Annotated in this window: 56 protein-coding genes (2 of these 56 cut by a window edge); 18 read left to right on the top strand and 38 right to left on the bottom strand. The window is 67.3% G+C overall.

Annotated features, from left to right (window positions below):
• The 4 genes from tilS to cysS all read right to left on the bottom strand — a co-directional run.
• Positions 1–167, bottom strand: the 5' end (the start) of a protein-coding gene (gene tilS, locus AC1D2H_RS23225; RefSeq protein WP_478012619.1) for a tRNA lysidine(34) synthetase TilS. It extends 1,138 nt beyond the left edge of the window; 167 of the gene's 1,305 nt are visible here — the first part of the coding sequence; the start codon lies at positions 165–167; the stop codon falls past the left edge of the window.
• A complete protein-coding gene (locus AC1D2H_RS23230) occupies positions 136–1,107 on the bottom strand; it encodes an acetyl-CoA carboxylase carboxyltransferase subunit alpha (RefSeq protein ID WP_477928371.1) in 972 nt (323 codons plus the stop codon). Before AC1D2H_RS23230 ends, tilS begins: the two co-directional genes overlap by 32 nt.
• A 61-nt stretch (positions 1,108–1,168) precedes the next feature.
• The gene (locus tag AC1D2H_RS23235; RefSeq protein ID WP_478012620.1) at positions 1,169–1,798 is read right to left on the bottom strand and encodes a DNA-3-methyladenine glycosylase family protein; all 630 of its coding nucleotides are present in this window, start codon (positions 1,796–1,798) and stop codon (positions 1,169–1,171) included.
• Positions 1,798–3,171 carry a cysteine--tRNA ligase gene (gene cysS, locus AC1D2H_RS23240; protein ID WP_478012621.1) on the bottom strand — a complete coding sequence of 458 codons (1,374 nt, stop codon included), beginning with the start codon at positions 3,169–3,171 and terminating at the stop codon, positions 1,798–1,800. Before cysS ends, AC1D2H_RS23235 begins: the two co-directional genes overlap by 1 nt.
• A 158-nt stretch (positions 3,172–3,329) precedes the next feature.
• On the opposite strand from cysS, the gene AC1D2H_RS23245 reads away from it, so the two are divergent.
• Genes AC1D2H_RS23245 through AC1D2H_RS23265 form a run of 5 tightly spaced genes read left to right on the top strand, consistent with a single transcriptional unit; the run spans position 3,330 to position 6,444 of the window.
• The gene (locus tag AC1D2H_RS23245) at positions 3,330–3,830 is read left to right on the top strand and encodes a tetratricopeptide repeat protein (RefSeq protein WP_477928376.1); all 501 of its coding nucleotides are present in this window, start codon (positions 3,330–3,332) and stop codon (positions 3,828–3,830) included.
• 13 nt (positions 3,831–3,843) lie between these two features.
• A complete protein-coding gene (locus AC1D2H_RS23250) occupies positions 3,844–4,431 on the top strand; it encodes a peptidylprolyl isomerase (protein ID WP_477928378.1) in 588 nt (195 codons plus the stop codon).
• Complete coding sequence (locus tag AC1D2H_RS23255) at positions 4,428–4,925, top strand: peptidylprolyl isomerase (protein WP_477928380.1); 498 nt, start codon at positions 4,428–4,430, stop codon at positions 4,923–4,925. The genes AC1D2H_RS23250 and AC1D2H_RS23255 overlap by 4 nt, the downstream gene beginning before the upstream one ends.
• The gene (locus tag AC1D2H_RS23260; RefSeq protein ID WP_478012622.1) at positions 4,922–5,668 is read left to right on the top strand and encodes a UDP-2,3-diacylglucosamine diphosphatase; all 747 of its coding nucleotides are present in this window, start codon (positions 4,922–4,924) and stop codon (positions 5,666–5,668) included. Before AC1D2H_RS23255 ends, AC1D2H_RS23260 begins: the two co-directional genes overlap by 4 nt.
• A complete protein-coding gene (locus AC1D2H_RS23265; RefSeq protein WP_477928401.1) occupies positions 5,668–6,444 on the top strand; it encodes a M90 family metallopeptidase in 777 nt (258 codons plus the stop codon). Before AC1D2H_RS23260 ends, AC1D2H_RS23265 begins: the two co-directional genes overlap by 1 nt.
• A gap of 48 nt (positions 6,445–6,492) precedes the next feature.
• On the opposite strand, the gene clpA is transcribed toward AC1D2H_RS23265, so the two are convergent.
• The gene (clpA, locus tag AC1D2H_RS23270) at positions 6,493–8,820 is read right to left on the bottom strand and encodes an ATP-dependent Clp protease ATP-binding subunit ClpA (RefSeq protein WP_478012623.1); all 2,328 of its coding nucleotides are present in this window, start codon (positions 8,818–8,820) and stop codon (positions 6,493–6,495) included.
• Positions 8,817–9,197 carry an ATP-dependent Clp protease adapter ClpS gene (gene clpS, locus AC1D2H_RS23275; RefSeq protein WP_478012624.1) on the bottom strand — a complete coding sequence of 127 codons (381 nt, stop codon included), beginning with the start codon at positions 9,195–9,197 and terminating at the stop codon, positions 8,817–8,819. Before clpS ends, clpA begins: the two co-directional genes overlap by 4 nt.
• A gap of 182 nt (positions 9,198–9,379) precedes the next feature.
• Here clpS and AC1D2H_RS23280 point away from each other — a divergent pair, with 182 nt between their 5' ends.
• Complete coding sequence (locus tag AC1D2H_RS23280) at positions 9,380–9,631, top strand: cold shock domain-containing protein (RefSeq protein ID WP_477928403.1); 252 nt, start codon at positions 9,380–9,382, stop codon at positions 9,629–9,631.
• 161 nt (positions 9,632–9,792) lie between these two features.
• Positions 9,793–12,030 (top strand): NADP-dependent isocitrate dehydrogenase, encoded by a 2,238-nt coding sequence (locus AC1D2H_RS23285; protein WP_478012625.1) that lies wholly within the window; start codon positions 9,793–9,795, stop codon positions 12,028–12,030.
• A 314-nt stretch (positions 12,031–12,344) separates the two neighbouring features.
• Here the strand turns inward: AC1D2H_RS23285 and icd are convergent, their stop codons facing one another.
• Genes icd through hemN form a run of 3 tightly spaced genes read right to left on the bottom strand, consistent with a single transcriptional unit; the run spans position 12,345 to position 15,668 of the window.
• On the bottom strand, positions 12,345–13,601 hold the full coding sequence (gene icd, locus AC1D2H_RS23290) for an NADP-dependent isocitrate dehydrogenase (protein WP_477928388.1): 1,257 nt from the start codon (positions 13,599–13,601) through the stop codon (positions 12,345–12,347).
• A gap of 58 nt (positions 13,602–13,659) precedes the next feature.
• A complete protein-coding gene (locus AC1D2H_RS23295; RefSeq protein ID WP_478012626.1) occupies positions 13,660–14,286 on the bottom strand; it encodes an urease accessory protein UreH domain-containing protein in 627 nt (208 codons plus the stop codon).
• Positions 14,286–15,668 (bottom strand): oxygen-independent coproporphyrinogen III oxidase, encoded by a 1,383-nt coding sequence (hemN, locus tag AC1D2H_RS23300; RefSeq protein ID WP_477935566.1) that lies wholly within the window; start codon positions 15,666–15,668, stop codon positions 14,286–14,288. Before hemN ends, AC1D2H_RS23295 begins: the two co-directional genes overlap by 1 nt.
• A gap of 107 nt (positions 15,669–15,775) precedes the next feature.
• On the opposite strand from hemN, the gene fnr reads away from it, so the two are divergent.
• Complete coding sequence (gene fnr, locus AC1D2H_RS23305) at positions 15,776–16,534, top strand: fumarate/nitrate reduction transcriptional regulator Fnr (protein ID WP_477935570.1); 759 nt, start codon at positions 15,776–15,778, stop codon at positions 16,532–16,534.
• Positions 16,535–16,746: 212 nt separating this feature from the next.
• Here the strand turns inward: fnr and AC1D2H_RS23310 are convergent, their stop codons facing one another.
• The 4 genes from AC1D2H_RS23310 to AC1D2H_RS23325 form a co-directional block, all read right to left on the bottom strand.
• The gene (locus AC1D2H_RS23310; protein WP_477935564.1) at positions 16,747–17,082 is read right to left on the bottom strand and encodes a BON domain-containing protein; all 336 of its coding nucleotides are present in this window, start codon (positions 17,080–17,082) and stop codon (positions 16,747–16,749) included.
• A 187-nt stretch (positions 17,083–17,269) separates the two neighbouring features.
• Complete coding sequence (locus AC1D2H_RS23315) at positions 17,270–18,682, bottom strand: sigma 54-interacting transcriptional regulator (RefSeq protein WP_478012627.1); 1,413 nt, start codon at positions 18,680–18,682, stop codon at positions 17,270–17,272.
• A 223-nt stretch (positions 18,683–18,905) separates the two neighbouring features.
• A complete protein-coding gene (locus tag AC1D2H_RS23320) occupies positions 18,906–19,367 on the bottom strand; it encodes a hypothetical protein (protein WP_478012628.1) in 462 nt (153 codons plus the stop codon).
• The gene (locus AC1D2H_RS23325; protein ID WP_478012629.1) at positions 19,351–20,871 is read right to left on the bottom strand and encodes a sensor histidine kinase; all 1,521 of its coding nucleotides are present in this window, start codon (positions 20,869–20,871) and stop codon (positions 19,351–19,353) included. The genes AC1D2H_RS23320 and AC1D2H_RS23325 overlap by 17 nt, the downstream gene beginning before the upstream one ends.
• Before the next feature lie 136 nt (positions 20,872–21,007).
• On the opposite strand from AC1D2H_RS23325, the gene AC1D2H_RS23330 reads away from it, so the two are divergent.
• Positions 21,008–22,333 (top strand): NAD(P)/FAD-dependent oxidoreductase, encoded by a 1,326-nt coding sequence (locus tag AC1D2H_RS23330; RefSeq protein WP_477935556.1) that lies wholly within the window; start codon positions 21,008–21,010, stop codon positions 22,331–22,333.
• Here the strand turns inward: AC1D2H_RS23330 and AC1D2H_RS23335 are convergent.
• Genes AC1D2H_RS23335 through AC1D2H_RS23375 form a run of 9 tightly spaced genes read right to left on the bottom strand, consistent with a single transcriptional unit; the run spans position 22,296 to position 29,793 of the window.
• Positions 22,296–22,589 (bottom strand): hypothetical protein, encoded by a 294-nt coding sequence (locus AC1D2H_RS23335; protein WP_477935554.1) that lies wholly within the window; start codon positions 22,587–22,589, stop codon positions 22,296–22,298. The two genes, AC1D2H_RS23330 and AC1D2H_RS23335, sit on opposite strands and share 38 nt — an antisense overlap.
• A complete protein-coding gene (locus AC1D2H_RS23340) occupies positions 22,586–22,855 on the bottom strand; it encodes a hypothetical protein (protein WP_477935552.1) in 270 nt (89 codons plus the stop codon). Before AC1D2H_RS23340 ends, AC1D2H_RS23335 begins: the two co-directional genes overlap by 4 nt.
• A 16-nt stretch (positions 22,856–22,871) precedes the next feature.
• Complete coding sequence (gene ccoG, locus AC1D2H_RS23345) at positions 22,872–24,290, bottom strand: cytochrome c oxidase accessory protein CcoG (RefSeq protein ID WP_477935551.1); 1,419 nt, start codon at positions 24,288–24,290, stop codon at positions 22,872–22,874.
• Between the two features lie 3 nt (positions 24,291–24,293).
• Positions 24,294–25,187, bottom strand: a complete 894-nt coding sequence (gene ccoP / locus AC1D2H_RS23350; protein ID WP_477935549.1) for a cytochrome-c oxidase, cbb3-type subunit III — start codon at positions 25,185–25,187, stop codon at positions 24,294–24,296.
• A complete protein-coding gene (locus AC1D2H_RS23355) occupies positions 25,184–25,315 on the bottom strand; it encodes a cbb3-type cytochrome oxidase subunit 3 (RefSeq protein WP_477935547.1) in 132 nt (43 codons plus the stop codon). The genes ccoP and AC1D2H_RS23355 overlap by 4 nt, the downstream gene beginning before the upstream one ends.
• Entirely contained in the window at positions 25,302–25,946 is a 645-nt protein-coding gene (ccoO, locus tag AC1D2H_RS23360) for a cytochrome-c oxidase, cbb3-type subunit II (protein ID WP_477935545.1), read from the bottom strand. Before ccoO ends, AC1D2H_RS23355 begins: the two co-directional genes overlap by 14 nt.
• A gap of 10 nt (positions 25,947–25,956) precedes the next feature.
• Positions 25,957–27,402, bottom strand: a complete 1,446-nt coding sequence (ccoN, locus tag AC1D2H_RS23365; RefSeq protein WP_477935543.1) for a cytochrome-c oxidase, cbb3-type subunit I — start codon at positions 27,400–27,402, stop codon at positions 25,957–25,959.
• A 46-nt stretch (positions 27,403–27,448) separates the two neighbouring features.
• Entirely contained in the window at positions 27,449–27,598 is a 150-nt protein-coding gene (ccoS, locus tag AC1D2H_RS23370; RefSeq protein WP_477935541.1) for a cbb3-type cytochrome oxidase assembly protein CcoS, read from the bottom strand.
• Positions 27,598–29,793, bottom strand: coding sequence for a heavy metal translocating P-type ATPase (locus AC1D2H_RS23375; RefSeq protein WP_477935539.1), 2,196 nt, complete (start codon positions 29,791–29,793; stop codon positions 27,598–27,600). Before AC1D2H_RS23375 ends, ccoS begins: the two co-directional genes overlap by 1 nt.
• Positions 29,794–29,917: 124 nt before the next feature.
• Here AC1D2H_RS23375 and AC1D2H_RS23380 point away from each other — a divergent pair, with 124 nt between their 5' ends.
• Positions 29,918–30,370 (top strand): cupin domain-containing protein, encoded by a 453-nt coding sequence (locus tag AC1D2H_RS23380; protein ID WP_477935537.1) that lies wholly within the window; start codon positions 29,918–29,920, stop codon positions 30,368–30,370.
• 8 nt (positions 30,371–30,378) lie between these two features.
• Here the strand turns inward: AC1D2H_RS23380 and AC1D2H_RS23385 are convergent, their stop codons facing one another.
• A complete protein-coding gene (locus AC1D2H_RS23385; RefSeq protein ID WP_477935535.1) occupies positions 30,379–31,113 on the bottom strand; it encodes a glutathione S-transferase family protein in 735 nt (244 codons plus the stop codon).
• 104 nt (positions 31,114–31,217) lie between these two features.
• Between AC1D2H_RS23385 and AC1D2H_RS23390 the strand changes: the two genes are divergently transcribed.
• A complete protein-coding gene (locus AC1D2H_RS23390; RefSeq protein WP_477935533.1) occupies positions 31,218–32,432 on the top strand; it encodes a polyhydroxyalkanoate depolymerase in 1,215 nt (404 codons plus the stop codon).
• A gap of 42 nt (positions 32,433–32,474) precedes the next feature.
• On the opposite strand, the gene AC1D2H_RS23395 is transcribed toward AC1D2H_RS23390, so the two are convergent.
• Positions 32,475–33,062: a superoxide dismutase gene (locus tag AC1D2H_RS23395; protein WP_477935531.1), complete on the bottom strand. Its 588-nt coding sequence runs from the start codon at positions 33,060–33,062 to the stop codon at positions 32,475–32,477.
• A gap of 59 nt (positions 33,063–33,121) precedes the next feature.
• Complete coding sequence (xseA, locus tag AC1D2H_RS23400) at positions 33,122–34,423, bottom strand: exodeoxyribonuclease VII large subunit (RefSeq protein ID WP_477935529.1); 1,302 nt, start codon at positions 34,421–34,423, stop codon at positions 33,122–33,124.
• 371 nt (positions 34,424–34,794) lie between these two features.
• On the opposite strand from xseA, the gene AC1D2H_RS23405 reads away from it, so the two are divergent.
• The 7 genes from AC1D2H_RS23405 (at position 34,795) to AC1D2H_RS23435 (ending at position 39,482) form a co-directional block, all read left to right on the top strand.
• Positions 34,795–35,412: a MotA/TolQ/ExbB proton channel family protein gene (locus tag AC1D2H_RS23405; RefSeq protein ID WP_056197795.1), complete on the top strand. Its 618-nt coding sequence runs from the start codon at positions 34,795–34,797 to the stop codon at positions 35,410–35,412.
• Positions 35,413–35,428: 16 nt separating this feature from the next.
• Entirely contained in the window at positions 35,429–35,845 is a 417-nt protein-coding gene (locus tag AC1D2H_RS23410; RefSeq protein ID WP_477935526.1) for an ExbD/TolR family protein, read from the top strand.
• Positions 35,811–36,854, top strand: a complete 1,044-nt coding sequence (gene lpxK, locus AC1D2H_RS23415; protein ID WP_477935524.1) for a tetraacyldisaccharide 4'-kinase — start codon at positions 35,811–35,813, stop codon at positions 36,852–36,854. The genes AC1D2H_RS23410 and lpxK overlap by 35 nt, the downstream gene beginning before the upstream one ends.
• Complete coding sequence (locus tag AC1D2H_RS23420) at positions 36,854–37,069, top strand: Trm112 family protein (RefSeq protein WP_310261003.1); 216 nt, start codon at positions 36,854–36,856, stop codon at positions 37,067–37,069. The genes lpxK and AC1D2H_RS23420 overlap by 1 nt, the downstream gene beginning before the upstream one ends.
• A gap of 73 nt (positions 37,070–37,142) precedes the next feature.
• Positions 37,143–37,880, top strand: a complete 738-nt coding sequence (gene kdsB, locus AC1D2H_RS23425) for a 3-deoxy-manno-octulosonate cytidylyltransferase (protein WP_477935522.1) — start codon at positions 37,143–37,145, stop codon at positions 37,878–37,880.
• Positions 37,881–37,968: 88 nt separating this feature from the next.
• Positions 37,969–38,622: an adenylate kinase gene (adk, locus tag AC1D2H_RS23430; protein WP_477935520.1), complete on the top strand. Its 654-nt coding sequence runs from the start codon at positions 37,969–37,971 to the stop codon at positions 38,620–38,622.
• 101 nt (positions 38,623–38,723) lie between these two features.
• Positions 38,724–39,482 carry a 3-hydroxyacyl-CoA dehydrogenase gene (locus AC1D2H_RS23435; RefSeq protein ID WP_477935518.1) on the top strand — a complete coding sequence of 253 codons (759 nt, stop codon included), beginning with the start codon at positions 38,724–38,726 and terminating at the stop codon, positions 39,480–39,482.
• 129 nt (positions 39,483–39,611) lie between these two features.
• Here AC1D2H_RS23435 and AC1D2H_RS23440 read toward each other — a convergent pair whose 3' ends face one another.
• From AC1D2H_RS23440 to AC1D2H_RS23500, 13 genes are all read right to left on the bottom strand, one after another.
• Positions 39,612–40,871 (bottom strand): hypothetical protein, encoded by a 1,260-nt coding sequence (locus tag AC1D2H_RS23440; protein WP_477935516.1) that lies wholly within the window; start codon positions 40,869–40,871, stop codon positions 39,612–39,614.
• 81 nt (positions 40,872–40,952) lie between these two features.
• A complete protein-coding gene (locus tag AC1D2H_RS23445) occupies positions 40,953–41,390 on the bottom strand; it encodes an ExbD/TolR family protein (RefSeq protein ID WP_477935514.1) in 438 nt (145 codons plus the stop codon).
• 15 nt (positions 41,391–41,405) lie between these two features.
• Positions 41,406–41,834: an ExbD/TolR family protein gene (locus AC1D2H_RS23450; RefSeq protein WP_477935512.1), complete on the bottom strand. Its 429-nt coding sequence runs from the start codon at positions 41,832–41,834 to the stop codon at positions 41,406–41,408.
• Positions 41,835–41,868: 34 nt separating this feature from the next.
• Entirely contained in the window at positions 41,869–42,693 is an 825-nt protein-coding gene (locus AC1D2H_RS23455) for a MotA/TolQ/ExbB proton channel family protein (protein ID WP_478012630.1), read from the bottom strand.
• Between the two features lie 80 nt (positions 42,694–42,773).
• The gene (locus tag AC1D2H_RS23460; protein ID WP_477935508.1) at positions 42,774–43,418 is read right to left on the bottom strand and encodes a hypothetical protein; all 645 of its coding nucleotides are present in this window, start codon (positions 43,416–43,418) and stop codon (positions 42,774–42,776) included.
• A 437-nt stretch (positions 43,419–43,855) separates the two neighbouring features.
• Complete coding sequence (locus AC1D2H_RS23465; protein ID WP_478012631.1) at positions 43,856–46,678, bottom strand: TonB-dependent receptor plug domain-containing protein; 2,823 nt, start codon at positions 46,676–46,678, stop codon at positions 43,856–43,858.
• Positions 46,679–46,900: 222 nt separating this feature from the next.
• A complete protein-coding gene (locus AC1D2H_RS23470) occupies positions 46,901–48,751 on the bottom strand; it encodes an ABC transporter ATP-binding protein (protein WP_478012632.1) in 1,851 nt (616 codons plus the stop codon).
• Positions 48,744–50,180: an ABC transporter permease gene (locus AC1D2H_RS23475; protein WP_478012633.1), complete on the bottom strand. Its 1,437-nt coding sequence runs from the start codon at positions 50,178–50,180 to the stop codon at positions 48,744–48,746. The genes AC1D2H_RS23470 and AC1D2H_RS23475 overlap by 8 nt, the downstream gene beginning before the upstream one ends.
• The gene (locus AC1D2H_RS23480) at positions 50,177–51,160 is read right to left on the bottom strand and encodes an ABC transporter permease (protein WP_477935500.1); all 984 of its coding nucleotides are present in this window, start codon (positions 51,158–51,160) and stop codon (positions 50,177–50,179) included. The genes AC1D2H_RS23475 and AC1D2H_RS23480 overlap by 4 nt, the downstream gene beginning before the upstream one ends.
• The gene (locus AC1D2H_RS23485; protein ID WP_478012634.1) at positions 51,160–53,337 is read right to left on the bottom strand and encodes an ABC transporter substrate-binding protein; all 2,178 of its coding nucleotides are present in this window, start codon (positions 53,335–53,337) and stop codon (positions 51,160–51,162) included. Before AC1D2H_RS23485 ends, AC1D2H_RS23480 begins: the two co-directional genes overlap by 1 nt.
• A gap of 171 nt (positions 53,338–53,508) precedes the next feature.
• Complete coding sequence (locus tag AC1D2H_RS23490; protein WP_478012635.1) at positions 53,509–54,495, bottom strand: LD-carboxypeptidase; 987 nt, start codon at positions 54,493–54,495, stop codon at positions 53,509–53,511.
• A complete protein-coding gene (tadA, locus tag AC1D2H_RS23495; RefSeq protein WP_477935494.1) occupies positions 54,495–55,037 on the bottom strand; it encodes a tRNA adenosine(34) deaminase TadA in 543 nt (180 codons plus the stop codon). Before tadA ends, AC1D2H_RS23490 begins: the two co-directional genes overlap by 1 nt.
• Positions 55,038–55,053: 16 nt before the next feature.
• Positions 55,054–55,193: the 3' end of a winged helix DNA-binding protein gene (locus AC1D2H_RS23500; protein ID WP_477935492.1), read on the bottom strand. 373 nt of this gene lie beyond the right edge of the window; the window shows 140 of its 513 coding nt (coding positions 374–513); its start codon lies beyond the right edge, outside the window — the gene reads right to left on this strand; its stop codon occupies positions 55,054–55,056.

The following is a 55,193-nucleotide window of genomic DNA, read 5'->3' on the forward strand; positions in this document are numbered from 1 at the left end:
GCCCAGTCATCGGCCTGCGGCTGCAGGCCATGGTGGACGTGAAAGGCAACGACCCTGGTGCCGGCCGCCGCTAGAACGGTGGCATGCAACAGGGCCGTGGAGTCGAGGCCGCCGCTGAAAGCGACCGCTACGCAATCACCGGTTCTTGGTGTCGCCGAATCGGCCATAGGCCTGCAGGCGCTCGTAGCGGCGGTCCAGCAGCTCGCGGGTCTTGAGGTCGCTGACCTGGCGCAGCGAGTCGCTCAGCGCGCGCTTCAGGTTGGACGCCATCTGCTTGGCGTCGCGGTGGGCGCCGCCGATCGGCTCGCTGACGATCTTGTCGATCAACCCCAGCGCCTTCAGGCGATGGGCCGTGATGCCCAGGGCCTCGGCCGCGTCCGACGCGCGCTCGCTGCTCTTCCACAGGATGGAGGCACAGCCTTCGGGCGAGATGACGGAATAGGCCGCGAATTGCAGCATCAGCACCTGGTCGGCCACGCCGATGGCCAGCGCCCCGCCGGAGCCGCCTTCGCCGATGACGGTGGCGATGATGGGCACTTCGAGCTGCGCCATCTCGAGGATGTTGCGGCCGATGGCCTCGCTCTGGCTGCGCTCCTCGGCACCGATGCCGGGGTAGGCACCCATGGTGTCGATGAAGGTGAAGACGGGCAGGCCGAACTTCTCGGCCAGCTTCAGCAGGCGCAGGGCCTTGCGATAGCCCTCGGGGCGCGGCATGCCGAAGTTGCGCAGCGTGCGCTCCTTGGCGTCGCCGCCGCGCTGATGGCCGATGACCATGCAGGCCTGGCCGTTGAAGCGCGCGATGCCGCCGACGATGGCGGCATCGTCCGCGAAGTGGCGGTCGCCGTGCAGTTCCTGGAACTCGGTGAAGACTTCCGCGCAGTAGTCCAGCGTCTGCGGGCGCTGCGGGTGGCGGGCAATCTGGTAGACCTGCCAGGGCGCGACGTTGGAGTAGACGTCCTTGGTCAGCTGCTGGCTCTTCTTCGAGAGGCGGTCGATCTCTTCGGAGATGTCGACGGCCGACTCGCTCTGCACATAGCGCAGCTCTTCGATCTTGGTCTCGAGCTCGGCAATGGGCTGCTCGAACTCTAGAAAGTGCTTTTTGCTCATCAGTCGTCCTGATATCAGATACCCACCTCTTCCAGCCGCGTGGAGCCGGCAGGGGGGCGGGCTAGTAATCCACCGGTAGGGGATCCAGGCTGCGCCAAATGTACCAAACCGCTACCGAACGGTAGGGTGCCCAGGCGTCGCCGACTTCGCGCGCCTCGGCGCGGGACACGGGTTCGCCCGAGAAGTAGTTCAAGCCGATGCCCTTCAACAGGCCCACATCATCCAGGGGCATCACGTTGGGGCGCATCAGGTGAAAAATCAAGAACATCTCGGCCGTCCAGCGGCCGATGCCGCGAATGGCGACCAATTCCTCGATGATGGCTTCGTCGTCCATCTGCGCCCATTGGCGCACATGTACCTGGCCGGAATTGAAATGTTCGGCCAAGTCGCGCAGGTATTCGACCTTGCGGGCCGACAAGCCGGCGACGCGCTGCTCCTCCACACCCAGGGCCAACACGGCAGCGGGCTGGAATTTGGCCATCAGCGCCACCCAGCGGGTCCAGACCGACTGCGCCGCCTTGACCGAGATCTGCTGGCCGACGATGGAGCGGGCCAGCGTGGCGAAGGCGTCGCCACGGCTTTGCAGGCGGGCCTCGCCGAACTGCGGGATGAGCTTCTTCATGACCCGGTCGCGCTTGACCAGGTGCTTGCAGGCCTCGTCCCAGTAGGCCGGGATCACTTCGGGCGGCATCAGCTCTTCACCCAGGTCGTGCCGTCGGCACCGTCCTTCAGCATGATGCCCTTGGCCGTCAGCTCGGCGCGGATGGCGTCGGCGCCGGCAAAGTCCTTGGCGGCCTTGGCCGCGGCACGCGCGGCGATGCGCTCCTCGATCCAGGCCGCGTCGTCACCACCCGAGCCGCCCTGCAGATAGGCGCGCGGCTCCTGCTGCAGGATGCCCAGCACGCCGGCCAGCGCCTTCAGCAGCCCGGCCCGCTGGGGCGAGCGGTCGCGGTTGACCTCGTTGACGAGGTCGAACAGCACGGCGATGGCGCCGGGGGTGCCGAAGTCCTCGTCCATCGCCGTCTTGAAGGCGGCGGCGCTGGGCTCGGCCCAGTCGATGGCGACATCGGCGGGCGGCACGGCGTCCAGGGCCGTGTACAGCCGCGTCAGCGCGTTGCGCGCGTCTTCGAGATGCGCGTCGCTGAAATTGAACGGCCGGCGGTAGTGGGTGCGCAGCATGAAGAAGCGCAGCGTCTCGCCGTCGAACTTCTGCAGCACGTCGCGGATGGTGAAGAAGTTGCCCAGGCTCTTGGACATCTTCTCGCCGTCGACATTCAGGAAGCCGTTGTGCAGCCAATACTTCGCGAAGTCGTAGCCGGCACCCTCGCTCTGGGCGATCTCGTTCTCGTGGTGCGGGAACTGCAGGTCCGTGCCGCCGCCATGGATGTCGAAGCTTTCGCCGAGCAGCGCGCAGCTCATGGCCGAGCACTCGATATGCCAGCCGGGGCGGCCTTCGCCGAAGGGGGCGGCCCACTTGGCGTCGGCCGGCTCCTCGGCCTTGGCGGCCTTCCAGAGCACGAAGTCCAGCGGGTCGAGCTTGCCGTCGTCCACGGCCACGCGCTCACCGGCGCGCAAGTCGTCCAGCTCCTTGCCGCTCAGCTTGCCGTAGCCGTCGAATTTGCGTACGGCGTAGTTCACGTCGCCGCCTTCGGCGCGATAGGCCAGGCCGCGCTGCTCGAGGCGCTCGATCAGCGACAGCATCTGCGGCACGTACTCGGTCGCGCGCGGCTCGTGGTCGGGTCGCAGCAGGCCGACGGCGGCGAAATCCTCATGCATCGCGGCGCTCATCTCTTCGGTGAGCTGGCGGATCGTGATGCCGCGCTCGACGGCGCGCTTGATGATCTTGTCGTCGATGTCGGTGATGTTGCGCACATAGGTGACGCCATACCCGCTGGCGCGCAGCCAGCGATAGATGACGTCGAACGCCATGTTCATGCGCAGATGGCCCATGTGGCAGAGGTCGTAGACGGTGATGCCGCAGACGTACATGCGCACTTGGCCAGGCACGAGCGGTTGGAAGTCTTCGAGATCTCGGCTGAGGGAGTTGTGAACGCGCAGGGACATGAAAAACGAGGGCAGCAGCCACCAACAAGAAGCCCCGCACCGGGTCCGCCCAGGCGGGGCTCATAGAATGAATTCAGTATAGCGGCCGACCTTTGTTGTCGTCCTTCCTGCCGCCCCCCGCGTCTACCCTCATGCGCCTGCCACTCCACATCCTTCTGATGCCCGTCGTGCTGGTCCTGGCGCTGGCCGCGGTGCCGGCCCGGGCCGACGATCTCGCCAGCGCCCAGCGCCTGTGGCTGGCCGGCCAGAAAGGCCAGGCCGTCGAACAGCTCGAACAGGCCCTGACCCGCCAGCCCGACGACCTGCAACTGCGCTTCGCCCTGGGCGTCATGCGCATGGAGCTCGGCCAGCGCCCCCAGGCGATGCTCATCTTCACCCGCCTCACGCAGGACTTCCCCGATCTGGCCGACCCCTACAACAATCTCGCCGTGCTGCATGCCGCCGCCGGCGAACTTGACGAAGCCAAGAGCGCGCTGGAGCAGGCACTGCGCCTGCATCCCGAGCATGCCCAGGCCCAGGAAAACATGGGCGACGTGCTGGTGCGCCTGGCCCTGCGCGCCTACCAGCGAGCCCAGAAGGCCGCGCTGATGCCCAGCGACACGCTGGCCGGCAAGATCAACCGCACGCTGGCCCTGACCCGCGAGCTGCGCACCCGCTAACCCCCCGCCTCCCATGACCAAGCTCCTTCCCCTTTTCCTCGCCGGCCTGCTGGCCACGCTCGGCGCCCAAGCCCAGACCGTCAGGCTGCAGACGACCGAGGGCGACATCCGCATCGAGCTGAACGCCGAGAAGGCGCCCAAGTCCGTCGCCAACTTCGTGCAGTATGTGAAGGCCGGCCACTACAACGGCATCGTCTTCCACCGCGTCATCGAGAACTTCATGATCCAGACCGGCGGCTATGACGCCAAGCTGGCCCAGCGCCCGCAGCAGATGCTGCAACCGCGCCCCGTCAAACCGCCCATTCCGCTGGAATCGCACAATGGCCTGAGCAATGTGCGCGGCAGTATCGCGATGGCGCGCACCAACGACCCCAACTCGGCCACCGCCCAGTTCTTCATCAACGTGGCCGACAACATCGCGCTGGACGGCGAGCCGGACAATCCGGCCACCGGCTATGCCGTCTTCGGCCAGGTCATCGAGGGCATGGACGTGGTCGACAAGATCCGCACGACCCCGGTCGCGCCCTATCAGATGCACCAGCATCTGCCCGTCAAAGCCATCATCATCAACAAGGCTCTCATCGAGCCCGCCAAAAAATGAGCCAAGTCAAACTCACCACCAACCACGGCGACATCCTCATCGAGCTGGACGCCGAGAAGGCCCCGCTGTCGGTCGCCAACTTCCTCAGCTACGTCCGCAGCGGCCACTATGACGGCACGGTGTTCCACCGCGTCATCAAGGGCTTCATGGTCCAGGGCGGCGGCTTCGCGGTCGGCATGAACCAGAAGCCCACCGAGGCGCCGATCCAGAACGAGGCCAACAACGGCCTGAAAAACGCCCACTACACGCTGGCCATGGCGCGCACGAATGCGCCGCACTCGGCCACGGCGCAGTTCTTCATCAACACGACCAACAACGGCTTCCTGGACTTCAAGTCCGAGAGCCCGTCCGGCTGGGGCTATGCCGTCTTCGGCAAGGTCGTCGAGGGCAAGGACGTCGTCGACAAGATCGAGAAGTCCAAGACCGCCACCAAGGGCGGCCATGGCGACGTGCCCGTCGAGGACGTCATCATCGAGAAAGCCGTCGAGGTTTGATCCACACGCTGACGGCCCCGGCGCRGTGGCAGCAGGTCGACCTGCTGTCCGATCTGCACCTCGGGCCTGACACGCCGGCAACGACCGCCCGGCTTGAGCAACACCTCGCCGAGACGCCCGCGCAAGCGGTGCTGCTGCTCGGCGACATCTTCGAGGTCTGGGTCGGTGACGACGCCCGCCATGAGCCCTTCGAGGCCGGCGTCGTGCGCCTGCTGCGCGATGCGTCGCGGCGGCTGGACCTCTTCTTCATGCACGGCAACCGCGACTTCCTCGTCGGTGCGGATCTGCTTGCGGACGCCGGCATGACTGCCCTGCCCGACCCCAGCGTGCTGGACGCCTTCGGCCGGCGCTGGCTGCTCGTGCATGGCGACGCCCAATGCCTGGCCGACACGGCCTACCAGGCCTTTCGCCGCCAGGTGCGTTCGCCGCAATGGCAGGCCGAGCTGCTGGCCCAACCGCTGGCCGCTCGCCAGGCACTTGGCCGGCAGATGCGCGAAGGCAGCCGCGCCGCCCAGGCAACGCAGCTGATGGCCACCGACCTCGACGCCGAGGCCTGCCGAGCGCTGCTGCGCGAGGCGGGTGCGACGACGATGATCCACGGTCACACCCACCGCCCCGCGCTGCACAGCCTGGGTGACGGTCTGCAGCGCGTCGTGCTGTCCGACTGGGATCCCGAGGCCCTACCGCCGCGCGGCGACGTGATCCGTCTGTCGGCCGCTGGCCTGCAACGCCTGCCGCTGTGATCCTGAAAGCCTTGCGCAGTTGGCGTGAACAGCGCGCCCTCGACCGCCATGCCATCCCCGATGCGCTGTGGCAGTTGACGCTGCTGCGCTACCCCTTCCTGGCTCAGCGCAGCAAGGACGACCTCACTGAGTTGCGGCGGCTGTCCAGCCTCTTCCTGTCGACCAAGGAATTCCACGGTGTCGGCGGCTTCGAGGTCAGCGACGAGGTGGCCGTGGCCGTCGCGGCCCAGGCCTGCCTGCCGGTGCTGCGGCTGGGCCTGTCCTGGTATGACGGCTTTGTCGGCATCGTCATGCATGAGGGCGAAGTGGTCGCCCAGCGCCGCTTCGAAGACGAGGACGGCGTCGTCCACGAGTACGACGAGGAACTGGCCGGCGAGGCCATGGAAGGCGGGCCGCTGATGCTGACCTGGAATGCCATCGCCGTCAGCGACGACCCGGCCGAGTTCGGCGCTGATGCGGTCTACAACGTCGTCATCCACGAGTTCGCCCATGTCATCGACATGCGCGATGGCATGGCCGATGGGGTGCCGCCGCTCGATGCGACGGAGCGCGAACGCTGGATCACCGTCATCGACGCCGAGTGGGAGAAATTCTGCGAGCGCATCGACGCCGGCGAGGAAACCTTGATCGACCCCTATGGCGGCGAGGCCGTCGAGGAGTTCTTCGCCGTCGCGGCAGAGGCCTTCTTCGTAGCGCCGGCCGCGATGCGCGCCGAGGAGCCCGCGATGTACGAGTTGCTGGCGGGCTTCTTCCGGCAGGACCCGGCCACGGGCTGAAATGAAAAAGGGACGCCGCAGCGTCCCTTCGCGTTCAGGCCTGATGGCTCAAGCCGTCGCCGGCTCCGCCTTGGGCTTGTTGTCCTTGGCCGGCTTGGGCGGCGTGGGCTGGATGTCCAGCACCGTCTCGCCCTTGTCGTCCACATCCACGCTGAGGCGGCCACCGTCGACCAGCTTGCCGAACAGCAACTCGTCGGCCAGCGCGCGGCGGATGGTGTCCTGGATGAGGCGCTGCATCGGCCGCGCCCCCATCAGCGGATCGAAACCCTTCTTGGCGAGATGCTTGCGCAACGCGTCGGAGAAGCTGACCTCGACCTTCTTCTCCTGCAGCTGGCTTTCCAGTTGCAGCAGGAACTTGTCGACCACGCGCAGGATGATTTCCTCGTCCAGCGGGCGGAAGGACACGATGGCATCCAGGCGGTTGCGGAACTCCGGCGTGAACAGGCGCTTGATGTCGGCCATCTCGTCGCCCTGCTGGCGCGAGTTGGTGAAGCCGATGGTGGCCTTGTTCAGTGCCTCGGCGCCCGCATTCGTCGTCATGATGATGATGACGTTGCGGAAGTCGGCCTTGCGCCCGTTGTTGTCGGTCAGCGTGCCGTGGTCCATGACCTGCAGCAGCACATTGAAGACGTCCGGGTGGGCCTTCTCGATCTCGTCGAGCAGCAGCACCGCATGCGGCTTCTTGGTGACGGCCTCGGTCAGCAGGCCGCCCTGGTCGAAACCGACATAGCCCGGAGGCGCGCCGATCAGGCGGCTGACCGCATGGCGCTCCATGTATTCCGACATGTCGAAGCGGATCAGCTCGATGCCCAGGATGTAGGCGAGCTGCTTGGCCACTTCCGTCTTGCCGACGCCCGTCGGGCCGCTGAAGAGGAATGACCCGACCGGCTTGTCCGGCCGGCCCAGGCCCGAACGCGCCATCTTGATGGCGGCGGCCAGCGCGTCGACGGCCGGGTCCTGGCCGAACACGACGCTCTTCAGGTCGCGGTCCAGCGTCTTGAGCTTGCTGCGGTCGTCGCTGTTGACCGATGCGGGCGGGATGCGCGCGATCTTGGCGACGATGTCCTCGACCTCGGTGCGGGTGATGGTCTTCTTCTGCTTGCTCTTGGGCAGGATGCGCTGGGCGGCACCGGCCTCGTCGATGACGTCGATGGCCTTGTCGGGCAGGTGGCGGTCGTTGATGTACTTGGCCGACAGCTCAGCGGCCGCCTGCAGCGCGCCCAGGGCGTACTTGACCGAGTGGTGCTCCTCGAAGCGGCTCTTCAGCCCCTTCAGGATCTCGATGGTCTGCTCGACCGAGGGCTCGGGCACGTCGATCTTCTGGAAGCGGCGGCTCAGTGCAGCGTCCTTCTCGAAGATGCCGCGGTATTCGGTGAAGGTGGTCGCACCAATGCACTTCATCGCCCCCGAGCTGAGGGCGGGCTTGAGCAGGTTGCTCGCGTCCAGCGTGCCGCCCGACGCCGCACCGGCGCCGATCAGCGTGTGGATCTCGTCGATGAACAGCACGGCATTGGGCTGGTCCTTCAGCGCCTTCAGCACCGCCTTCAGGCGCTGCTCGAAGTCACCCCGGTACTTGGTGCCAGCCAGCAGCGCGCCCATGTCCAGCGAATAAACGACGCTGTCCGCCAGCACTTCGGGCACTTCGCCCTCGGTGATGCGCCAGGCCAAGCCTTCCGCGATGGCGGTCTTGCCGACGCCAGCCTCGCCCACCAGCAACGGGTTGTTCTTGCGCCGGCGGCACAGCACCTGCACGACGCGCTCGACCTCGGCCTCGCGACCGATCAGCGGATCGATCTTGCCGTCCTTGGCGAGCTGGTTGAGGTTCTGCGTGAACTGCTCCAGCGGCGACGCCTTGGCGCTGCCGCCCTCGCCTTCCTCGCGCTCGCCCTCCTGGCCACCGGGCGCCTGGCCCTCGGGGTTCTTGGGCGGCTCGGGGTCGGTCTTCTTGATGCCGTGGGCAATGAAGTTGACGACGTCCAGGCGCGTGACACCCTGCTGGTGCAGGTAGTAGACGGCGTGCGAATCCTTCTCGCCGAAGATCGCCACCAGCACGTTCGCGCCGGTCACTTCCTTCTTGCCGCTGCCGGTGCTCTGCACATGCATGATGGCGCGCTGGATGACGCGCTGAAAGCCCAGCGTGGGCTGGGTGTCCACCTCGTCGCTGCCGCCCACCATGGGCGTGTTTTCCTTGATGAACTGCGTCAGGCTCTTGCGCAGGTCGTCCAGGTTGGCGGCGCAGGCGCGCAGCACCTCGGCCGCGCTGGGATTGTCCAGCAGCGCGAGCAGCAAGTGCTCGACGGTGATGAATTCGTGCCGCTGCTGGCGTGCTTCGACAAACGCCATGTGCAAACTGACTTCAAGCTCTTGCGCAATCATGCGGCCTCCATAATGCACTGCAGGGGGTGGCCGGCACGCCGTGAGGCGGCCAGAACCAGCTCCACCTTGGTCGCGGCGACGTCTTTGGTGAACACACCGCAGACCCCGCGACCCTCATGGTGGATTTTGAGCATGATCTGCGTCGCCGTATCGAGGTCATGCCGGAAAAATTCCTGCAGAACCATGACTACAAACTCCATTGGCGTGAAATCGTCGTTCAGCAGCAGAACCTGGTAGAGCCGGGGGGGCTCGGTTTTCTGCGTCTGGCGCTCGACGACGACCGCCCCGTCGCCTTYGTCCTTGCCCGGCTTCAGAGGAGGCACGGGCGGGGGCGGAGTCGACTGGTTTCGCGGTAAAGAAACGGGGAGCACAGGCATGTCGGGATTCTATCGACGGGGGTATTCCTCGCGCCGACCGCGGGCAAGTGGCGACACCCCCCGAAATTGCAAGTAGCTTCGGGTCAACCCGGCCGGGAAGGTCCCGAATTGACGCTTTTTATTGCGCTACCAGAATGCGTCCGCCTCCGTCGAGAGGTGCCACAGAGAATGGAGACAAGATGATGGCGCTGGGCAAAGTCAAGTGGTTCAACGATGCCAAGGGCTTCGGATTCATCGAGCCGGAGGCGGGCGGGGATGACGTCTTCGCCCATTTTTCAGCGATCCAGATGGAAGGCTTCCGGACGCTGAAACAGGGCAGCCAGGTGCAGTTCGACCTGGTGCAGGGTCCCAAAGGCCAGCTCGCCCAGAACATCACGCCCATGGAAGCCGCTGCCCTCGCCGCCGAGCAGCAGCAACAGCAACTGGCGTCCTGAACTGAGCTCGCCCATCAAAAGCCCCGTGGACTGACGCCACGGGGCTTTTGCATTGGCGGGCCCGCTCGACCGGCAAGCGCCCCGGCTTGCTAGAGTTACGTGTTGCGCGCACCGCCCAGGCGCTGCCCGCAACAGGATTGCCCATCTACCGGAACACGCTCATGACCGCCGAAAAGACCCAGATTGTTTACACGTTGACCGACGAAGCCCCCCGCTTGGCCACTGCATCGCTGCTTCCGGTCGTGCAGGCCTTTGCGGCGGCGGCGGACATCGACGTCGTCACCAGCGACATCTCGGTGGCCGGCCGCGTCCTCGGCCAGTTCCCTGAACTGCTGACGCCGGAGCAGCGCGCCCCCGACAACCTGGCCGCACTGGGCAAGCTGACGCTCAAGCCCCAGGCCAACATCATCAAGCTGCCCAATATCAGCGCCTCGGTGTCCCAGTTGAAGGCCGCCATCAAGGAACTGCAGGGCAAGGGCTATGCGATCCCGGACTACCCCGAGAAGCCGGAGACCGACGAGCAGAAGGACATCCGCGCCCGCTACAACAAGTGCATCGGCTCGGCCGTGAACCCGGTGCTGCGTGAAGGCAACTCCGACCGCCGCGCGCCCAAGGCCGTCAAGGAATACGCCCGCAAGAACCCGCACCGCATGGACGACTGGAGCCAGGCCTCGCGCTCCCACGTCTCGCACATGCACGACGGCGACTTCTATCACGGCGAAAAGTCCATGACGCTGGACCGCGCCCGCGACGTCAAGATGGAGCTCCTCACCAAGAGCGGCAAGACCATCGTGCTGAAGCAGAAGGTCGCGCTGCTGGACCGCGAGGTGGTGGACTCGATGTTCATGAGCAAGAAGGCCCTGCTGGCCTTCTATGAAAAGGAGATCGAGGACGCGCGCAAGACCGGCGTGATGTTCTCCCTGCACGTGAAGGCCACCATGATGAAGGTGTCCCACCCCATCGTGTTCGGCCACTGCGTGCGCATCTTCTACCGCGAGGCCTTCGAGAAGCACGCCAAGCTGTTCGACGAGCTGGGCGTCAACGTCAACAACGGCATGGTGGACCTGTACACCAAGATCGCCACGCTGCCGCAGAGCACGCAGGACGAGATCAAGCGCGACCTGCATGCCTGCCACGAACACCGCCCCGAGCTGGCCATGGTCGATTCGGCCAAGGGCATCACCAACTTCCATTCACCCAACGACGTCATCGTCGACGCCTCCATGCCGGCCATGATCCGCAGCGGCGGCAAGATGTACGGTGCCGACGGCCGCCTGAAGGACGTCAAGGCCGTGATGCCGGAGTCGACCTTCGCCCGCATCTACCAGGAGATCATCAACTTCTGCAAATGGCATGGCGCCTTCGACCCGCGCACCATGGGCACCGTGCCCAACGTCGGCCTGATGGCCCAGCAGGCCGAGGAATACGGCTCGCACGACAAGACCTTCGAGATTCCCGAAGACGGCGTCGCCAACATCACCGACCTCGCCACCGGCGAAGTGCTGATGAGCGAGGACGTCGAGCAGGGCGACATCTGGCGCATGTGCCAGTGCAAGGACGCCGCCATCCGCGACTGGGTGAAGCTGGCCGTCACGCGCGCCCGCAACTCCGGCATGCCGGTGGTGTTCTGGCTGGACCAGTACCGCCCGCACGAGGCGCAGCTGATCACCAAGGTCAAGATGTATCTGCACGAGCACAACACCTCGGGCCTGGACATCCAGATCATGAGCCAGGTGCGCGCGATGCGTTACACGCTGGAGCGCGTCATCCGCGGCCTGGACACCATCAGCGCCACCGGCAACATCCTGCGCGACTACCTGACCGACCTCTTCCCCATCATGGAGCTGGGCACCTCGGCCAAGATGCTGTCCATCGTGCCGCTGRTGGCTGGTGGCGGCATGTACGAGACCGGCGCCGGCGGCTCGGCCCCCAAGCATGTCCAGCAGCTGGTGGAGGAAAACCACCTGCGCTGGGATTCGCTCGGTGAGTTCCTGGCACTGGCGGTGAGCCTGGAAGACGTCGGCATCAAGACCAAGAACGCCAAGGCCAAGGTGCTGGCCAAGGCGCTGGATGCCGCCACCGGCAAGCTGCTGGACAACGGCAAGGGCCCGAGCCCCAAGACGGGCGAACTCGACAACCGCGGCAGCCATTTCTACCTGACGCTGTACTGGGCCCAGGCCCTGGCCGAGCAGACGGAGGACGCCGAACTGGCCGCCCATTTCAAGCCCCTGGCCGAGACGCTGACCGCCAACGAAGCCAAGATCGCCGACGAACTGAAAGCCGTCCAGGGCCAGCCGACGGACATCGGCGGCTACTTCCTGCCGGACACGGCCAAGCTGGACAAGGTCATGCGCCCCAGCGCCACGTTCAATGCGGCGCTGGCGTCGCTGGCCGGCTGATGCAGCGCTGCTGAAGCGAAAGGGCGCCGGTGGCGCCCTTTTTTGCTTTTAGCAGCTGCGTTGCGTTTTCACGCTCAGGTGAAGTCCGTAATGCAACAGCAAGCCAACGGGCTGATTTATTCCATACAGTCTGATACCAGGCGTTGACCTTATGCAATGCCTGCTAACGGATGGCTCGTGAAGCACCACGAGCCCTCCCAAAACCCCGGCCCGACGCCGGGGTTTTCCTTTTTGGGGCCGCTGCGGGCAACAAAAAGCCCCGCGCTCCTGCGAGGCGGGGCTGGCAAGCCGGAACCGGGCCGGGCCCCGCCGCGTCACTGCATCTGGTCGATCATGACCTGACCGAAGCCCGAGCACGACACCTGCGTCGCGCCGTCCATCAGGCGGGCGAAGTCATAGGTCACCTTCTTGCTCAGCACGGCCTTTTCCATGGCGCTGATGATGAGGTCGGCAGCCGCCGTCCAGCCCATGTGGCGCAGCATCATCTCGGCGGACAGGATCTCCGAGCCCGGGTTCACATAGTCCTTGCCGGCGTACTTGGGCGCCGTGCCGTGGGTGGCCTCGAACATCGCGATGGAGTCGCTCATGTTGGCGCCCGGCGCGATGCCGATGCCGCCGACCTGGGCGGCCAACGCGTCGGAGATGTAGTCGCCGTTCAGGTTCAGCGTCGCGATGACGCTGTACTCGGCCGGGCGCAGGATGATCTGCTGCAGGAAGGCGTCGGCGATGCTGTCCTTGATGGTGATGTCCTTCCCCGTCTTCGGGTTCTTGAACTTGCACCACGGGCCGCCATCGATGGGCTGGGCGCCGAATTCCTTCTGCGCCAGCGCATAGGCCCAGTCACGGAAGCCACCCTCGGTGAACTTCATGATGTTGCCCTTGTGCACGATGGTCACGCTGGGCTTGTTGTTGTCGATGGCGTACTGGATGGCCTTGCGCACCAGGCGCTCGGTGCCTTCACGGCTGACCGGCTTGATGCCGATGCCCGAGGTGTTCGGGAAGCGGATCTTCTTGACGCCCATTTCGTCCTGCAGGAACTTGATGAGCTTCTTCGCCTTGTCGCTCTCGGCCTCGTACTCGATGCCGGCGTAGATGTCCTCCGAGTTCTCGCGGAAGATGACCATGTCGACCTTGTGGGGCTCCTTCACGGGGCTGGGCACGCCGTCGAAGTACTGCACCGGGCGCAGGCAGACGTAGAGGTCCAGCTCCTGGCGCAGCGTGACGTTCAGCGAGCGGATGCCGCCGCCCACGGGCGTGGTCAGCGGCCCCTTGATGGAGACGACATAGTCCCTCACGGCCTGCAGCGTCTCGTCAGGCAGCCACACATCGGGGCCATAGACCCGGGTGCTCTTCTCGCCGGCGTAGACCTCCATCCAGTGGATCTTCTTGCTGCCGCCATAGGCCTTGGCCACGGCCGCGTCCACCACCTTGAGCATGACGGGCGTGATGTCCAGGCCGGTGCCGTCGCCTTCGATGTAGGGAATGATGGGATGGTCGGGCACGTTCAGGGAGAAGTCGGCATTGACCGTGATCTTCTGGCCGCCTTCCGGCACCTTGATGTGTTGGGACATGAATGGGGGCTCCGCGACAGGACGAGTGAAATCGAAACCCGGCGAGTTTATGGCCGGCTCAGCAGGCCAGCAGCTGCCGCTGCCACACCCCATGCAGCAAACCCCATGCGGCACCGGCGGCCAACGCCAGCCCGGCCATTCGCAGTGCCAGCACCTCGCCGCCCGCGCCGCGCCGCAGCAGCCGCGCGCGCCACAGCGGCGCGATGACGAGGCCCGGCGTGCTGGCCAGCGCGAAGCCGGCCATCGCCGCGGCGCCGCTCCAGGGCGAACCCGACAGCCCCGCCAGCAGCAGGGCCGCGTGCAGCAAGCCGCAGGGCATCGCCACCCAGGCCACGCCCACGGCGAAGGCGTGGCGCGGCTGCGGGCGCCAGCGCACGGCCCCCAGCCACGCCGGCACGCGGCCACGCGCCAGCAGCGTGAGGCCGAACAGCAGCAGCGCCGCCTGCAGCAAGGCCCAGGCAGGTTGCAGCAGCGTGACGCTCTGGGACGCGCGTGCCAGCGCTGCGGCGGACGCCGCCGCCACGGCGCCGCCAGCCGCGTAGCCCAGCAGCCGGCCGGCCAGCAGCTTGGTCGGCTGCCGGCCGGCGGCCAGTGCGCAGGGCGCACTGCACATGGCCGCGCAATGCGGCATGCCGGCCAGGCCCATCAGCGTGACTGACGCGATGAGCGCAGCATCGAGCGCCATCAGATGATCTTGGAGAAGCGCTCGCGGCTGGCGTCGGCCTGCAGATAGCGGTCGAAGACCAGGGCCACGGCGCGCACGAAATACCAGCCCAGCGGCGTGAGCTGGATGGCGCCGGGTTCCAGCACGACCAGGCCCTGGTCCGCGAGCTGGCCGAGGCGCTCGAACTCGGGTGCGAAGTAGGCGGGCACGTTGACGAGGTAGGACGCCGCGATGGACTCGAACTCCACGCGGCCCTGGCACATCAGCGCCATGATGACGGCGCGGCGCAGCAGGTCATCGCGCGTCAGGGCCAGGCCGCGCTGCACGGGCAGCTGGCGTTGACGCAGGGCGTCCTCGTACTCGTCCATGGTCTTGGCGTTCTGCGCATAGGTGGCGCCCACGCGGCTGATGGACGACACGCCCAGGCCGACGAGGTCGCAGTCCGGCTGCGTGGAATAGCCCTGGAAACCGCGGTGCAGCAGGCCCTGGCGCTTGGCCACGGCCAGCGAGTCTTCCGGCAGCGCGAAATGGTCCATGCCGATATAGGTGTAGCCCTCGCCCAGCAGCGCACTGATCGCGCCGGACAGCATGGCCAGCTTGTCACCCGCAGGGGGCAGCAACTCGGCCACGATGCGGCGCTGCGGCTTGAAGCGCTGCGGCAGGTGGGCATAGGCGTACATCGCGATGCGGTCCGGGCGCAGTTCCGCCACCTGGGCGATGGTGCGGGCGAAGCTCGCCGGTGTCTGCAGCGGCAGGCCGTAGATCAGGTCGACGTTGGTGGATGAGAACCCCAGTTCGCGGGCCCGCAGCATCAGCGCGGCCACCTGCTCCAACGGCTGCACGCGGTGCACGGCCTTCTGTACGGCGGCATCGAAGTCCTGCACACCGAAGGACAGGCGGTTGAAGCCCAGGCCACGGAGATGCGCCAGCCGCGCGGCGTCCACCGTGCGCGGGTCCACCTCGATGGACAGCTCGGCACCCGGCAGCAGCTTGAAGCGCCGGTGCAGCGCGTCCATCAGCGAGCTCAGCTCGGTGTCGGACAGGAAGGTCGGTGAGCCACCGCCCAGGTGCAACTGCGATACCGGCGCCGTGCCTCCCATGGCCTCGGCGACCAGGTCCATCTCCACTTCCAGCGCGGCCAGGTAGGGCTGGGCGCGCTCATGGTGCTTGGTGATGATCTTGTTGCAGGCGCAGTAATAGCAGAGCTGCTCGCAGAACGGGATGTGGACATAGACCGACAGCGGCTGCGCCGTGCCGCGCTGGCGCAGCGCCTGCAGGTGCTGAGGCCCCTGGTAGGCCTCGACCAGGCGGTCGGCGGTGGGATAGGACGTGTAGCGTGGGCCGGCCACGTCATGGCGGCGCAGCAGGTCGGCATCGATGGGGCGGTCTGTGACAGCGGGCATGCCCTCACTGTGCCGACAGGAACAACCCAGGGCGTTGATCCAGGTCAAGGCCGCTGCGGGTGCCGCCGAGAACAATGTGTTCCATGCTGACCACCCTGACTAGCCCGATGAGCGTGCCGATCACTCCCGACATGCCCTCGAAGCCCTGCTCCGCGCTCGAGCCCCTCAAGGTGGCCTGCGCCAGCTGCAATCTGCGGGAACTCTGCCTGCCCGTGGGCCTGAACGCCGGCGAGCTGCAGAAGCTCGACGGCCTGGTGGAGAAGCGCCGCAGCGTGCAGCGTGGCGACCACCTGTTCCGCAACGGCGACCGCTTCGAGGCCCTGTACGCGGTGCGCACCGGTTTCTTCAAGACCTGCGTCGGCAGCGAGGACGGCCGCGACCAGGTGACCGGTTTCCAGATGGCAGGCGAGCTGCTGGGGCTGGACGGCATCAGCAGCGACCACCACCACTGCAACGCGGTCGCGCTGGAGGACTCTTCCGTCTGCGTGATCCAGTACCGCGACCTGGAAGCCCTGTCGCGCGAGTTCAACGTGCTGCAGCACCAGTTCCACAAGATCATGAGCCGCGAGATCGTTCGCGACCACGGCGTCATGCTGCTGCTGGGCAATATGCGCGCCGAGGAGAGGCTCGCGGCCTTCCTGCTGAACCTGACGCAGCGCCTGCAGGCGCGCGGATTCTCGGCGTCCAGCCTGGTGCTGCGCATGACGCGCGAAGAGATCGGCAGCTACCTCGGACTCAAGCTGGAGACCGTCAGCCGCACCTTCTCCAAGTTCCAGGAGGACGGGCTGATGGAGGTCAAGCAGCGCCAGTTGCGCATCCTCGATCAGGCGGGGCTGCAGGCGCTGGTCAACAACTCCCGAGTTTGAGTTGAAGCCCCTCGTCCAGCCCGGCCCTGCTGAACGCGGGCAGAGCTGGCCGGTCCCCCGAGGGGACGGCGATGCTTGCGGCATTGAGCCGCAAGCACATCGCCCAAGCGGGCCGGCTTGGGGCGGCCCGGCGCTCGGCCCGGAAATCTGGGGTCACGCGAAAAAAGGCCCCGCGGGGGCGCGCGGGGCCTCGAGATCGAAGGTGACGGCGATCAGCCGACCTTGATCTCGTTGCGCACTTCCTTCACGCCCGGCACGGCCGACACGAGCAGCACGGCCTTCTGGGCCAGGTCTGCCGTGGGCGCCGCGCCCTTCAGCACGATCACGCCGGCGCTGGTGCTGCTGACGGTCAGCGGCAGCGCCTGCAGGTCCTTGTCCTTTTGCAGGGCGGCCTGGGCCTGGCTGGTAATGGCGGCGTCACCTGCCGGCTGAGCCTGCGCGACCTGTTGGTCCGGGGCCGGTGCTTGATCGGCCGCAAAGCTCGCGGTCGCGGCACCCGCCATCAGGGCGGCAGTCAGCAGTCGGGCGAAGGTGGATGTTTGTCGCATGCAAATCTCCTGAGGATGCGTGAATCGAAGGCGGCACCGGGCGGCGCCACAAACGGCTTAGCGCAAGGCCTGTGCCAACCTGCGATTTCCCTTGCAGATCAAGCACTTGCAAAAAAACTCGGGGGTGAACAGCGGCCCAGGGCGGCACTTTTGTCGCCGGGTGGCGACAGGCTGCGCGGCTGCGGCGCTAAGCGCTTGATTCGTCTGACAGTTTCTTGTCGCCGGATGCCGACGCGGGCGCTAGGGGGGCCGCCTCCGCACGGAACAACTGCGGGTCCAGGCCATGCTTTTGCAGCAGGCGATAGAACTCGGTGCGGTTGCGGTCGGCCAGGCGCGCCGCCTCGGCCACCTGGCCCGAGGTCAGCTTCAGCAACTGGTTCAGGTAGTCGCGCTCGAAGCGCTGCTTGGCATGCTGGTAGTTCAGCACTTCGGCCGGCGGCATCTGCAGCGCGCGCTGCACCTGGGCCAGCGGCAGCAGCGGTGCTGTCGCCAGCACGCAGACCTGCTCGACGACGTTGTAGAGCTGGCGCACATTGCCCGGCCAGGGCGCTGTCACCAGGGCCTCCAGCGCATCGGGTGCAAAGCCCTTGACCGGCTTGCGGTGGCGCTCGGCCAGCGTCTGCAGGAAATGCTGGGCCAGCAAGGCGATGTCCTCGCGCCGCTCGGCCAGTGCCGGCAGGCTCAGCTTGACGACATTGAGCCGGTAGTAGAGGTCAGGCCGGAACAGGCCCTCCGTCATCGCCAGTTCCAGGTCGCGGTGCGTGGCCGACAGCAGGCGAACATCCACCGCCACGGCGTCATTGCTGCCCACCGGCCGCACGACGCGCTCTTGCAGCACGCGCAGCAGCTTGACCTGCAGGGCCAGCGGCATGTCGCCGATCTCGTCGAGGAAGACCGTGCCGCCCTCGGCCGCCGGGATCAGGCCCTGTCTATGCCCTTGCGCGCCGGTGAAGGCTCCCTTCACATGGCCGAAGAGTTCGGATTCGAGCAGGGCCTCCGGGATGGCGGCGCAGTTCACCGCAATGAAGGGCTTGGTCGCGCGCGGGCTGGCCTTGTGGATGGCGCGGGCCAGCAACTCCTTGCCGCTGCCGCTGTCGCCGGCGATCAGCACGCTGGCATCGGTGCCCGCCACCAGGCGCGCCTCGGCCAGCACCTCGGCCATGCGCGGGCTGCGGCTGATGATCTCGCTGCGCCAGGCGCCATCGCCGCCGAAGGGCGCGGGACCAGGCCGGTTCAGCAGCAGGGCCTGGTTGATCTTGTCCAGCAGCTCCTTGCCGTCATAGGGCTTGGTCAGATAGGCATGGGCGCCGCGCGTCGTCGCCTCGACGGCATCGGGGATGCTGCCGTGGGCGGTCAGCAGGATGACGGGCAGCGAGGGGTGGCGGGCGCGGATCTCGTCGAACAGGGCCAGGCCGTCCAGGCCGGGCAGGCGCACGTCGGTGATGACGAGGGCCGGCAGCTTGACGGCCAGGTGGGCCAGCGCCGCCTCGGCGCTGGAGACGGCCTGCACCGCGTGGCCGGCGGCCGTCAGGCGCATCGTCATCAGGCGCAGCAGGTCGGTGTCGTCGTCGACGACGAGGATGGTGGCTTGTGCCGTCATGCAGACTCCTGTCGGGTCTCGCGGGGCGAGCGCCGGGCCGCTTCCAAGCCGGCCCGCCTTGGGTGATGTGCTTGCCGGTCGATCCGGCAAGCATCGCCGTCCCCTCGGGGGCTGAGCCCGGACACATCCCGCCCAGTGGGCGGGATGTGCCTGGCGAAGAGCTGCGGCCCAAACCGCAGCGCGGCCTGCAAGGCCGGCCAAGGTACTCCTTGGACGAGGGGTTTCATTTCGCGCCCGGCTTGGCCGGCAGCGTCTGTTCGATGGCCTTCAGCGCTTCGAGCTTCTCGTTGAGCTGTTCGGTGCGGCGCTGGGCGTCGCGCAATTGCTGGCCGAGCTTGTCGAGGTTGTCCTGCAGCCGGCGTTGCTCGGCCAGCCGCGTGCTCATCAGGGAGGCCAGCGGCTTCAGGGGTTCGAGCAGCGGGTCGGTCGACGTGCCGAGCGCGTCGAGCTGGGCGGCGGCCTGGGCCTGCTCGGCGGCGCTGCGGCCCTGGCCGAGCTGCCAGGCCTTTTGCAGATCGGCCGCATAGCCCTGCAGGGCCTTGACGCCCTCGTCGCTGGCGGCCGGCGGCGCGGGCGGCTCCGGGCAGACCGGCGCGGGCGGCGTTGTCGGCGCTGTTGGCGCGGGTGCCGGCGTCTGGCAGGCGGCCAGCAGCAGCAAAAGGGCAATCTCAAGCAGTCTTCGCATGGGGAATCTCGATCCGGAAATGGGCACCGCGCGCGCTGGCCAGCAGCCGGCAGCTGCCGCCATGGGCCTGCACGACCTCGCGCACGATGGACAGGCCGACACCACTGCCGCGACGAGCGCCCGGCGGCTGGTGACGGCCTTGGTAGAAGGGGTCGAAGATGCGTGGCGCGTCCTCGGCCGCCACGCCGCTGCCCTCGTCGGCGCAGTCGATGCGCACGCCGGCCACGTCATGCGCCAGCGTCAGCGTCACGCTGCCGCCCGGCGGGCTGAAGCGCACCGCGTTGACAAGCAGGTTGGCGAGCACGGCCGCCAGCTTGTCGCCGTCCACGAGGACCTCGCATTCGGCCGCATCGATGCGCATCTGCAAATCCCTGGCCCGCCACAGCAGCCGCTGATCGTCGACGACACGTTCCAGCAGCGCCTTCAGCTCCACGGGACGGCGGCGCAACTGCTGGGCGTCGGACGCCAGCGCCTGGTAGCTCAGCAGGCCCTCGATCTGCAGCTGCAGGGCCGCGCTGTTGTCGCCGAGGATGCGCACGATCTCGGCCTGGTCGGCCGTCAGCGGCCCGGCCACGCCATCACGCAGCAGGGCCGCGCCCTCGCGGATGGAGGCCATGGGCGTCTTCAGCTCGTGCGAGATGTGGCGCACGAAACGGGTCTTGTCGGACTCCAGCGTCGCCAGGCGCTGGCGCAGCCACTCCAGCTGGCGGCCCAGCCGGCGCAGGTCGACCGGGCCGCTGATCTGCACCGGTTCATCGAAGTGGTTGTCACCGAGCCGGCCGATGGCCGCCTCGACATGGGTCAACGGCCGCAGCAGCCAGTGACCGAAGCTGAAGGCCAGCAGCACCGCCAGCACGCTGGCACCGACGACGAGGGCGCTGATGAGCCGGCGCTGTTGTTCCAGCTCGGCCAGCACGGCATCGCTGCGTCTGTCCATGGCCTGCTGGCTCTGCTGCGCCAGCGCCTGGTTGATGCCATGCAGGCGCGCGAACAGCGGGGTCAAGCGCTGCAGGGCGGGCTGTCGCAGTCGGCCGGGCGTTTGCAGGATGCGCCAGGCGGCATCGGCCTGGGCGCCCCAGTCGGCGAAGAGCTGGTGCGTCGCCGGCTCGGTCAACGCATGGGCGAGTTCGGACTGCGTGTCGCGCGCCTCCTGCCAGGCGGCCTGGAAGCGCTCGCGCAAGGCCCCGTCATCCAGCACCAGGAACTGGCGCGCGCTGCGCTCCATCGCCACCGTGCGCTCGGCCAGGCGCTGCACCTGGGCCGTCAGGGCGGCGGCGTCCTGAGAGGCTTCGCGGCCCTGCAGGGCCACATGCTCCAACGCCAGCATGGCCTGGGCCGCGGCACCGCCCAGGGCCATGGCGATCAGCAGGAAGACCGCGAGCAGGCCCTGGCGGAAGGACAGGCCGCGCAGGCCTTCGTTGCGCAGGCGCTGCCAGGCCGAGTCGGCGCTGGACGTGGGCTCGGGTCGGGGATGGGCGGGCGCGGTGAGGGAATCGACAGACATCGTGCAGGACGCGCCGCATGCTAAGAGGCCCTCCGCCGCAAGGCCCTCCCCAGCTTCGCATCCATTGCAACAGCAGGAAACGGCGCTTGACCCCTTCCATGCTGCGGCGCAGCAAACGAGGCGTAGGATGAGTCTCATGCGTCCCCAAGTCCTCATCATCGGCTGCGGCTTCGGCGGCCTGGAAGCGGCGCGTGCCCTGCGCACCGCTGAAGTCGACGTCACCGTCGTCGACAAGACCAACCACCACCTCTTCCAGCCCCTGCTCTACCAGGTCGCGACCGCCGGCCTGTCGGCACCGTCCATCGCGGCGCCCATCCGCCATCTCTTCCGCAGCCAGCGCAATGTGACGACGCTGCTCGGCGAGGTCACCGGCATCGATGCCGCGGCGCAGACGGTCACGCTGAAGGACGGCGCCCTGCTCCGCTGGGACCATCTCATCGTCGCCGCCGGCGCCACGCACAGCTATTTCGGCCGCGACGACTGGGCCGAGCACGCGCCGGGCCTGAAGACGCTGGACGATGCCTTCGAGATCCGCCGCCGCGTGCTGATGGCCTTCGAGGCAGCGGAGCGCGAAGACGATCCGGCCCGGCGCGCGGCGCAGTTGCAGTTCGTCGTCGTCGGCGCCGGCCCCACCGGGGTCGAGCTGGCCGGCACCTTCGCCGAGATCGCAAGGCACACGCTGCCGGGCGAGTTCCGCCGCATCGACCCCAGGCAGGCCCGCGTGCTGCTGGTGGAAGGCGGCCCGCGCGTGCTGGGCGCCATGCCCGAGCGCCTGAGCGAACGCGCCCGCGAGCAGTTGACGGCACTGGGCGTGGAAGTGCACCTGGGCGCCCGCGTCAACGGCATCGACGCCGAGGGCCTGGACGTCACGACGGCCGCCGGGCCCGAGCGGCTGCACAGCCGCTGCGTCGTCTGGGCAGCCGGCGTGGCGGCCTCCCCGCTGGGCCGCGCGCTGGCCGATGCCACCGCTTGCACGCTGGACCGCGCCGGCCGTGTCGTCGTCGAGCCCGACCTGAGCCTGAAGGGCTTTCCCAACATCCAGGTCATCGGCGACCTGGCGGCCGCGCAAAGCCATGCACCGGGCAAAGAGCCCAGGCCGGTGCCGGGCGTGTCGCCCGGTGCCAAGCAGATGGGCCGCTGCGCCGCGGCCAACATCAAGCGCCACCTGCGCGGCGAGGCCACGCAGGCTTTCCGCTACAGCGACTACGGCAACCTCGCCACCATCGGCCGCAACAGCGCCGTCGTGGATCTGGACACGCCGGCCGGTCCGCTGCGCTTCTCAGGCTATTTCGCGTGGCTGTTCTGGCTGTTCGCCCACGTCTACTTCCTGATCGGTTTCCGCAACCGTTTTGTTGTGCTGTTGGACTGGGCCTGGGCCTACTGGACCTATGACCGGGGCGCACGTGTCGTTGCCAACGCAGGGCTCAGCGAGGCCAGCCCGGTGCGTGACGTGAAGGCCTGACCTCGCCGCCGGGCAAGTTGACGAGCAGCAGCGCCAGGCTGCTGCCCAGCGCGACGACGGCCCAGAAGATCAGGAAGCTGACGGTGTAGACCGCCTGGGCCGATAGCTGCACCGGCGCGGCGCCGAACCAGCGCAGTTCGGCGGGGTCGACGACCGCGAACACCAGGGCTTCCAACACGCCGGCCGCGAGGAAAGACGCCCAGGCCACGGCCATCGCAAAGCGCTTGATGCGCGAGGGGCCGCCGGCACCGTTCATTGCGTCAGGCCCGCGGTGCCGGTGGCTGCATGGTTGCGCGCGACAAGGGCCGGCACGGGGTCACCTTCGCGAGCCCGCAGGTCGGCGGGCTCGGTGTCGTCGGCGGCCGTGGCCGTGCTGTGGCGCAACGCCAGCGGCGGGTCGGGGTGGCGGATGGCCAGACTCAGCGTGAAGAAGCTGGCGACGACGACCGCCGCCGGGCCGGACACGACGAGCCAGACCATGGGCTGGCGCCAGGGCGATGCGGGGTTGGGAAGGACTTTCATGTGGAGCTCCCGCCGCTCAACGCGGCACGACGAAGGTGGATTTCTCGGCGACGGTTTCGTCATCGCCATTGCCGTCGGTTTCGCGTTGCACCCGCAAGGTCAACGGATGGGCGCCGGCCTTCAGGGCCTGCGCGGCTTCGGGCGGTATGCGCAGTGACACAGCCACCCAGCGCGCCTCGGCGGGGCCGATCTCGATGGCGGCCGTCTGGTTCAGAGTCAGCCCGGGCAGGCCATCGGCGGCCAGGCGGTAATGCTGGGTCGCCTCGGTCGCGTTCATGATCTGCAGCCGGTAGACGTTTTCGATCCAGCCGTCCTCCACCAGCCGCGCCAGCGCCGCGCGATCACGCACGACATCGACGCGGAAGCTGTACCGCCCGAGCAGGTTGAACAGCACCCCGCCGCAGATCAGCAGCAGCACGGTGCTGTAGACCAGCACGCGGGGCCGCAGCACCCGGCGCAGGCGCTGGCCACGGCCCAGATGCTGTTCCAGCCCGTTCTCGGTGTCGTAGCGGATCAGGCCGCGCGACGTGCTCATCTTGTCCATGACGCCGTTGCAGACGTCGATGCAGGCCGCGCAGCCGATGCATTCGTACTGCAGGCCCTCGCGGATGTCGATGCCGGTAGGGCAGACCTGCACGCACAGCCCGCAGTCGATGCAGTCGCCCACGGCTTCAACACGCGCCTCGCCCTTCTTGCCGCGCAGCGTGTTCCTGCCGCGCGGCTCACCGCGCCCGGTGTCATAGCTGATGATCAGCGTGTCGCGGTCGAACATCGCGCTCTGGAAGCGCGCATAGGGGCACATGTATTTGCAGACCTGCTCGCGCATATAGCCTGCATTGCCATAGGTCGCGAAGCCATAGAACAGCACCCAGAAGGATTCCCAGGGGCCCAGGCCCAGCGCCATCACTTCGCCCGCCAGCGTGCGGATGGGCGTGAAGTAACCGACGAAGGTGAAGCCCGTCCACAGGCCGATGGCAATCCAGCCCAGCTGCTTGCCGCCCTTGCGCCACAGCTTGTTCCAGTTCCAGGGCGATTTCTGAAGTCGCAGGCGCGCGTTGCGGTCGCCTTCGAACCAGCGCTCCACCAGCATGAAGATCTCGGTGTAGACCGTCTGCGGGCAGGCATAGCCGCACCAGACCCGCCCCGCCACGGCCGTGAACAGGAACAGGGCGAAGGCCGAAATCATCAGCAGGGCCGCGAGGTAGATGAAGTCCTGCGGGTAGAGCACCAGGCCGAAGACGTAGAAGCGCCGCGCGGCCAGATCGAAAAGCATGGCCGGCCGATCGCCCCAGCTCAACCAGGGCAGCCCATAGAAGACCGCCTGCGTCAGCGCCACGAAGGCCCAGCGCCAGCGCGCGTAGAAGCCATCCACCGCGCGTGGGTGGATCTTGTCCTCGGAACGGTAGAGCCGGATGACGGCTTCGGAATCGGCCATGAGTTACTGAGACAGGCCCCACACGTAGGCGGCCAGCACCTTGATCTGCTCGGGCGTCAGCCGCTCGCCGTGGGCCGGCATGACGTTGTGCTTGCCGTTGTTGACCATGGCCATGACGGCGTCCTCGCCCCAGCCATGCAGCCAGACCTTGTCGCTGAGGTTGGGCGCGCCCAGGGCCGGGTTGCCCTGGCCGCCCGGGCCGTGGCAGGCCGCGCAGGCGGTGAACTTGGGCTTGCCGAGCTGCGCATACAGCGCGTTGTGCGGGCTGCCCGACAGCGACAGCACATAGTGGGCGACGTTGCGCACGTCCTCGCTCGTGCCCACCGCCGGCGCCATGACCGGCATATTGCCCTCGCGGCCCTCGGTGATCGTCTGCGTGATGGTCTCGAAGCTACCGCCCCAGAGCCAGTCCTTGTCAGTCAGGTTGGGGAAGCCCTTGGAGCCCTTGGCATCCGAGCCATGGCACTGGGCACAGTTGTTGGCGAACAGGCGCTCACCGATGGCATGGGCCTTGGGGTCGTGGGCCAACTGCTCGGCCGTCAGGCCGGCAAAGCCGGCATACACCGGGGCCATGGTCGCGCGCTGCTGCGCCTGATCAGCGGCGTGCTCGCCCACGCTCGTCCAACCCAGCTTGCCGGCGCTGCTGCCCAGGCCCGGGTAAAAGGCCAGATAGAAGCCTGAGAACACGATCGTGAGCACGAACAGGCCCATCCACCACAGCGGCAGCGGGTTGTTCATCTCGCGCAGGTCTTCGTCCCAGACGTGGCCCGTCGTGTTGTCGGCGGCCGAAGGCTGGCGCCGGCTCGCGATGATGAGCAGCACGATGCAGGCCACCAGGCCCAGCACGGTAGAGGCGGCGACAAAGATCGACCAGCCCTGGTTGAAGAAATCGCTCATTGATCATCTCCCTTGAGCGCCAGATCAGCCGCAGCCTCGAAGCGGCCACGCCAGGCCCAGACGACGATGCCGATGAAGACGGCCAGCGACACCAGGGTCACGGCCACGCGCAGTTCATTGATTCCCACGGGAAGCCTCCTTGGCCGAAGTGCCCAGCACCTGCAGATAGGCGACGAGGGCGTCCAGCTCGGTCTTGCCGGCGGCGGCCTGGGCCGCGCCCTGGACCTCGGCGTCGCTGTAGGGCGCACCCAGGGTGCGCAGGGCGCCCAGCTTGGCCGGCAAAGCCGCGGCATCGACCGGCGCATTGACCAGCCAGGAATAGGCCGGCATGTTGGACTCGGGCACCACGTCGCGCGGGTTGTTCAGGTGGATGCGGTGCCAGTCGTCGCTGTACTTGCCGCCCACGCGGTGCAGGTCGGGCCCGGTGCGCTTGCTGCCCCACTGGAAGGGCCGGTCGTAGACGAATTCGCCGGCCGTCGAGTAGGGGCCGTAGCGCAGGGTCTCGGCCAGCAGCGGGCGGATCATCTGCGAGTGGCAGTTGTAGCAACCCTCGCGGACATAGATGTCGCGGCCGGCGACCTGCAGGGCCGTGTAGGGCTTGAGGCCGGGCGCCGCCTGCGTCGTCGAGCGCTGGAAGAACAGCGGCACGATCTCGACGAAGCCGCCGACGACGACCGTCAGCAGCACCAGGACGATCATCAGCAGATTGCTGGTCTCGATGCGCTGGTGGCCGGTGACGCGTTCAGTTTGGGTGGTCATGTCGGCTCCTTCAGGCGTGGGCCAGCACGGCGGGAATGCGCACTTGCTGCGGTTGGCCGGCTTGCATGGTCTTGATGACGTTCCAGACCATCACCAGCATGCCGCTGAGGTAGAGGAGGCCGCCAAGCAGGCGCGCCACATAGAAGGGCCAGGTGGCCTTGACGCTCTCCACGAAGGTGTAGACCAGGGTGCCGTCGGGGTTGACCGCCCGCCACATCAGGCCCTGCATGACGCCGGCGATCCACATCGCCGCGATATAGAGCACGATGCCCAGCGTCGCGATCCAGAAGTGCAACTCGATGGCGCGCTTGGAGTACATCTGCGTGCGGCCGAACATGCGCGGGATCAGGTGGTACAGCGACCCCATCGAGATCAGGCCCACCCAGCCGAGCGCGCCACTGTGCACATGGCCCACGGTCCAGTCGGTGTAGTGCGACAGCGCGTTGACCGTCTTGATCGACATCATCGGACCCTCGAAGGTCGACATGCCGTAGAAGGACAGCGAGACGATGAGGAACTTCAGGATGGGGTCGTCGCGCAGCTTGTGCCAGGCACCGCTGAGCGTCATGATGCCGTTGATCATGCCGCCCCAGCTCGGCGCCAGCAGCACCAGGCTGAAGATCATGCCCACGCTCTGCGCCCAGTCCGGCAGCGCCGTGTAGTGCAGGTGGTGGGGGCCCGCCCACATATAGGTGAAGATCAGCGCCCAGAAGTGGACGATGGACAGCCGGTAGCTGTAGACGGGGCGCTCGGCCTGTTTGGGGATGTAGTAGTACATCATCCCGAGGAAGCCCGCGGTCAGGAAGAAGCCCACCGCGTTATGGCCGTACCACCACTGCACCATGGCGTCCTGCACGCCGGCATAGGCCGAATAACTCTTCCACAAGCTGACCGGCAGCACCGCGCCGTTGACCAGGTGCAGCAGCGCCACGGCGAGGATGAAGGCGCCGAAGAACCAGTTGGCCACGTAGATGTGGCGGATCTTGCGCCGCCCCACGGTGCCGAAGAAGACGATGGCATACGACACCCAGGCGATCGTGATCAGCACGCCGATGGGCCACTCCAGCTCCGCATATTCCTTGCCGCGCGTGATGCCCAGCGGCAAGGTGATGGCGGCGCCGACGATGACGGCCTGCCAGGCCCAGAAGTGGAACCACGCCAGCATGGGCGCGAACAGCCGCGTCTGGCCGGTGCGCTGCACGACGTGGTAGCTGGTGGCCATCAGCGTGCAGCCACCGAAGGCGAAGATGACCGCGTTGGTGTGCAGGGGGCGCAGCCGGCCGTAGCTCAGCCAGGGGATGCCGGCACCCAGCTCGGGCCAGGCCAGCTGGGCGGCGATGAAGACGCCCACGGCCATGCCCACCACGCCCCAGAGCACCGCGGCCAGCGCGAATGCGCGCACCGGCCCGTCCTCGTATGTCGTCCCAGGCGCTGCCGGGACCCTGTCGTTCGCCATTGCGACTCCTTCAGTCTGATGCGAACGATTCTTGGCGGCGGGTGCCTCAGGCCGCTTGATCCTCGTCAAGCAAGATGCGTTCAGCCTCGTTTTCGAAGCCATCCAGTTGTCCGGAGTTCACGGCCCAGCCGAAAACGGCCACGATGAGCAGCACCAGCACGACCGAGAAGGGGATGAGGAGATAGAGGATGTCCATCAGCGGTTCAACCTCTGCGCGTTGAGCACGACGAACAGCGAGCTGCAGGCCATGCCGATGCCCGCTGCGAGCGGCGGCAACCAGCCCGTCAGCGCCAAGGGCACGCAGGCCAGGTTGTAAAGCGCGGCCCAGGCCAGGTTCTGGCGCAGCACGCGGCGCGTCTTGCGCGCCAGCACGAGGGCCTGCGGCAGCGCCATCAGCCGGCCGGACACCAGCAGCGCGTCCGCCGCGCTGCGCGCCAGCATGGCGCCCTGCCCCATGGCGATGCGCACGTCGGCCGCGGCCAGCACCGGCGCATCGTTGATGCCGTCACCCACCATCAGCACGCGCTCATGCGCCGCCTGCCAGCCACGCAGGGCGGCCAGCTTGGACTCGGGCGTGGCGCCTGCGCGCCAGTGCACGATGTCCAGCAGCGCCGCCATGCGCGCGACGGCGGCCGGTTGGTCGCCCGACAGCAGGCGCACGCGCATGCCTTGGGCGCGCAAGGTCTTGACCGCTTCGGCCGCGTCGGCGCGTGGCGCCTCGGCCAGGTCCAGCCACAGCACGCAGTCGCCACAGCCGAAAGCCAGCCGCGCAGCCGGGTCGGGCCGCTCGCTGACCCAGGCCGGTGCACCCAGGCGCCAGAGCTGGCCGGTGGCGTCGCGCGCCTCGACGCCTCGGCCTGCCAGTTCGCGCACGTCCGTCCAGACACCAGCGTCGCCCGCCAGGGCCTGCGCATGCGGATGGCGCGACAGCGCCGCCAGGCTGCGCGCGACGGCCAGCAGTGCATCGGCATCGGCGCCCTGGGCCCAATGCCGGCGCAGCTGCAGGCGGTCCTCGCTGAGCGTGCCCGTCTTGTCGAAGACGACGGTGTCGACGGCACACAGCCTCTCCAGCGCCGACAGATCCGTGAGCAACAGGCCGCGCCGCGCCAACGCACCGCTGGCCGTGAGCCAGGCCGCGGGCGCGGCCAGTGTCAGTGCGCAGGGACAGGTCACGATGAGGACAGCCACCGCGACGGCGAATGCGCGCGAGGGGTCCAGCCACCACCAGGCCACGCCGGCCCCCAGCGCCAGCAGCAGCACGACCGCCGTGAAGCCTGCGGCCACGCGGTCGACCACACCGTAGACAGAAGGCCGTTGGCTCTGGGCCTGCTGCATCAGCCTGACGATGCCCTGGGCCGTCGTGTCGGCACCCACGCGCAGCACGCTGACGATGAGCGAGCCCTCCAGATTGATGCTGCCGGCCACGACCGTATCGCCCACTGCCTTGGCGACCGGCGCGGATTCACCCGTCAGCAGGGCCTCGTTGGCCCATCCCTGGCCGGACAGCACGCAGCCATCGGCCGCGAAGGCCTCGCCGGCCGCGACGCGGATGCGGTCGCCCACGCGCAAGGCCTCGGGCGCGACGCGCTCGCTGCCGCCATTGCCAAGCAAGCGCTCAGCCACCGTGGGCAAGGCGCCCGCGACCGCCTCCAGCGCGTCCGCCGCGCGGTGCCGCGCTCCCAGCTCGAACCAGCGTGCCAGCAGCAGCAACGCGATGAACATCGTCATCGAGTCGAAATAGACCTCATGACCCAGCGGGCCGCCGGGGTCGAACAGCGCGCCGGTGCTGGCAACAAACGTGACCGCGATGCCAATCGCCACCGGCACATCCATGCCCAGCCGACCGGCACGCAGCTGCCGCCACGCACCGCTGAAGAAGGGTCCGGCCGCAAAGGCCATCACCGGCAGCGTCAGCACCCAGCTGCCCCAGCACAGCAGCCGCGCCAGGTCGGGCGCCAGCTCGCCCGCGCCAGCCACATAGGCTGGCGTCGCCAGCATCATGACCTGCATCATCAGGAAGCCCGCGACGAACAGCCGCCACAGCGCGCGCCGTCTCTCCTGCCGGCGCAGCTCGCGTGCCGGCGCGGCGACGTCGGGCGTTGCCCGGTAGCCCGCTGCCTGCAGCGCCGCCATCACATCGGCCAGCGCGAGGCGCGACGGCAGCCATTGCAAGGCCAGCCGGGCCGAAGCTGGATTCACGCTCGCGCCACTGACGCCCGGCAGTTTCAGCAACGCCGCCTCGATCAACCCCGAACAGGCCGCGCAATGCATGCCGGCCACCTGGAACTGCGACAGCGCCGCACCGGCCTGGCCGTCGGGCCAGGTCGTGAAGGGGGCAAGGAGGCCGGCGTCGGCCTCGGCCGCGCACAAACCTGGAGGGGGAGCGCTCACGCCGGCAATCTAAGTGCACCACCCTGCCGCGGCCATGATCTGCATCAAGGCGTTGGCATCCCACCCCGACGGGAACGCATATTGCGTGTGTTCCAGGGCCTGCAGCTTTTCAGGAGGCCCCCTCATGTCGGATCTGTCGATACCCGTGGACGCCGCCAACGATGCGTCCGCCACGCAGTTCTCCCACGTCAAGCCCGGGGACACGCCCTGGCGCCCCGACGGGCTGAGAGACTTCTTCCTCTACCGCGACCTCGGCGTGGCCGCGGCCACCGGCGGCAAGGTCATCGCGCACCTTGTGAAGGCGAATATGGCCCCTGAAAAGGGCACGGGATGGCACCGCCATGAGGCGGAATTCCAGATCGTGCTGATGACCAAGGGCTGGGCCAAGTTCATGTACGGCGACCAGGTGACGCTGGTGGAGGCCGGCGACTGCGTGCACCAGCGCCCCGGCATCGTGCATTACCTGTTCGATTACTCGCCGGACATGGAGTACCTGGAGATCGTGTCGCCCGCCGACTTCGGCACCGTGGACATGCCGGCGCCCTGCGAGGTGCCGGTGCCCTCGCCCTGGGACTAGCCCTGGGGCTAGAAGTCCATGTCCAGTTGCTCGATCTCGTCGGGCTCGAGCTTGGCCGCAGACGTCCACTCCTTGAGCTCGGGCATGGCGCTGAGGGTCTTGCAATACGCCATACAGGCGGCGTTCAGCGGCACGTCGTAGGTCATGAAGCGCGTGACGACGGGCGCAAAGAAGGCGTCGGCGGCGCTGCGCTTGGCGCCGAACAGATAGGGGCCGCCGTAGCGGGACAGACAGTCGGTCCAGATCTCGGTGACGCGTTCGATGTCGGGCTTGGCGCCAGCCCAGATCTTGTGGCGCGGGAAGTGCCCCTTGAGGTTCATGGGCAGGGACGCGCGCAGATTGGCGAAACCCGAATTCATCTCGCCGCAGATGGCCCGCGCATGGGATCGCGCGACGCGGTCCGCGGGCCACAGGCCGGCTTTGGGAAAGCTCTCGTTCAGGTATTCGGCGATGGCCATGTTGTTCCAGACCGTCACGCCGTCATGGCGCAGGCAGGGCACGCGGATGGACGGCGCCAGCAGCAGCAGTTCCTTGCGCGCATCCTCATCGTCGGGCGAGACCATGATCTCCTCGAAGGCCAGGCCGGCAAAGCGCGTCAGCAGCCAGCCGCGCAGCGACCAGGACGAATAGTTCTTGCTGCTCAACGTCAGCGTGGCCGCGGGCGCCACCGCGGCCTTGGGCTTGCGGGCGGGCGCGGTTTTCGCGGCCTTGCTGGCGGGTCGGGTCGGCGTGGCAACAGGCATGGGCGTCTCCTCGACGGTCTTGGCAGCTGGATCGACGCAAGGCCCATGCCATGCTGGCGCGCTCCTTGCGTTGCCTGAAGTACCCAGGCCTTGCAGGAGCCACCATGTACCCCGCCTACCAGGCCCACAGCGATCTGATGTGGCCGCTGCGCGCGGCCACGCGCCTGTCGATGCCCTTCCTGCAACAGCCGGCCATAGCCGACGCCGGCTGGCTGCCGGTGCGCCAATGGTCGGCCGCCGGCAAGGTGTTCGAGCTGGCCCAGATCACCCACACGCGCCCGCCCTGGCGCATCGGCGAGATCACCAGCGGCGACGAACGCTGGCCGGTCACCGAGGAAGCGGCCTTGACCACGCCCTTCGCGACGCTGCTGCGCTTTCGCAGGGAGGGCGCGCCGCCAAGCCCCAAGGTGATGGTGGTGGCGCCGATGTCGGGCCACTTCGCCACGCTGCTGCGCGACACCGTGCGCACGCTGCTGCAGGACCACGACGTCTATGTCACCGACTGGCACAACGTGCGTGACGTGCCGCTGTCGGCTGGCCGCTTCGGTCTCGATGAATACACCGGCCACCTGATCGACTTCCTGGCCGCCATCGGCCCGCAAGCGCACGTGGTGGCCGTCTGCCAGCCCTGCGTCAGCGCCCTGGCCGCCGTGGCCGTGATGGCCGAGGACGACCATCCCGCCACGCCGGCCAGCCTGACGCTGATGGCCGGCCCCATCGACTGCCGCGTCAGCCCCACGGCCGTCAACGAGCTGGCGACCAGCAAGCCCATCAGCTGGTTCAAAAAGAACCTCATCAGCCATGTGCCCTGGCAGCACGCGGGCGCGGGCCGGCGCGTCTATCCGGGCTTTGTGCAGCTGTCTGCCTTCATGAGCATGAACCAGGACAGGCACACGAATGCCTTCAAGGACTACTACAAGCATCTCGTCGCCGATGAATTCGACAAGGCCGAGGTCACGCGCATGTTCTACGAGGAATACCTGGCCGTGGCCGACCTTGCGGCKGACTTCTATCTGGAAACGGTGGAACGCGTCTTCCAGACCTATGACCTGCCGCGCGGCGAGATGATGTTCAAGGGCCGGCGCGTGAACCCGGCGGCCATCCGCCGCACGGCCCTGCTGACCGTGGAGGGCGAACGCGACGACATCTGCGCGGTCGGCCAGACGCTGGCAGCCCAGGACCTGGCCAGCAGCCTGAAGGCCTATCTGCGCACCCACTACATCCAGCCCAATGTGGGCCACTACGGCGTGTTCAGTGGGCGGCGCTGGCAGCACCAGGTCTATCCGCTGGTCCGTCATGTGATCCAGGTATCGCAATAAAAAAAGCCGGCGCGAGGCCGGCTTCTTCGAAGCGGAATTCGCTCAGGCGAAATTGGCTTCGGCGAACGACCAGTTGACGAGGTTCGACAGGAAGGTCTCGACGAACTTGGGACGCAGGTTGCGGTAGTCGATGTAGTAGGCGTGTTCCCACACGTCGACGGTCAGCAGGGCCTTGTCGGCGCCGGTCAGCGGCGTGCCGGCAGCGCCGGTGTTGACGATGTCGACCGAACCATCGGCCTTCTTGACCAGCCAGGTCCAGCCCGAGCCGAAGTTGCCGACGGCGCTCTTGACGAAGGCTTCCTTGAAGGCGGCGTAGCTGCCCCACTTGGCGGTGATGGCTGCGGCCAGCGCGCCACCGGGTTCACCGCCGCCTTGCGGCTTCATGCAGTTCCAGAAGAAGGTGTGGTTCCAGATCTGGGCGGCGTTGTTGTAGATCGGGCCCGGGTTCGGTGCCTTCTTGATGATCTCTTCCAGCGACAGGGCTTCGTACTCGGTGCCCTTTTGCAGGTTGTTGAGGTTCACGACGTAGGCGTTGTGGTGCTTGCCGTGGTGGAACTCCAGCGTTTCCTGGCTGTAGTGCGGAGCCAGCGAGTCGATGGGGTAAGGCAGCGGGGGCAGCGTGTGTTCCATGGTGTGAACCTCAGAGTGTTGGGGGGAAGGGAAACGCGGCGGATTGTAGGGAGCGCCAATCACCCTTGCGGCAAAGGCCGTACCCGCAAGACTTGCATGTCGGCGGCGCCGTCGGCCAGCACGGCGCGTACCTCGCGGCCCGGCTGCAGGGCCTGCACGGAGGTGATGGCACCGCCCTGCCCGTCATCCAGCCAGGCATAGCCCCGCGCCAGCACATGCTGGGGGTCCAGCGCCAGCAAGCGGGCCTGAAGCGCATCGAGCCGGATGTGCTGGCGGGCCAGGATCTCGCGGTGGGCGCGCTCATGGCGCTGTTCGAGATGGTTCAGCCGCTGGCCTTGCAGTTCGACGCGCCGCCGTGGGGCGGCGGCTGCGCGCTGGGCCAGCAGCCCTAACAGGCGGCGCTGGCGGGCCAGCGTGTCGCTGGGGCGGGACAGTCGCAACGCAAGGCGGTCCAGGCGCTGGGCCAGGGTTTGCAGGCGGTGATCGGTGCGCAGCGTCAGGCCGCGCTCCAGGGCGGCCAGGTGCTGCAGCAGGCTGGCGCGCGCCGGCGCGGCCAGCTCGGCGGCCGCCGTGGGCGTCGGGGCGCGCAGGTCGGCGGCCAGGTCGCACAGGGTCACATCGGTCTCGTGGCCGACGCCGCAGACGACGGGCAGGGCCGACGCCACCACCGCGCGCACGACGCGCTCGTCGTTGAAGGCCCAGAGGTCTTCCAGCGAACCGCCGCCACGCACCAGCAGCAGCACGTCGACCTCGGCGCGCGCATTGGCCGCCTGCAGGGCGCGGACCAGGGCCGGCGGCGCCTCGGCGCCCTGCACCGGGCTGGGGTAGACGACCACCTCCACCTGGGGCGCCCGCCGGGCCAGTGCCGTCAGCACGTCATGCAGGGCCGCACCGGCGGTCGACGTGACGACGCCGATGCGCCGCGGGTGGTTGGGCAAGGCGCGTTTGGTGTCCGCCGCGAACAGGCCTTCGGCGTCGAGCCGCGCGCGCAGCTTCAGGAATTGCTCGTACAGCGTGCCGGCGCCGGCCCGGCGCATGGCCTCGACGACGAATTGCAGTTCCCCCCGCGGCTCGTAGACGGCGACGCGGCCACGCACCTCGACGAGCACGCCCTCGCCGGGCGCAAAGTCCAGCATGGCCGCCGCGCGGCGGAACATCGCGCAGCGCAGGCTCGCCGCCTGGCCGTCGGCGTCCTTCAAACCGAAGTAACAATGGCCGCTGGCGGCGCGGGTGAAGCCGGAGATCTCGCCGCCGACGGCAACGACGGAGAAGCGCTCGGCCAGGCTTTGGCTCACCGCCTCCAGCAGGCCGGCCACGCCCCAGACACGTCGGCCGGATGCGGCTTCGCGAGGCTCAATCACGCGCAAACCCAATGCCGGCGCGGGCCGGGAAGTCCACAGCCGCGCCAATACTGGGCTGGCGGGCAATTTCGGCTCATTTCACTCGTCATGAAGCTGTCATGAGCACATAAGGCCTTGTTTTTCAATTCGAATTCCACTGCTCAAATTGGAGGCAACTTGTCCAAGGCCTTGATTTGACGGCCTCTGCCGGCTGCTTGAGCGGCCTTGCCCACAAAGTTATCCACAGCAACGGTGGATTGTGGGAACGCTTTCGCCGCTGCGAGGTCGGGCCGAAGCTCGCAAGCCTGGGGCCATAATCCCGCGCACTCATCCGGCCGTCAGCGGCCGTTTTTGTAGTCGGCCTGCGGGCCTTTTCATCGACGGGGACGCCCTTGTTTTCGATCATACAAGCCGCCGGTTGGCCGATCTGGCCCTTGCTCCTGTGCTCCGTGGTGGCCCTGGCCCTGATCATCGAGAGGCTGTCCAGCCTGCGAGCCAGCCGCATCCTGCCGCCGCGGCTGCTGGAGGACGTCATGAACGTCAGCGCCCAGCAACTGCCCGCGCCCGACATGGTCGACCGCCTGGCCGAGAACTCCCTGCTGGGCGAGGTGCTGGCCTCCGGCCTGCGCGCCGTGACGGCCGAGCCGCAGATGCCCGAGGGCAAGCTGCGCCTGGTGTTCGAGTTCGCCGGCCGCCGCGCCGTGCACCAGCTCGAGCGCTATATGAACACCCTGGGCACCATCGCCACGGCGGCGCCGCTGCTGGGCCTGATGGGCACGGTGGTGGGCATGATCGAGATCTTCGGCAGCCAGACGCCCGGCGGCGGCAACCCCGCCCAGCTCGCGCACGGCATCTCCATCGCCCTCTACAACACGGCCTTCGGCCTGATGATCGCCATCCCCTCGCTAATGTTCTACCGCTACTTCCGTGGCCGCATCGAGGAGTACGTGCTCGAGCTCGAAGCCGCTGCCGACCGCCTCTTGGGTCAGCTGCGCCGCTATACGGCCTGAACTCGCCGAGAACGCCATGCGCTTTCGCTCTCCCCACCGCGAGCCGCCCGAGATCAACCTGATCCCCTTCATCGACGTGCTGTTGGTGATCCTGATCTTCCTGATGCTGTCGACGACCTATTCCAAGTTCACCGAGCTGCAGATCACCCTGCCCTCGGCCGACGCGGACAAGCTCAAGGACAGGCCGCAGGAGGTCATCGTCGGCATCGCCGCCGACGGCCGCTTCGTCGTCAACCGCCAGCCGGTGGAAGGCCGCTCGGTGGACATCCTCATCGGTGCGCTGCGCCAGGCCTCGGGCGGCAATGCCGAGGCGTCGCTGATCATCTCGGCCGACGCCGCCACGCCCCACCAGGCCGTCGTCAACGTGATGGACGCCGCGCGCCGCGTTGGCCTGACGCGTGTCACCTTCGCCGCGCAAACTGACGCTCGCTGATAGCCTGCAGCAACAGTGGCTGACGGGCGGTGCGCTGTCCGTCGCTCTGCTGCCCTTGAGCTGGCTCTACCGTGGCCTGCTGGCACTGCGAAGTGCGGCCTATCGCCTGGGCCTGAAACGCGTCGAGAAGCTGCCTGTCCCCGTCATCGTCGTCGGCAACTGGATCGTCGGCGGTGCCGGCAAGACGCCGACGACGCTGGCCCTGCTGGCGCTGCTGCGCGAGCGCGGCCTGCGCGCCGGCGTCGTGTCACGCGGCTATGGGCGCGACGGCGACGGGGTGCGCCTCGTCACGCGGGTGTCGACGGCGCGCGAGGTCGGCGACGAGCCCCTGCTCATCCATCTGCGCAGCGGCGTGCCGGTGGCGGTGGGCAGCGACCGGGTCGCCGCCGCGCGCGCGCTGCTGGCCGCCGAACCCCGGCTGCAGCTGCTGGTCAGCGACGACGGATTGCAGCACTGGCGGCTGCCGCGGAGCTTGAGTTTGCTGGTCTTCGACGAGCGCGGCCTGGGCAATGGCCGATTGCTGCCGGCCGGCCCCCTGCGCCAGCCGCCCGCGCCGCTGATGGCCGACCAGCTCGTCGTCTACAACGCAGCGCGCCCCAGCACCGCCCTGCCCGGCTTTGTCGCCGAGCGCCGCCTGGCCGGCGCCGTGACACTGGCCGACTGGTGGGCCGGCAAACCGGCGCAGATGGACGCGCTGCTGGCGCTGCGGGAGCGTGCCGGGCTGCTGGCCATCGCCGGCGTCGCGCGGCCGCAGCGCTTCTTCGACATGCTGGCCGGCCTCGGCCTGAGCGTTGAAACCCTGGCCCTGCCCGATCACGCCGATTTCGCCGACCTGCCCTGGCCCGCCGACGCGCGCGGCATCCTGCTGACTGAGAAGGACGCCGTGAAGCTGCCGCCCGGACGCGTCGGCAACCTGCCCGTCTGGGTCGTGGCGCTAGACTTCTGGCCCGGCGCCGGCTTCGAGGCCGCGCTGGACGCCCAACTGCACCCACTCTTCCCTCCCGCCTGATGGATCAACGTCTCATCGAAATGCTGGTCTGCCCGCTGTGCAAGGGGCCGCTGACTCTGCTGCGCGAGGGCGCTGGGTTGGAGCTCCCCGCCCTGGCCTGCCGTGCCGACCGCCTGGCCTTCCCCATCCGCGACGGCATTCCGCTGATGCTGGAGAGCGAGGCCAAGCCCTGGGATCCCGAGGCCGCCAGCGCGCCGGTGCCGCTCGCACCGTGAGCGCCGCGCCGGGCCGCCCCAAGCAAGCTCGCTCCCGCTTGGCGGGACAGGCCGCAGGCCGAAGGGCGCACCAATGAGCTTCACTGTCATCATCCCGGCGCGCCTGGCGTCAACCCGGCTGCCCAACAAGCCGCTGGCCGACATCGCCGGCCTGCCGATGATCGTGCGCGTCGCCCAACGCGCGGCGCTATCCGGCGCCGGCCAGATCGTCGTCGCGACCGACTCCCCCGAAGTGGCGGCTGCCTGTGCCGCCCATGGCGTGCGCGCGCTGATGACGCGCGCCGACCATCCATCCGGCAGCGACCGCCTCGCCGAGGCCGTCGAGCAACTCGGCCTGGCCGACGATGCCGTCGTCGTCAATGTGCAGGGCGACGAGCCGCTGATCGCGCCGGCCATGATCGATGCCTGTGCGACCACGCTGACCGCGCAGCCCGACTGCGTGATGGCGACGGTCGCGCATGCGCTGACCGATCCTTCCGAGTTCGCGAACCCGAATGTCGTCAAGCTGGTCACCGACCAGGCCGGCCGGGCCCTGTATTTCTCGCGCGCGCCCATCGCCTGGTGGCGCGATGGCGCGGGCCAGCCGAATGGCGCGCTGCGCCATGTCGGCCTCTACGCCTACCGCGCCGGCTTCCTGCGCCGCTTCCCGACGCTGGCCGTCAGCCCGCTCGAGCAGATCGAGTCGCTGGAGCAGTTGCGCGTGCTCTGGCATGGGGAACGCATTGCCGTTCACGTCAGCGAGGAGCGGCCGGGTCCGGGGGTCGACACGCCCGAGGATCTGGAGCGCGTGAGGCAGCTCATCAAGGGTTGACACGTCAGGCCCCCGAAAGGCCACATGCGATACTCAACCGCTGATTTATGCAGGACTTTTTCAGAGTCCTGACGAGACGAGGAGACCCATGCGATTGATCCTTCTGGGCGCACCCGGCGCCGGCAAAGGCACCCAAGCTGCCTTCATCTGCAAGCAATTCGGCATTCCGCAGATCTCCACCGGCGACATGCTGCGCGCCGCCATCAAGGCCGGCACCGCCATGGGCCTGGCCGCCAAGGCCGTCATGGATTCGGGCGCCCTGGTCAGCGACGACATCATCATCGGCCTCGTCAAGGAACGCATTGCCCAGGACGACTGCGCCAAGGGTTTCCTGTTCGACGGTTTCCCCCGCACCCTCCCCCAGGCCGATGCGATGAAGGCCGCCGGCGTCAAGCTGGACTATGTGCTCGAGATCGACGTGCCCTTTGACGCCATCATCGAGCGCATGAGCGGCCGCCGCGTGCATGTGGCCTCGGGCCGCACCTATCACGTCAAGTTCAACCCGCCCAAGGTCGCCGGCAAGGACGACGAGACCGGCGAGGAGCTGATCCAGCGCGAGGACGACAAGGAAGAGACCGTCAAGAAGCGCCTGGACGTCTATTCCGCGCAGACCCGCCCGCTGGTCGACTACTACTCGCAATGGGCCGCCACCGGCGACGCCAACGCGCCCAAGTACCGCCGCATCGAAGGCGTCGGCTCGGTCGACGACATCATGAAGAAGGCGCTCGCGGCACTGGCCTGAGCAAGCCTTCTTGAACAAAGCCGCGGCGCCTGAGCCCCGCGGCTTTTTTGTCGTCCACAATTGACGTTTACGTCAACCAATCAACCCAGGAGATCCTCATCATGGAAATCGCAGGCAAGGTGTTCATCGTCACCGGCGGCGCCTCGGGCCTCGGCGAAGGCACGGCCCGCATGCTGGCCGCCCACGGCGCCAAGGTCGTCATCGCCGATCTGCAGGTCGAGCGCGGCCAGCAGGTGGCGGCCGAGATCGGCGGCGCTTTCGTCAAATGCGACGTCAGCCAGGAGGCCGACGGCCAGGCCGCCGTCGCCGCGGCCGTCGCCATGGGCAAGCTGATGGGCCTCGTCAACTGCGCCGGCATCGCGCCGGCCATCAAGACGGTCGGCAAGGAGGGTGCCCACCCGCTGGCGTCCTTCAGCAAGACGGTCACGGTCAACCTGATCGGCACCTTCAACATGATCCGCCTGGCCGCCGAGGCCATGTCCAGGAACGAGCCGGAAGCCACCGGCGAGCGCGGCGTGATGATCTCGACGGCTTCGGTCGCCGCCTATGACGGCCAGATCGGCCAGGCCGCCTACGCGGCCTCCAAGGGCGGCGTCGTCGGCATGACGCTGCCGATCGCCCGCGACCTGGCCCGCAACGGCATCCGCAACATGACCATCGCTCCCGGCATCTTCGGCACGCCGATGCTGTTCGGCATGCCCCAGGAGGTGCAGGACGCACTGGCCGCGAGCGTGCCCTTCCCGAGCCGCCTGGGCAAGCCAGAGGACTACGCCAAGCTGGTGCACCAGATCGTCACCAACGACATGCTGAACGGCGAGGTCATCCGTCTGGACGGCGCGATCCGCATGGCGCCGAAATAAGGCCCCTCGTCCGGTCTCGGCCCGCTGGTGTCGCTAGTGCCGCTGACGTGGCAAATGCTTCGCAAGCAACAATGGAAAAAGGGCCTGGTTCGCACCAGGCCCTTTTTGTTTGGTGATCCGAAGATCAGATCAGCGCTTGGCCGAACGCGACTGGATGACCCACAGGCGAGCCAGGTCGGCAGCGCCTTCGTTGCCCTTGACCGTCTTCCAGGCTGCCTGGGCCTTGGCAGGCTCGCCGGCCAGTTGATGGGCCAGGCCGAGGTAGAGCTTGGCGTCTTCGGGGCGCTTCAGGTTGCCCTTGGCGATGCCCTGTTCGATCTGGTCGATGCCCTTTTTGGCGTTGCCGCCGAAGGCATTGGCCAGGCCGAGGGTCACGAAGGCATTGCCATCCTTGGCTTGCTCGGCGGCCTTCACGTTGGCCTCGGCTGCGGCCTTGGCCTCGCCGATCTTCTTGACCATCAGGTCGGCCAGGCGCTTGTGGCGGGCGCCTTCGGCACCTTGACCCAGCACGCCAGCGGCGAGACCCTTGTCGACGACCTGCTTGCCCTCTTCGGGATAGCCGGCCTGGGCGGCCAGCTGGGCCATTTCCATGTAGTCCTCGGCACCGCGGGACATGTTGCCGGTGGCCAGGCGCAGGCGATACAGGTCGAGCGCGTAACGGCTGCTGTCGAAGCTCTTCTTCTCCGGCAGGCCGCCCAGGATCTGGGCCCACAGCTTGGGATCGGGGTAGTAGTTCAACAGCTTCTCGGTCGCGAGGGCCTCAGCGCTCGCGTCACCCTTCTTCTGCGCCGCCCAGAGCAGATTGGTGAGCTTGTCCTTCGCCGGGGCGCGGCCGGCCTTCTCGTCGCTCTGGATCTCGGCCAGCGTGTCCTTCAGGAAACCCGACACGTCGCCCGACTTGAACTGGGCCTGCTGCTGCACCTGCTTGACCGTCGGGCTGTTGCCACCGGCCGCGAAGTACTTGTTGGCCCATTCCAGCGCCTTGGCCGCATTGCCGCCACGCAGGTAGGTACCCGCAATGGCTTCCATGTACTGCAGTTGCTGCGGCTGTCCCAGCTTGCCGGCGCCCTTGAGCGCCTCGAAGGAACGCACCATCGTGTCAGGCTCGTTGGCACCCATGGCGGCCGAGAAGCGCACGCCTTCGATGGCGTTGTTCTCACCGGCCGTGCGGCCGCCGACGGCTTCCGCGTCACGCAGCTTGGCCAGGGCTTCCTTGTACTTGCCGGCCTTGACGAATTTGCTGGCATCGGTCAGCGGGGTGCCGACTTCCTTGCGCACGCTGTCCTGGGCAGACGCCTGGCTGAATCCGAACTCGGCACCGGGCGCGCCGTTCAGGGACAGGGCCAGGGCGCCAACGGCGACAGCCACCATGGTTTTCAGAGTATTCAATTTGCTCTCCTGCAAAGCAAAAACGCGCCGCCCTTTCGGGCAGCGCGCATCACAGTATCGTGGTCAGCGGTCCCGAGGACGTCACTTGACGTATTGCTCGTTACCAACCATGCCCATCTTCTTGACGCTGTTGCGCTGGGCCGAGGCCATCACCGCAGCCACTACACCGTAGTCCACCAGCTTGTTCGGCTTGATGTGGATTTCGGGCTGGTCGCCCAGCGGCATGGCGCCGACTTCCTGCATCTTCGCGTTGACCGCGTCGATGTTAGGCAGCGCGTCCGTGTCCCAGTAAACGGTACCGTCGAAGTCGATCATGACAACGTGAACGACCGGATCCTGCTGAGGCGGATTCGTGCTCGGCGGCGGCATGTCGAGGTTGACCGTGTGCAGCTGGATCGGGATGGTGATGATGAGCATCACCAGCAGGACCAGCATCACGTCGATCAGCGGCGTCGTATTGACGTCCATCATGACTTCGGGTTCACCGCTGCCAGACGAACTTCCAACATTCATTCCCATGTGTGACTCCTGGGATCAACCGCCGCGAGCCGGCGGCTCGGTGACGAAGTTGATCTTCATGATGCCGGCGCGCTGGCAGGCATAGATCACGCGACCGACCGACTCATAGCGGGACTTGTCGTCGCCGCGAATATGCACCTCGGGCTGCGGGTTCTTGACCGATTCCTTGCCGAGGCGCTTCACGAGCTCCTCCATGTCAGGAACCAGCTTGGTACCCCAATAGACTTCGCCGTCCTTGGCGACCGAGATTTCGATGTTTTCCGGTTTCGTGACGCGGACCTGGTTGGTCTCCTTGGGGAGATTCAACGCGATCGATTGCGTCACCACCGGCACGGTGATGAGGAAGATGATCAACAGCACCAACATCACGTCCACGAGGGGCGTGGTGTTGATGGAAGAGACCACATCTTCATCGCCGGAAGAGGATCCGACGTTCATGCCCATGGCATTGGCTCCTTTACGAGCGGCAGCTCAGGGATTAGCGCTTGGCGACCGAGCGGTTGCCCATCAGCACGCCGTGCAGATCGCCGGCGAACGAGCGGACCTGGCTCATGACGGTCTTGTTGCGGTTGACCAGCCAGTTGTAGCCCAGCACGGCCGGAACGGCGACGAACAGACCGATGGCGGTCATGATCAGCGCGGCGCCCACGGGGCCTGCCACCTTGTCGATGGAAGCCTGGCCAGCCAGACCGATGGCGGTCAGCGCGTTCAGAATGCCCCACACCGTGCCGAACAGGCCGATGAAGGGAGCGGTCGAACCGACGGTTGCCAGGAAGCCCAGGCCGCCCGAGATCTTGGAGTTGACGTCGGCGACGGCGCGGTCGACGTTCATCGTCACCCAGCTGCTGTGGTCGATGTTCTCGGTCAGGGCGCCTTCATGGTGCTCCGAAGCCTCGATGGCGGCGGTGGCGATGTAGCGGAAGGCGCTTTCTTCCTTCAGGCTGCGAACGCCGTCAGCCAGGCTGGCCTTCTTGAAGAAGGTGGCGCGGACTTCCTTGGCTTCCGAAGCCAGCTTGCTGGTGTCCCACAGGCGGACGACCAGGATGTACCACGAGCCCATGGACATGATGCCCAGCAGAACCAGCACGGCCTGGTCAACGATGTTGCCGTGGGCCAGGATGTTGGTCAGGCTGTAGGGATTCTCAGCGGGCTTCGAAGCAGCGGCAGCCGGAGCGGCGGCGGCGTCAACCGAGGCGGCAGAGGCAGCGTCGGCCGGCTTCTGGTCTTGAGCGTGAGCGGGCGAAACAGCCAGGGTGGCGGCCATGGCGATAGCGGCCAGGAAGCCGGTGATGCGAGAAATCATGGAGTCAACTCCTAGGGAAAATTCTGGTTTGATGCGGTTTTCGGATGCGCCGGTCTGGCGCCGGGTTCGAAGCGAGGCTCTTATTCGATCTTGAACTGGAACTCCTGCTCGAACACGTGGTCGCCCGGGCATTCGTAGGTGTCCTGCAGCGTCTGCGTGATGGCTTGCGTCATTGCACGCTGGGCCTTGCGGTCGACACCACCACGCAGAGGCGTGATTTCGACAGAGGTGACGCGGCCGGCCTTCACGGTGGCGACGGCCTTGTAGAGGGCTTCGCCGCTCCAGTTGACGGACGGCAGTTCAGGTTTGCCCATCTTGGTGCAGACCATGGCCGCCTTGACCGGACCCGTACGCGGGGCAGCCGGCGGAGCCACGGGGGCCGGCGGCGGCGCCGGACGGACCGACTCGACGGCTGGCGGAGCAACCTGGGTGGATTGGATGGCCGGCGCCGGCGGTGCGGGCGCGGTCACCTGGAATTCGGGCGGGGGAACGAAAGGCGGTGGAGGTGCCTTGAGATCCGGGGGCGGCGGCACGACCTTCTCGGGCGGCGGCGGCGGTTTCACCTTCTCTTCGATCACCTTGACGTCGATGGGGCCGGTGACCTTCTTGACGATATCGCGAGCCAGCCCACTGGCCAGCGCATAGATGGCCACCACGTGGATCAGGACGACGACGCCGAACCCAGTGAACCGGGAAGCACCCTGCTTCTCCTCCGCAAAATTCATGCGCGCTCCTTCTTGCAACTACTAATCACAGTCAATGACTCTCTCGGACAAGCGGCCACTGCCACGGCGGAAGAAGTTGCGCTCCTGCCGTGAACTGGTTCCCGAAGGGCGTGCATTCTAGATCGCGGAAAGAACGATTCCGCCTCGTCGAAAACACGCAGTGCAGCCGGCATGTAAAGCTCTTTATACCTGCTCGCGCMAAAAAAAAACGCCCGGTGGCCAATRGCCGTCGGGCACACGTTTCATCGCCACGAACCAGGCGCAGCAGAACCACACCTCCGGCCAAACCTGGCCACAACGGCATCTTAGCTGCCGGTTTTGTCACGACTTCCTGGGGCTAACCCGGGCAAGGGCGACAGCGCGATTACATGCATCCAGAAACAAAAAAGGCCGCGCCTTGCGGCGCGGCCTGAGGTCAACAACCCATCAAATCAAGTTCAGAAGAACTTGTAGTTGATGCGGCCGTAGAACTGACGGCCCACGGGATTGGCGTAGGTGGCGTCGTAACCGGTCTGGAAGTTCAGCGAGTTACGCGACGACGACGGATCCTGGTCCAGCAGGTTCTTGATGCCGGCGGTCAGCGTCAGCGCCTTGGTGGGGCGGATGGCGAACTGGGCATCCCACGTGATGTAGGCCTTGACGGTACGCTGGGCCAGGTAGTCGGTGGTGTTCACCGCGGCCGGGTCCGTGTAGTCGTCGTAGCTGTGCGTGTAGTTGTTGGTCAGCACGGCGTCGAACATGCCCATCGACCAGCTGCCGCTCAGCGAGTGCCTCCAGCGCGGGGTGGCGCCGAAGTCCTTGAACTTGCCGAGATCGCTGGTCTTGGCGCCGCCGACGTACTGATAACCGTGGGTGACCACCAGTGCGCCGTCGAAGTTCACGCCGAAGGTGCCCATCGACGACTTGAAGCGGTACTGCGAGCTGAAGTCCAGGCCGGAAGCGTAGAACTTACCGTTGTTCTCGTACGGCAGGTAGACGTAGGTGATCGGGAAACGGTTGTCCTGGCTGCCCTTGAGGGGGTGAGCCTGGTCCGGGTCGTTCAGCGGGTCGAAGCGGTAGATGAAGTCCTTGTACTGGCTCGGGTTGCTCAGCACCTGGATTTCAGACTTCGGCTGGATGGGGTCCTTGATCTCGACGTTCCAGTAGTCGATGCCGAAGGTCATGTCCTTGATCGGCGAGAACACCAGGCCGGCGGAGAACTGGCGCGACTTCTCCGGCTTGACGTTCTTGTTGCCTTCCAGGGCGGTGGTCAGCTGGACATTGCACTCGTTGACGAACTCTTCCAGGTAGTAGGCCTGGTTGTTGAACGTGGAGTTCGGCAGGGGGTTGCCACCCGGGCAGCGGATCGGGTCGCTCCAGTTCGCACCGGTGTTGTTGCCGGACGTGAAGGGGCGCAGGTTCTCATACAGCGTCGGGGCGCGATAACCCTTGGCCACCGAGCCGCGGATCACGATGTCCTTGGTCGGCTGGAAGCGCACGCTGGCCTTCGGGCTGAAGCTGTTGAAGCTGKTGCCGAAGCTGTTCTTGTAGTTGTCGTAGCGAGCCGAGAAGTTGACTTCCAGGTCCTTGACGACGGGCACGTTGATTTCGCCGAACACGCCGTAGACCTTGCGGCTGCCGGTGACGCCCGGGATCGGGCCGCTGCCGCCGACTTCGTCGCCGCTGGCCAGCACCGGCTCGGAGATCTGGTTGAGCTTCTCTTCGCGGTAGTTGGCGCCCAGGGCGATGGCCAACGGGCCGGCGGCCAGTTCCATCAGGTCGCGCGACACGCGGAAGTCCAGTTCCGTGGACTTGGAGTCCGCGGCCTGCTGGCGGCCGGTCAGCAGCGAGCTGTCCAGCGCGGCCTTGCTGACCGCATCCTGGGCGCCGAAGACGTTGATGGCGCCGGAGGCCACCAGCGGCGTCAGCTTGGCATAGCTGTACTTGCCCGGGCCGAAGAAGATCTCGCCCTGGTTGCGGGAGTAGGTGACGGCGGTGTCGTAGTCCCAGCCGGCCAGCGTACCGCGCGCGCCCACCAGCAGGCGGTCGGTCTTCGTTTCGGTGATGTCGGAACGACCACCACCAGCCACCGTGCGCCAGGTGCCACCGATGGCGCCCGTCGGGGTGACGGCCATGTCGGCGGCGAGCACCGTGGCGGCGCCCAACACCGTGCCATTGGGCATCACGTAGCCGGCCGGCAGCGTCATGCCCTTGGGCAGCGTGATCGACTTCGGATAGAAGCGGCCGTTGGCCGGGTAGCTCATCGCCACCGTGTAGGGTGCCGGCGAGTAGAAGGACTGCACGCGGTCGCGGTTGTGCATCGCTTCCACGACGATCTGGTTGTCAGCGTTCAGCTGGAACACGCCGCGGCCGGCGATGTTCGCGCGCCACTGCTCGGGCACCAGGTCGATGAACTTGACATAGTCGGTACCGCACTGCGTGGCGCTGGCGGGCGAGCCGAAGGTGGCCAGGCCGAACTCGGGCGCATTGCAACCGAGGTAGCGCAGCGGATTGACACCGGTGTAGCGGTTGCCGGCCGTGTCGGTGAAGTTCAGGTTGGGAATGCCGTTGCGCGGCGAGGACTTGTTGATGCCCAGGTCAGGACGGACGGCCGAATTGGCGAAGGAGCGGTCCTTGGCCTTGACCGGCTGGACCTCTTCCTTGCCGGCCGTGATCATCACGTTGAAGCGGTCACGGTTCAGGTCGCCGAAACCGGCCGCGGTGCTGACGTTGCTGACGTTGCCGCCGGTCGTTTCGGACTTGTATTCGCTCCAGGAGACTTCAGCACCCTGGTAGTCCTTGCGCAGGATGAAGTTGATGACACCGGCCACGGCGTCGGCGCCGTAGATGGAGGAGGCGCCGTCACGGACGATTTCGACACGCTCGACAGCGGCCAGCGGGATGGAGTTCAGGTCGACCGGGTTGTTGCCGAAGGCGAAGTTGGCAACGCGGCGGCCGTTCAGCAGCACCAGCGTGTACTTGGAGCCCAGACCGCGCAGGTTGGCGGTGGCAGCACCACCCGTGGCACCCACGTTGTTGGCGACGACGCCGCCGCCGAAGCTGGAAGGGATCAGTTGCACGAGGTCCTGAACCGTCGTGGCGCCGCTGCGGGCGATGTCTTCCTTGGTGACGGTGGAGATAGGCAGCGAGCTCTCGGCGGAGACGCGCTTGATGCTGGAGCCGGTGATCTCGATGCGTTCCAGCTTCTGCGATTCCTGGGCCAGCGCGCTTGTTGCGGCCAGGGCCAGGATGGCGCTCGTGATGGTGGTTGTTTTGAACATTGACACTCCTGAATGGATGGATGCCCGCCTGTGTGGTGAGGCAGTGCTGGCCGGATAGGGCCAATCCTTGACCTGAGCGATCGGCTCAGATTTGGGGTGCCGGAAGTTTGTGCGGGCGCAACATTCGCCCCGCCCCGTAGATGCCCTTAGGGCGCCGCCACCCACAGGTAAGCCCTTGATGCGAAAGGGTTTCCTGAAGTTACGAAGCCTAGAGTGAAACCCCTAGCCGTTGTCGGCACGCGACGAGGCCGGGACGAGGCGCGGAACTGCCTTTAGTAAAGCTTGCGTAAAGCTTGCAGAAGGCTGTCTGAAAATTTCTTCACAACTTCCGCGCTCGACGACGCGACCCGCCTGCATGACGGCGACGTCGTCGGCGATGTACTCGACGACACCGATGTTGTGGGTGATGAAGAGGTAGGCCAGGCCCTGCTCGCGCTGCAATTCGCGCAGCAGGTTGAGGATCTGGGCCTGCACCGACACGTCCAGCGCCGACGTCGGTTCGTCGCAGACGATCAGGCGCGGCTCGACGGCCAGCGCACGGGCGATGGCGATGCGCTGGCGCTGGCCGCCGGAGAACTCATGGGGCCAGCGCTGCAGCGCGTCGCGGCGCAGGCCAACCTGGTCGACCAGGATGTACAGGCGCTCGCGACGAGCGGCCGCGTCCAGGTCAGGACGCAGCGCGATCAGCCCCTCCTCCAGCACGTCGGCGACGCGCATGCGCGGGTTCAGCGACGCGAAGGGGTCCTGGAAGATGATCTGGATGTGGCGCCGCGCCCGCAGCAGATCGGCGCCGCCCAGCTTGAACAGATCCTGGCCTTCGAAGAGGGCCTGGCCGCTGATGACGGCCTGGCGACGCAGCAGTTGCACGATGGCCTTGCCCGAGGTCGTCTTGCCGCAGCCGGACTCACCGACCAGGGCCAGCGTGCGGCCTGTGTGCAGTTGGAAGCCGATGCCGTCGACGGCATCGAAGTGGCGCGGGCCGCGGTGGAACAGCGGCGCCTTCAGCATGAAGCGCACCCGCAGCTCGCGCACGTCGAGCAGAGGCGCGCCCTGCCCTGGCTGCAGCAGCGGCCGTGGCTCGGCCGGCACCGCCGCCTCATGCGGCAGGGCCTCGCCAGGCTGGCTGTAGAGCAGGCAACGCACCTGGTGCTGCGGGCCTTCCTCGGTCAGCGCGGGCAGCGTGCCTGCACAGTGGCTCATGGCCTTGTCGCAGCGAGGCGCGAACCTGCAGCCCGAGAATTCAAGCCACAGCGGCGGCACGGTGCCGGCAATGGCCGCCAGCGGCTCGCCGCGCCTGGCGGCATCGGGCAGGGCCTGCAGCAGCAGGCGTGCATAGGGGTGCTTGGGCGCGGCGAAGAACTCGGCCGCGGGTGCGACCTCGATGATCTGGCCGGCATACATCAGCGCCACGCGGTGGGCCATGCCGCTGACCACGGCGAGGTCGTGGGTGATCAGCAGCACCCCGAGTTGGCGCTCGCGCTGCAGGTCGCGGATCAGGTCCAGGATCTGCGCCTGGATGGTCACGTCCAGCGCCGTGGTCGGCTCGTCGGCGATCAGGTATTCCGGCTCGGCGGCCAGCGCGATGGCGATCATGACGCGCTGCTTCTGGCCACCGGAGAGCTGGAAGGGGTAGTCATCGATGCGCCGCTGCGGCTCGGGAATGCCGACGCGGGCCAGCCAGTCGAGGGCCTTGGCGCGTGCGGCCGCGCCGCGCAGCGGTGTGTGGGCCTCGATGGCCTCGACGATCTGCTGGCCGACCCGCATGACCGGGTTCAGGCTGGTCGACGGCTCCTGGAAGATCATGGCCACCCGGCCGCCGCGCACCTCGCGCATGCGGCTCTCGGGCAGGGCCAGCAGGTTCTGGCCGTCCAGTCGCACGGCGCCACCGGCGACGCGGCCGTTCTCGGGCAGCAGGCGCATCAGGGCCAGCGCCGTCATGCTCTTGCCGCAGCCGCTCTCGCCGACCAGCGCAAAGGTCTCGCCACGCGTCAGCGCCAGGCGCAGCCCGTCGAGGGCGCGCACCAGGCCGGCGTCCGCATCGAGCTGAACCCGCAGGTCGTCGATCTCAAGCATCGAAACTGCCCTTGCGCTGGAACACCCGCGGTCGGGCGGAACGCGCCTTGGGATCGAAGGCGTCGCGCACGCCGTCGGCGAACAGATTGGCCGCCAGCACCAGGCCGACCATGAAGCCGAAGGCCGCCGCGAAGCTCCACCACACCACGGGGTCGCGCGACATCTCGGCGCGGGCCAGGTTGATCATGCTGCCGAAGCTGTTCATCAACGGGTCGACGCCGACGCCGATATAGGTCAGCACGGCTTCGTAGAGGATGAGCTCGGAGAAGCTCAGCACGACGGTGATCAGCACCAGGTGCATCACATTGGGCACGACGTGGCGGGCCATGATGCGCAGATCGCCCACGCCGAAGGCCGTCGCGGCCTGCACGTAGTCGAGCTCCCTCACCTTCAGCGTCTCGGCGCGCACCAGGCGGCACAGCCCGGCCCAACCGGTCAGGCCGAGGATGAGGCAAAGCATCAGCATCTTGACGTCCGAGCGCTCGGCCGCCGTCTCGAAGAGATCGGGGTTCTTGTCGAAGAAGACCTGCACCAGCAGCACGCAGGCGGCGATCAGCAGCACATTCGGCACCGAGCTCAGCGTCGTGTAGAGGTACTGGATGAGCTCGTCCACCCAGCCCTTGTAATAGCCCGCCAGCACGCCCAGCAGCAGCGCGATGGGCAGGGTCGCGAGCGTGGACAGCGCGCCGATGACGAAGGCTGTCCGCACGCTCTTGAGCGCCTGCACGAGCACGTCGTTGCCGGTGCGGTCCGTGCCGAAGACGTGATAGTGGGGCATCAGCGCGATGACGRGCCCGGCCAGCAGCAGCACGACGGCCAGCGTGACGAGGATGGCACGCAGCGGATAGAAGGTACGGTCGGCGGTAATGTCTGCCAGTGCACAGCGCCAGCCGCCATGGCGCCGCGCCAGGGCCGCCGCGGTCAGCGCGACGGCCGCGAGGGCGAGCGCCAGGCCGCCCGCCAGGCCAGCGCCCGTGCGCATGGCCACGTCACCAGCCCATTGCGTGGCCGGGTCGCTCAGGTGGGCGCCGCCGAACTGCAGGCGCGGGTAGTCGCGCTTCACCTCGCCCTGGGCGTCGACGACGCTCTCCTTGTTGAAGCCATGCGTTCCCAGCGGCACCGAGTAGCTGACCTCGCGCATGGCGAGCTGGCGCGCCAGCAGCAGGTCCAGCGCCGACAGCGTGCTCGTGTCGTAGACGGTGCTGCCGTCCGTCGTCGGCAGCGCGCGGCGCAGGTGCAGGCTGTCCACCAGCGTGACGAGCAGGAAAAGCAGCATGACGACGCCAGCACAGGCGGCGACCGGATCGCGCAGCACGCGCCGCCACGTCGCCCGCAGATTGGGCTGGCATCTCACCCGCCACGCATAGGCCAGCACCGTGGCGGTCATCAGCCACAGGGCGAGGTCGGTCCAGAGCGGCACGAACTTCATGACAACCTGACGCGGGGGTCAACCCACGTGTAGGCGATATCGATCAGCGCATTGCTGGCGATGTAGAGCAGCGCACCGAGGAAGACCATGGTGCGCACGATGGCGAAGTCCTGGCCCGTGATGGCCTCGATGACGAAGGCGCCCAGGCCGGGGATGCCGAAGAAGCTCTCGAACACCAGGCTGCCGAGGAAGACATACGGCAGATAGCTGCCGGCGCTGGTGATGATGGGGATGAGGGCGTTGCGCAGCACATGGCGGCTCAGCACCCTGCCCTCGGAGAGGCCCTTGGCGCGTGCCGTGCGCACATAGTCCTTGCCCATCTCCTCGAGGAACATCGCACGGTACAGGCGCGCCTCGCCGCCCAGGCGCGACAGCAGCGACAGCAGGATGGGCAGGGCCAGGAAGCGGAGCGCATCCAGCCCCGGCGCGAAGCCGTTCATGGGCACGAGCTTGAGCACGCGCGCGAACAGGAACTGGCCGACGATGATGTAGAACAGGCTGGAGATCGACAGCATCAGCACGCACAGCACGACGCCCCAGAAGTCGATGCGGCTGTGCCGGAAGAACACCAGCAGCAGCGAGAAGGCGACGCTGACGACGACCTGCAGCATGAACAGGGGCAGCGCCAGCTGCAGGCTGACGCCCATGCGCACCTTGATCTCGTGGCCGATGTTGATGGCCTGACGCGCGTCGCTCTTGCCGAAGTCCAGTGCGAACAGCGACACCGAACGCTCCCACAGGATGGTGTGGGTGACGCGCTCGCCGCCCTGCCTGGTGGCATCGAAGTAGAGCGGCTTGTCGTAGCCACGCTCCTGCTTCCACTTGTCGATCTGCACCTGCGTGACGCGCTTGCCGCCGATGTTCAGCCGCGCCATGTCATCCGGCGTATTGACCGAGAAGAACAGGAAGAAGGTGAAGAGGTTGACGCCGATCAGGATGGCCAGGCCATAGCCCAGGCGGCGCAGCACGAAGGACAGCATCAGGCCCCCTCCCCCTGCACCTGCACGGCCGTGGCCGTCTCGCGGGCGCGCCAGGCGCGGCGCGTGGCGATGAAGATGACCAGCCCGCCGGCCGCCAGCAGCAGCAGCGGCCACCAGACCGGTCGGTTCCACTCGGCGATGCTGCGCGTGCGCTCCTGGGCGTCCACGCGCAGATAGCGGGCACGGTCGCGCACGACGACGCCGGGCTTGCCGTTGTGCACCCAGCGCTGGAAGGCCACGCCCGAATAGCTCCAGAAGCCCCAGGCCCAGGGCGAATCCTGGCGCGCGATGTCCGTCATCTGCGCCATCACCCTGGCCTTTTCGGGGCCATCTTCCAGCGACTGCAGCCTGCGGAACAGGCGGTCGAACTCGGGGTTGGCGTAGTTGGCCGTGTTCTCGCCCTCGTGGTGGCTCTTGCTGTTGGGGCCGTAGAGCAGGAAGAGGAAGTTCTCGGCGTCGGGGTAGTCCGCGAACCAGCCCCACCAGAAGATCTGGTGCTTGCCCTTCAGGATCTTTTCCTGGAACTGGTTGAAGTCGGTGGCGCGGATGTCGAGCTGGATGCCGAGCTTGGCGAACTGGCGCACCATCCAGTCGTTCTCGGCCTTGAGCTCGGGCGTGATGACGCGCTGGAAGTCGTAGTTCAGCACCAGCGGCTTGCCGGTCCTGGCGTCGCGGCCGTCGGGGTAGCCGGCCTCGGCCATCAGCTTGAAGGCGTCTTCCAGCGGCCGGCGCACCGGCTTGCCGTTCACGAGCCGGTGCGTGACCGGGTTGTACTCACCCGCGTCGCCCTCTTTCGACCCATACACGCCCGGCGGAATCGGCCCGTGTGCCGCGTCGCCGCCCTYGTCGCGGAAGATGCGGCCATAGCCCTCCTCCCAGTCGATGGCGATGGAGATGGCCTGGCGCAGCGCCTGGTTGCGCTTCTGCTGCTCGGGCGTGTCGCCGCGGCCGACGACGGGATCCAGCCAGTTGAAGCCGAGGTACCAGCTGCTGATGTCGACGTCCATGGGCAGCTGGAAGCCCCGCTGCTCGAAGAAGGCCTTGACCTCGTCGGAGTCATCACGGTCGACGGCGAGGTTGACGCCCCAGTCGGCACGGTCCATCTCGGGCAGGTCGAGATAGCCCTGCTTGAACAGCTCCTTGATCGGCACCTTCTCCTTCACGTTGATGGCCACGACCTTGTCGACGAAGGGCACGCGCTTGCCGCAGTCCGCCAGCCGCCCGGCTTCAGCGTCGCCGGGGCTGCCGTCGCAGGGGTAGGTGTCGGGCCGGTAGTTGGGGTTGCGGCTCATCACGTGCCGGCGGTCCTGCACGTACTCGGTCATCATGAAGGGGCCGCTGCCGACCGGCCATTGGTTCCATGTCAACGAGTTGGCCGCCATGCCGGGCTGGGCATAGAAGGCGTCCACTTCCCAGGGGATGGCGGCCGTGAAGTTGGTGGCCAGCCAGAAGCGCCATTGCGGATAGCGGCCCTTGAGCCGCACGCGCAGCAGATGCTCGTTCACCGCCTGGGCGCCGGCCAGCGGCCACTGGCGGAGGTCCAGGAAGGGCTTGTCCGCCAGGCTGTCGGGCTGGCCGGCGAGCTGCCGGACGCTCTCGCGCTTCATCTGCGCGACATAGTCCGCCAGCCCCAGGATGTGCTCGGAGAACACCGCCTGCATGGGTGTCTCGATGCGCGGGTTGGCATGGCGCTTGAGCGCGTAGACGAAGTCCTCCGCGACGACCTCGCGCGTGCCCAGCTGCTTGAAGTCGAAGGGGCTGCGCTTGTCGCCCAGCTCGCCGGGCTTGAGGTGGTGGTAGAGATAGCCGCCCTGGGCATCCCTGGCGAAGGCGGGATGGGGCGACCACTTCAGGCCCGGGCGGATGGGGATGTCGTAGACGGCCTCGGCGATCTGCTCGTCCGGCGCGTCATCGGGCAGGCGCTTGCCCTGGGCATCGAGGTAGTAGGGCTGGACCACCTCGGCGGCGGAGCGCGGGATCAGCGTGTAGGGGCGCTTGAGCGGGTGGTAGCCATAGGGTGGCTCGCTGATCTCGTAGGTGTAGGTGCTTTCGGGCGCCGTATAGGACGAGGTCGGGTCCAGATAGCGCGGCGAGCGCTCGGCGAAAGCCATGTAGAGCGTGTTCTCACGCTCGGCACCATGCGGGTGGGGGCTGTTGTTGCAAGCGGCGAGCGACATGAACGCCAAAGCGCCCAAGCCACCCCTGATCCAATACCCGATTGCACCCAACACCGACCCCAAAAGACAGCGCCCCGGCGCGGGCCGAGGCGATGTGGGAATGATAGTCGGGCGACTCGTCTATACAGGCCCTGCCAGAGCTAAAAGCGGCGAGGAAAACCCGGGGTGACTTCAGTGATGGTCGTGGCCGCAGTCGTCGCCGCAATCGCCATCATGGTCATGGTGGGCGGCATGTGCCAGCCGCGGGTCGGACTRCCAGCCCAGAATGGCCTCGCGACCCTGCACATAGAGCTCCACCGTGCCACCCACCGGCAGGCAGACCTTGGTGCGCACATGGCCGAAGGGCAGACCGGTCAGCACCGGCGTTTTGGTGCGCGCGCGCAGCGCGGCCACGGCGTCCTTGATGCCGTAGCCACGGTCCAGCGGCGACTTGGCGGCACCGCTGAAATCGCCCAGCAGCACGGCCGCCTGGGCGTCAATGACGCCGGCCTGCTGCAGCTGCAGCAGCATGCGTTCGACGCGGTAGGGGTGCTCGTTGACGTCTTCCAGGAAGAGGATGCCGCCCTTGACCTTGGGCCAGTGCGGCGTGCCCAGCAGCGAGCACAGCACCGTCAGGTTGCCGCCCCAGAGCCGGCCGCGCGCTTCCAGGCCGTCGAAGCCACCGGTCGGTTCACGAAAGCCCACGGCCTCCAGCGCGCCGCTCATGGCCTCGGTAAAACAGTCCTGCGTGATCTCGTCGACACCGCCGTCGGCCTGAGTCCGGCCGAAATCGTCGCAGGCCAGCGGGCCGGCCCACATCGACAAACCCTTGTGGCGAGCGATCAAGCCGTTCTGCAACGCCGTCAGGTCGCTGTAGCCGACCCAGCGCGTGCCCTGCTCGATGCTGCGCGCGATGCGGCCCCAGTCGAGCTGGTCGAGCAGGCGCGTCAGGCCATAGCCGCCGCGCGTGGCCAGGGCGACCGAGGGCGCGGCGTCGGCAATGCGATACAGGGCCGCGAGCCGCGTCGCGTCGTCGCCGGCAAAGCGTTGATGTTTGGCCAGCGCATCGGCATCGATGCTGACCTCGAAGCCGAGTTGCGTCAGCCGCTTGGCCGCCAGCTTCAACGGTGCAGCCTTGGCGAGCACGCCGGACGGCGTGAACAACGTGAGTGAGGTCATCAGGATGGGTCCAGTTCGGTGGCTTCGCCGGCGGGAATGAGCCCTTGCCGTTCGGCGCGACGGGCGCGTGCGGCTTCGCGCCGCTCGGCGAAGAAGTCGCGCAGCAGCTGCGAAGCGGCGTCGGCCATCAGCCCGCCCTCGACGCGCGTGTGGTGGTTGAGCTGGGTTTGGCCGAACAGATCGATGACCGAGCCGGCCACGCCGGTCTTGGGGTCGGCGGCGGCGAAGACGACACGCTTGAAGCGCGCATGCATCAGCGCCATCGCGCACATCGCGCAGGGCTCCAGCGTCACGAAGAGCTCGCACTCCGGCAGGCGGTAGTTCTCCAGCAGCGTGGCCGCGTGGCGCAGGGCCACGATCTCGGCATGGGCCGTCGGGTCGTGCGTGGTGATGGGGCGGTTGTAGCCGGTCGCGATGACCTGGCCGGCGCGCATGATGACGGCACCCACCGGCACCTCACCGACCAGCCAGGCGTTGTGCGCCTGGTCCAGCGCGAGCCTCATGGCTTGTTCATCGGCGGGCGTGTAGATCGGCTCGGTCATCGGACCGGCAGTTTACTTAGAGGGAAGCGGCGGACCGGGATGCCTGGTCGTACAACCCCGACAGCAGCCGCATCAGTTGCGCGCTGTCGCCGATGTCCTGGTTCTGCTGGCCGCTGTCCGCCAGCGCTTCCATCAGGCAGCGCTCGCGCACCTCGC

The sequence above is a fragment of the Roseateles sp. P1_C1_2 genome (assembly GCF_056406535.1).

What these genes read in the sequence shown, in the direction of transcription:
- fnr (WP_477935570.1), top strand. Translation starts at nt 15,776, where the DNA reads ATGAGCGTGCCGATCACTCCCGACATGCCCTCGAAGCCCTGCTCCGCG.
- AC1D2H_RS23325 (WP_478012629.1), bottom strand. Translation starts at nt 20,871, where the DNA reads ATGTCTGTCGATTCCCTCACCGCGCCCGCCCATCCCCGACCCGAGCCC.
- AC1D2H_RS23250 (WP_477928378.1), top strand. Translation starts at nt 3,844, where the DNA reads ATGACCAAGCTCCTTCCCCTTTTCCTCGCCGGCCTGCTGGCCACGCTC.
- ccoS (WP_477935541.1), bottom strand. Translation starts at nt 27,598, where the DNA reads ATGGACATCCTCTATCTCCTCATCCCCTTCTCGGTCGTGCTGGTGCTG.
- AC1D2H_RS23410 (WP_477935526.1), top strand. Translation starts at nt 35,429, where the DNA reads ATGCGCTTTCGCTCTCCCCACCGCGAGCCGCCCGAGATCAACCTGATC.
- AC1D2H_RS23380 (WP_477935537.1), top strand. Translation starts at nt 29,918, where the DNA reads ATGTCGGATCTGTCGATACCCGTGGACGCCGCCAACGATGCGTCCGCC.
- AC1D2H_RS23340 (WP_477935552.1), bottom strand. Translation starts at nt 22,855, where the DNA reads ATGAAAGTCCTTCCCAACCCCGCATCGCCCTGGCGCCAGCCCATGGTC.
- AC1D2H_RS23435 (WP_477935518.1), top strand. Translation starts at nt 38,724, where the DNA reads ATGGAAATCGCAGGCAAGGTGTTCATCGTCACCGGCGGCGCCTCGGGC.
- AC1D2H_RS23460 (WP_477935508.1), bottom strand. Translation starts at nt 43,418, where the DNA reads ATGAATTTTGCGGAGGAGAAGCAGGGTGCTTCCCGGTTCACTGGGTTC.
- AC1D2H_RS23335 (WP_477935554.1), bottom strand. Translation starts at nt 22,589, where the DNA reads ATGAACGGTGCCGGCGGCCCCTCGCGCATCAAGCGCTTTGCGATGGCC.
- AC1D2H_RS23395 (WP_477935531.1), bottom strand. Translation starts at nt 33,062, where the DNA reads ATGGAACACACGCTGCCCCCGCTGCCTTACCCCATCGACTCGCTGGCT.
- ccoO (WP_477935545.1), bottom strand. Translation starts at nt 25,946, where the DNA reads ATGACCACCCAAACTGAACGCGTCACCGGCCACCAGCGCATCGAGACC.
- AC1D2H_RS23230 (WP_477928371.1), bottom strand. Translation starts at nt 1,107, where the DNA reads ATGAGCAAAAAGCACTTTCTAGAGTTCGAGCAGCCCATTGCCGAGCTC.
- kdsB (WP_477935522.1), top strand. Translation starts at nt 37,143, where the DNA reads ATGAGCTTCACTGTCATCATCCCGGCGCGCCTGGCGTCAACCCGGCTG.
- icd (WP_477928388.1), bottom strand. Translation starts at nt 13,601, where the DNA reads ATGTCCCAACACATCAAGGTGCCGGAAGGCGGCCAGAAGATCACGGTC.
- AC1D2H_RS23470 (WP_478012632.1), bottom strand. Translation starts at nt 48,751, where the DNA reads ATGCTTGAGATCGACGACCTGCGGGTTCAGCTCGATGCGGACGCCGGC.
- AC1D2H_RS23315 (WP_478012627.1), bottom strand. Translation starts at nt 18,682, where the DNA reads ATGACGGCACAAGCCACCATCCTCGTCGTCGACGACGACACCGACCTG.
- AC1D2H_RS23480 (WP_477935500.1), bottom strand. Translation starts at nt 51,160, where the DNA reads ATGCTGTCCTTCGTGCTGCGCCGCCTGGGCTATGGCCTGGCCATCCTG.
- AC1D2H_RS23330 (WP_477935556.1), top strand. Translation starts at nt 21,008, where the DNA reads ATGCGTCCCCAAGTCCTCATCATCGGCTGCGGCTTCGGCGGCCTGGAA.
- AC1D2H_RS23295 (WP_478012626.1), bottom strand. Translation starts at nt 14,286, where the DNA reads ATGGCGCTCGATGCTGCGCTCATCGCGTCAGTCACGCTGATGGGCCTG.
- adk (WP_477935520.1), top strand. Translation starts at nt 37,969, where the DNA reads ATGCGATTGATCCTTCTGGGCGCACCCGGCGCCGGCAAAGGCACCCAA.
- clpA (WP_478012623.1), bottom strand. Translation starts at nt 8,820, where the DNA reads ATGATTGCGCAAGAGCTTGAAGTCAGTTTGCACATGGCGTTTGTCGAA.
- ccoN (WP_477935543.1), bottom strand. Translation starts at nt 27,402, where the DNA reads ATGGCGAACGACAGGGTCCCGGCAGCGCCTGGGACGACATACGAGGAC.
- AC1D2H_RS23445 (WP_477935514.1), bottom strand. Translation starts at nt 41,390, where the DNA reads ATGGGAATGAATGTTGGAAGTTCGTCTGGCAGCGGTGAACCCGAAGTC.
- AC1D2H_RS23255 (WP_477928380.1), top strand. Translation starts at nt 4,428, where the DNA reads ATGAGCCAAGTCAAACTCACCACCAACCACGGCGACATCCTCATCGAG.
- AC1D2H_RS23450 (WP_477935512.1), bottom strand. Translation starts at nt 41,834, where the DNA reads ATGGGCATGAACGTCGGATCCTCTTCCGGCGATGAAGATGTGGTCTCT.
- tadA (WP_477935494.1), bottom strand. Translation starts at nt 55,037, where the DNA reads ATGACCGAGCCGATCTACACGCCCGCCGATGAACAAGCCATGAGGCTC.
- AC1D2H_RS23420 (WP_310261003.1), top strand. Translation starts at nt 36,854, where the DNA reads ATGGATCAACGTCTCATCGAAATGCTGGTCTGCCCGCTGTGCAAGGGG.
- ccoP (WP_477935549.1), bottom strand. Translation starts at nt 25,187, where the DNA reads ATGAGCGATTTCTTCAACCAGGGCTGGTCGATCTTTGTCGCCGCCTCT.
- AC1D2H_RS23245 (WP_477928376.1), top strand. Translation starts at nt 3,330, where the DNA reads ATGCCCGTCGTGCTGGTCCTGGCGCTGGCCGCGGTGCCGGCCCGGGCC.
- AC1D2H_RS23310 (WP_477935564.1), bottom strand. Translation starts at nt 17,082, where the DNA reads ATGCGACAAACATCCACCTTCGCCCGACTGCTGACTGCCGCCCTGATG.
- cysS (WP_478012621.1), bottom strand. Translation starts at nt 3,171, where the DNA reads ATGTCCCTGCGCGTTCACAACTCCCTCAGCCGAGATCTCGAAGACTTC.
- AC1D2H_RS23320 (WP_478012628.1), bottom strand. Translation starts at nt 19,367, where the DNA reads ATGCGAAGACTGCTTGAGATTGCCCTTTTGCTGCTGCTGGCCGCCTGC.
- hemN (WP_477935566.1), bottom strand. Translation starts at nt 15,668, where the DNA reads ATGCCCGCTGTCACAGACCGCCCCATCGATGCCGACCTGCTGCGCCGC.
- ccoG (WP_477935551.1), bottom strand. Translation starts at nt 24,290, where the DNA reads ATGGCCGATTCCGAAGCCGTCATCCGGCTCTACCGTTCCGAGGACAAG.
- AC1D2H_RS23235 (WP_478012620.1), bottom strand. Translation starts at nt 1,798, where the DNA reads ATGCCGCCCGAAGTGATCCCGGCCTACTGGGACGAGGCCTGCAAGCAC.
- AC1D2H_RS23280 (WP_477928403.1), top strand. Translation starts at nt 9,380, where the DNA reads ATGGCGCTGGGCAAAGTCAAGTGGTTCAACGATGCCAAGGGCTTCGGA.
- AC1D2H_RS23385 (WP_477935535.1), bottom strand. Translation starts at nt 31,113, where the DNA reads ATGCCTGTTGCCACGCCGACCCGACCCGCCAGCAAGGCCGCGAAAACC.
- AC1D2H_RS23455 (WP_478012630.1), bottom strand. Translation starts at nt 42,693, where the DNA reads ATGATTTCTCGCATCACCGGCTTCCTGGCCGCTATCGCCATGGCCGCC.